We start from the raw sequence: 56597 nt of genomic DNA, 5'->3' as shown, positions 1-56597 counted from the left end.
CCCTGGCCTTCGCCGCGTCCGGGGGCGTGGCACCGCCGAGCACCCACTCGAAGGGGCGCTCGGCCTCGGCTGTGCGGTGCTTGCGCACGTAGGCGACCAGCTCGCGTACGTCGGACACGTCCGGCACGTGACCGTGCCGTGCCGTCTCGAAGAGCGGCACCGCGCCGTCCCACCGCGCTGCCCGCCGCATGGGCGCACGACGCGGCCAGAACCCGCCGATCCACACCGGCGGTCCGGGCCGTTGCACGGTGGCGGGCAGCAGCGTCACATCGCGTACCTCGTAGTGCCGGCCGTGGTGGTTCACCGGTTCGCCGGCCCAGAGGCGGGGCAGCAGTTCCAGCCCCTCGTCCAGCCGCTCGGCGAGGACACGCGGCTCGGCGGTGTCACCGAAGCTACGGTAGTCGTCCTCGATAGGGCCGCCCAGACCGGCAGCGAAGATCACCCGGCCGCCGCTGAGCTGGTCGAGGGTGGCCACCTGACGGGCCAGTTGCTGCGGACGGTAGCGGGGAACCGGTGTCAGCAGCGTGCCCAGGCGAATCCGGGAGGTGGCCAGCGCCGCCGCGGTCAGCAGCATCCAGGGGTCTCCGAAAGGACGCCCTTGGTGCTGTCGGTGCAGTACGTGGTCCCAGACGAACAGACCGTCCCAGCCGGCCTGTTCGGCGGCAGCCGCGACAGTCGCGACCTTACGGGGGTCGGCGAAGTCACCGAAGTTCGGGATGTTGACGGAGAAGCGCATCCCACCAGGTTGCGCGGCAGGCCCGTCATGCGGCAACCGGTCATAGGACGAGCCGGACAAGCCGATGGTCGCTGCGAGCCAGAAGTCTTCCCCTACGCCGACTCCGGAACCGGAACCGGCCGAGTCGGTGGTCGCATTCAACGGCTCGATCGTGAACATGGCACCCACGGTGACTACGACACCCGCTACGCCTTCCTCCTGGGTTCAGGCGACGGTGCCGTCGGCGACGGTGGTGCGCTGACGGCGCGAAAGCCCTCAGTTCCCCTCGCGGTGCATCTCCCACACCAACTCGTGCAACGACTGCCAGTATTGATGGATCGCCTCGGCATAGACCGACTGGGCATCACCGGAAGCGGTGGCGTTGAGCAAGCACACGTAGATGGATCGCGAATGATCAAAAACGCGCTGAACGGCCTCGGCCACGGAGTTGCCGGCGTCTACGACCATCACATCGCAGGCCCTGGTGAAGGGGCCGTAGGCCTCGCGCAACTGTTTCGCATGCTCCTCGACAGCCGCCGCCTTCTCCGCACCCGCCGGCATGGCCAGGACGAGCGGCAGCTCCCTGTACAACGCGCCCATGTCGTGGGCCCGGTTGACCACTTCGATGGAGGAATCCCTGCGTGACTGCGCAAGCCAAGATGTCCTCTGCGCCCTCGCCGCAGCGTCAGCCTGCTCCCGCGCCGCCCTCAGACTCCCACGGCTCGTCACCCAGCTGGCCATGATTGCCGTGGCCGCCGTCAGACATGCCACCCACAAAGACCCGTCCCCCACATCAGCGATTCTTGCGAACTCACTGTCCTGGGCGAAAGACCGCCTACCGTCGGAGCGGAGGGCAGGCAGCTGCCGTCCCTCGCTCACGGCTCGATCCGCAACGCCGACTTGTATTGGGTGTTTTTGTGTTAGGTGTTTCACCGGCCCTCGACCACGTCGCGTCACCTGCGAAGGAGACACAGTGCCCGCTGAGGACATCAACGCCCGCGCCTGGACCCTCTACGGGCAGCGCCAGCTCGCCCGCTCGTACCTGCCGCCCATCCCCGATCGACTGTCCTGGGCACCGTGGGAAGGGGTGGGGCCCGGTGCCGAGATCCTCGGTGACATCGCCGGTCGTCGGGTCCTGGACATCGGCTCCGGCGCAGGCCACCATGCCGTGCACCTCGCCCAGGCCCACGGTGCGCGCGTCACCGGGATCGAGCTGTCGCCCACCCAGTACGAGCGCGCCGCCTCCGCTCATGCGGACGTCGATGGCGTGGAGTTCGTCCGGGCAGACCTGGTCGACCACCTCGCCGCGTCCGAGCCCTTCGATGCCGCGTACGCCATCGGCACCCTGGCGTTCCTCGACCCGCACCGCTCCCTGCCCGCGCTCCGCGACGGCCTGCGCCCCGGGGCTCCGCTGATCCTCTCGCTCCTGCACACCGACCTGCACGACCGCGGCCCGTCCACGGAGGTCGTGCCACGCGAGCAGTTCATCCGGCTCAGGGACGATCTGCCATTGCCCACCCAGATGTGGGTCCTGGCGCCGCACTTGTGGGAGAACCTGCTCACCGAGTACGGCTTTCGCGTCGAGGGCATCGACCTGCTGCGTCATCCTGACCGTAGCGAGCGGGTCGTGCAGCAGCTCATCCGGGCCCGCCGCCTCGCCGTCCGGCCCGCACGTCTCTCCAGCCGCCCTCGCACTGGGCTGCCTCCGACACCGCACGCGGCCGTCGGTGTCGGGACGATTCTTCTTGGCGAGCAGGGTCTGCTGCTCGGTCGCCACAGGCGCGGCACCATCGAACTGCCCGGCGGTACGGTCGAGGCCGGGGAGTCCTTCGAAGCGGCCGCTGTCCGCGAACTCCGCGAGGAGACCGGCCTGATCGCGTACCCCGACGACGTCGAGCTTCTGGGCACGCTCGTCGATCACGCCGGAGGCATCGTGCGCGTCACCGTGGGCGCCGTGGTCGGCGCGTGGGAGGGCCGACCCGCCACGCAACCGGACGAGAGCGTAGGCGACTGGGCCTGGTATCCCCTGGACCAGCTGCCCGACGGCCTCTTCGTGTGCAGCGCGCAGATCCTCACGGCCTGGCGCCCCGGCCTGCCCATCGACCACTCCCCTGCGCACTTCACGCCCTTCGCCACGTAGCGCGCTTCAACGACGTTTCAGAGGGCTCTCGTTGAAGAGATGGGACGCTTGCTCAGCGACTTCCATTCCACCGCGGTCAGAACCCCGCAGCCGGTAGTCCTTCCTCGGACTTGGTGATCGGCATCAGCCAGCAGCATGAGCTGAGACGGGGGTAATCTTCCGGCACAGCCGCGCCTGACGGGGAGAGCAACATGGCCATTGAGATTCTGGCTGCGGCTGCAGCTCAAGCTGCAGCCGCAGCTTCCGGAGACGCCTGGTCGAGAGTGCGACAGCTCCTCCAGGACAGGAAGACGGCCGAGGCAGGAAGCGGATCTCTACACGATGCGGACGCGGACGCGGACAAGGCAGGCGAGCGCCCCGGGCCGACAGTCGTCCACCCCGCTCCGGCTGACGTGCCAACGTCCGTGCCCAGCCCGTTGGCTGATGTCTTGGAGGAGTACTACAAGAAGGTCGGCAAACGAGCTGACGTCAGCTTTTTCGTAGCAGTCACTGCCGCTGTCTTCGGATACTTGATCATCGGTGCGGGGATCACAGTCGGTGTCTTGCACTCCGACGACACAGCGCTGGCTGTGGCGGCCACCGCCGCTGGCGCCATCTCACAGGCGCTGTCCTTCCTGTTCTTCCGGAATCGAGCAGAGGAGCGGAAGATGATGATCGAGGCGCTGGCCGGCCTGCGCGAAGACGCAGAGAAAAGCGTCCGAGCAGCACGCTCCCAGGAACTCATCGAGCAGGTGAAGCAGCCGCTGTTGAGAGACAATCTGACGGCCGCCGTCGCTCTGGAACTGAGCGGTGCGTCCACAACGCTGACGAGTATTCACGACGCTATGGCCCTGTTCCGCGACACGGGTAGCCAATCTTCCGCCACCCACGAGCAGCAGCGGGACGTACCTGCACCTGCACCTGCACCTGCACCTGCGGCATCGCCGGCACCGGTTGCTTGAGGCACGCCGCATCAGGCGTTCCAAAGGTCGGTGCCAGACTTGCCGACCAGCCGCTGAGGCACACACGGCGACGCCGCCTTCCTTCGAGTGACAGCGGGAGGGGGTGTCGCATGCCTAGCTCTGGCCAGAGGTCCGCGCCAAGGACCGGTCTGGTAGGGGCAACGTCTCCACATGCGGGCGTCCACGTCACCACTGAACTGTCGACACCGGGACAGCACCGTGCCACCGGCGGCGGGGTCCGTGCTTCATGCGGCGCAGGGCATGGCGGCACGCCGTTCCCGCAGCAGTCCAGCCGATGTTCTCCGCGCCGCCGGACCGGGCAGTGTCACGGAGTGGCCCGTTCGTCTCCCAAGGCTTCCAATTGGTCGGTAGCCTCGGCACAACTGCCACACGCCGCGCAAATCCGGTACGCAGGAGCGGGGGCCACGAGGAGCCGATGACCGATGTAGAGACCGGTCTGAGATCCCTGGTGCACGAGGCCACGGTGCGGCTGCGGTCTGCCGAGGGCGACGCGTGGGGTTCCGGTTTCTTCGTCGCGCCGGGCTGGGTCCTGACCTGCGCGCACGTACTCTCCCCCCACCTGCGGCGTGATCCCGGCGCGATCTTCCAGGTACAGGGGGACGGCCTTGCCGGCGGCACGCCGTGCGAGGCACGACTGGAAGCCTGGCTGCTGAAGGAGGAGCCGGATCCGCACCGTCTCACGCCGCTGGAGCAGGACCTGGCCCTGGTCCGAGTGGACGATCCGCCGTCGCACACGGCGGTCTGGCTCAGCGACCGCCCCCCGGCCTTCGCCCGGCCCGTCCTCGTCGGCGGTTACGCCCACCGTGCGGACGGCCGCACCGAGCACTGGGAGGGCGCCTTCCAGCTCATCGGCAGCATGGGACGGTACGGACTGCTCGGCGACGGGGCGCTGGCGACGGGGGCCTCTGGAGGACCGGTATTCGACCCCGCCACCGGAGCCGTGGTGGGGGTCGCCAAGGCCCGTCGCGGTGACAGCACCGCCGTCCTGGTCAGTACCGCGGCCCTGCACGACCTGGGCCCCCTCGGCCTGCGCGTCCTCGCCGACCACGACCGGTGGCACGCCAGCCGCGTCCCTGATGCGACCGACGACTGGGCCACCCTGCAACGGCAGTTAGTAACCGGTCTCGCCCTCACTGGTGACCAGTGGAGCCCCGACGACCGTCGCACGGCGCTGGCCCTACTGTCCGCCATCCCGCCTTCCGAGGGGGCGCGGCCGGTCGCCGACATCCTCCTGGCAACCCTTGGAGACGCCCCCACCGGTTTGACATGGCTACCTCCGAGGACCTGGCGTGAAGGCCACGGCATGCTCTACGGCCACGACCCCACGCCCGCAGCCGTGTTCCTCCGCTATCTGCGCCTGGTGGTGCTCTCCACCCAGCACGCGAACCCACACGATGCGGCCGCATTCCGGCTGGAATCCTGGATCAGGGAACGGCTGGCGCAGGTGGCGCCCACACTGCGGCCGCTGGTCACCGACGCGTCACTGCCTTCCTCGCTCGCACATCCGCGTACGACGCCGCAGACGGCGACACCGTTCCCGGCTCGGGGCGACGGTCATCCTGTCGTCACCGTCGAACTGGAGCCCCTGCACTACGCGATGCCGCCGCGGTTCTACTGGCGCATCGCGGTGGACCAGGGGGACGGGGAATTGATCACGCTGGAGGAGGAGTGCGTGGGTGGAGGTGTGCGGGAGGCCGACGTGGTTCGCCGGCTGGCGCAGCCGCTGGCGGACGCCTTCAGCAGAGCTGATCTGCCGGGCCTGCCGGCGCCGCTGGAAGTCGCCCTCCCACCGGACTACTTCGACCTCGAAGTGCATCTGTGGCGGGCACACGACGCCGTACACCCTGCGCGGTCACGGCCCGTCGGCGAACAACGCAGCGTGGTGCTGCGGGACCTGAGCCGGCGGTCGGGCCGGATGGTACGGGTTCGTGAACGGTGGGAGGCACTGCAGAACGCCGGCTCCTTGACAGCGGTGCCGGTAGAGGAAACCGGACGTGGTCCGGACGAGTGGTGGCAGCGGGCCGGACCCGGCGGCGTACCCCTGTTCGACCGGCCGGCGGCCCGTGGCGCGGCGGGTTCGGGTACCAGGCACCGGGAGCTCGCGGCGGTCCTCGAAGCGGGCTTTCCGGTCGCACTGTGGAGCACCAAGAGACGCGCTGAGGAACGAAGCGACGATGAGCTGGTCCGAGGCGCTGTCAGCCTTCTCGATGCGATTCATACGATTCGTGAACTCCCGGACAGTATTAGGAGATTGCGCTACGACAGAGCAGAGACGCGACCGGAAGGGGGCTGGGCGCACCACATGGCGTTGCTCTTCGACGACCCCCATCGTCCGCTGCCGAGTGAGGACTTCGAACTTGACGCCCCCTAGCAGGTGCGAGGCAGGCACGCACCGCCCCGTCCCGCCGCAGCCGAGCGAGGAGCACACACCATGGACGAATGGCTGATCTATCAGGGCACCGGGGAGCCCGATCCCGACCGTATCGCGCTCCTGCCTCCAGCGCCCGAGTGGCGGCGCTTCGATGGTGAGGGCTCGTACGACGTGCCCCCGATAGACTCCACCACCCTGCGGCGGCTCGGCGGCCTGGACGCCGGTACGCCGCCCGTCCATCGCGACCACACCCTGCACATGGTCAACGCCGCGCTCTACCTGCGCCGTCCGCTGCTTGTCACCGGACAACCGGGCACGGGCAAGTCGACCCTCGCCCACGCCGTGGCGTACGAACTGGGGCTCGGCCGCGTGCTGCAGTGGTCCATCGTCAGCCGCACGACCCTCAAGGACGGCCTCTACCAGTACGACGCACTCGGCCGGCTCCAGGACTCCCAGCTCGCCTCAGGCGACGGAAAGCCGACCGACGACATCGGCCGGTACATCCGGCTCGGACCGCTCGGCACGGCCCTGATCGCCGCAGACCGGCCACGCCCACTGCTCATCGACGAGCTCGACAAGAGCGACATCGATCTCCCCAACGATCTGCTGCACGTCCTGGAGGATGGAGAGTTCACCATCCCGGAGCTGGAGCGCATCGCCGACCGGCAGCCCGAGGTCACAGTCCTCACCGATGACGGGGGACGGGTTGTGGTGAAGGAAGGGCGGGTACGCTGCCGAGCCTTTCCGTTCATTGTCATCACGAGCAACGGCGAGCGGGACTTCCCGCCCGCCTTGCAGCGCCGGTGTCTGGCGCTGCAGTTGTCCCCGCCGAACTCCGAGCAGATCGCCGCCCTGGTCCAGGCGCATTTCGGCCGTGGGGAGGATGCACGGCATGGGGAGATGATCCGCCGGTTCCTCAACGGCGACGACACGGGAGGGGCCAGGCCGGCGGATCAGCTGCTCAACGCCATCTTTCTGGTCAATGGGCCTGCGGGTGCCGACGCGCTTCGGCGCAGTGACCTCCTGGAGATGCTCATGAGGCCGATCGATCCGCGGCACGGGTGACCGGAGGAGCCATGGCAGACGAGGGATCCCGGAAGTCCACCGGGACCCGTGCCGGACGCACGGAGCGGCGCGGGCGTCCCGAGCCGTCCGGGACCGGCGCTGCGGAGGGACGTCTCGCGACGCTGATCGCCGCCCTGCGTGCGCAGGACGGCGACGTGCGGGCGGAGGACGTGGCGGATGCCCTCTGGCTGGCCAGAGTTGTCCCCACTCTGCCCGAGGTCGGCGTGGCCCAGCCCCCAGCCGGGCCCGCCGCGTCCCCCGAGCCTGCCGCTGCGGACCGAGCCGACGAAACCCCGCCCCGCGCGACCGGCCGGCCGGCCGGTTCGCCGTCCGCTGCGCACCTCGGAACGGGACGTGCGTCCCTTGCGATGCCCGGCGAACACCGCGCTGCCGACCCGTCCGACCACGCGGCGGACGACCGGACGGCCATCCGCGTACCTGCGGCGGGCACGCTGCCGGACGCGCAGTCGCTGATCCGCGCACTGGGCCCGCTGCGCCGCGGGCACCTGCCGGACACCAGTGCTGTGCGCGTCCTCGACGAGAGCGCCACCGTCGACCGCACCGCCGAATCCCGCCTCCTGCTTCCCGTGTTGCGTCCAGCGCGACGGCACATGTACCGGATGGTGCTGCTCATGGACGTCTCGTCCTCGAACGCCGTCTGGCAGAACACGTTCGAGGATTTGCGGCAGATCTCCCAGAGGGCCGGCGCATTCAGCGACGTCGCCTACCACTACGTCCACGAGGACCACCATGGGCGGCCGGCGCTCACCCACGCGTTCGAATCGGGCGCGGGCTCGGGACGAGTCGTCCCTCCCACCCGGCTCATGGACGCCGGCCGGCGCTGTCTCGTCCTGGTCCTCAGCGACTGCGTAGGGCCCCTGTGGCGCAGCGGCCAGATGCATCGGCTCGTGCACCTTCTGGCGAGCGGCGGTCCGGTGGCCGTCATGCAGCCACTGCCCCAGCGGATGTGGACACGCACCCACCTGCCGGCCGAACCAGGGCTGTTGACTCGCCTCCCGGGACCCGTCGGCAGGATCGGCTTCCGCCCATTCACAGTGCCACATCACGACCGGCAGCCGCCTGCCGGGCCGCTCCCGGTGCCGGTCCTACCACCGCACGCCGAACCCCTGGAGGTGTGGGCGCGGCTGGTCGCCGACACCGCAGGTTTCTCGGCGCCGGGAGCGGCCGCCCTGGTACGGGCCGATCACCCGGCAGTGGCCGCGCCACCGGCCTCCGAGAGCCCGCTCGCGGCTGTCGAGCGGTTACGACGATTTCGCAACTCGGCCTCGCCGTCGGCCCAGCGCCTGACCGCCTTCCTCTCCGCAGCGCCGTTGGTGCTGCCCGTGATGCAGCTCGTGCAACGTGCCATGCTTCCCTTCACGGGCCCCGAGGCCATGGCCGAGGTCCTGCTCAGCGGACTGCTCCGGCGCGTGGACGAACCGCTGTCCCCCGGTGGTCTCCGCTTCGATTACCACTCAGGCGTGCGCGAGGAACTCCTGCGAATGCTGGACCGGGACGTGGCCGCGCTGGTGCTCAAGCACGTCTCCCACTACGTAGAACGGCACTACGGGCGCGGAGCGCGCAATTTCCCCGCCCTCGCCTCGGCCGCCCTCGCCGACAGCATTGCGCCCGAGCATGTCTACGCCCTCGGCACCCGAGGAGTCACGACAGCGGACGGGGACGACCGAACGGTCGCGGGGCTCGAGGACTTCGCCCATGTCTCCGCGCAGGTGGTGCGGCACTACACCGGAGTCTCCGTGCCGGCCATGGCAAGTACGGCCCGCGAGGTCCGCATCCCGGCGTCCGTGCTCGCCGACCGGGCCCGCGACCACCTCGACGACTTCCGCCGCCTCGGTGCCATGCGCCACCTGGACGCCGCCCTGCGCGAGCTACGCGACGCCGTCCGGGCCGAGCCCGAACCGACGACGCGAGCCGGCTACCACGCCGAACTCGCCGAGATCCTCCTGACCCGGTGGTCGATCCAGCCGATCGCGGAGCACCTGCGCGAGGCGTTGTACGCCGCCCAGGAGGCCGTGCCCCTCGTTCCTTCCGCATACCAGGCCCTTGCGCGTGTCCTGGAGCTGATGGCCGACGAGGCGGTGGCCGGTCGACTCTCCCGGGAACTGCTGCCGCCCTGGGTACTGGCCCTTCTGGAGGCCCAACGCGCCGGCACAAGCGAGCCCTCGGACGAGGGCTCCCGGATCGCGGCCGCCCTGCTCGCCGCGGCCGTCGGGCACCTTCCCGGTCCCGGCCCGGGCGCCGGCGCCGACGATGAGTCGCCCCGGCGGTATGCCCTGACCTGCATCAGGCTGCTGCGCCGTCTCGCCGTCGCGGGGGCGCCCTATGCCAGGGAGCGCCCTGCCGTGTGGTGCACGATGCAGCTGGGGAAGGCTCTGCGCACCGCTGACCTCCTGGTGCAGGCCGGTGGCCAGGACGGTGGCCGGCTCGCGCGAGGCCTGGTGCTCTTCGACCTCGCCCGACACCACGGCCCTTCCGGACTCCTGGCCGCCGGCCCGGACAAGGACACCCGCCCGGACCTCGACGCGTCTCGCGCCTACGCCGCCCGTGCAGTCGAAGACTTGGACGCCGCCGCGCGGGAGCCTTCCTGGCAGTCGCTCGCCGTGGAGGACCGCTGCCGCGCCCTCCTGAACCACGCCCAGGCCGTCCTCCTCGCCCGTCCGGGCCGGGACGACGAGGCCCTGACCGAGACCCTGGGGCTGCTCGAGCAGGCCTGCCTGCTCGCCGAGGGGCCCTCGGGTACGCTCCTGCCCGCCCGGGCCCGGCTGATCGTGGAGTCCCGACTGCTCCGTGCCCGCATCCTCACCGACTGGTGCGAAGGCAGCGAGGAGGGCCGCGGGGATCGCGAGGACGAGGCGATCGAGGCCTGGACGGCCGTGCTGCCGTTGCTGGCCGGCAACGATGCGCGGCTGTCCTCCTCCTGGTTCGTGCTGGGAAGGCTGCTCAGCGTGCGCGGCATCCGCCGCGGGACGGTGGGCGACTGCACCGCCGCCGTTCACCTGCTGCGCCGCGCGGTGGAGGCGTGCCCCCATGACGACGCCGAGGCGACGAGACGACGCCTGCAACTGGCGCGCAGCGTCCTGGCGTGCGCCGACCAGCCCGACCCGGGCACTCTGAGCGAGGCCGACGCCGTCGTGCGCAGCGCGCCGACGGGCACGTTGCCACCGTCCTTGGCGGCAGAAGCCTGGATGCTGCGCGGGGACATCGCCGCCCTCGCGAGCAGGCACGGGGATGCGGCCCACTGCTACGGGATTGCCGCCGAACAGGCCTGGCTCGCGGAACCGTCGCGTCAGTGGTTCAACGCAGCCCTGGCCAAGGCGGCGGCCCTCGACACCGACGGTGACACCTCCTTGGCCCTGCCCGCCTACGAGGGCCTTGAGACGACGCTGAAGGAGGCACCGGCCGGCATCTGCCTACCGCACGAAGCGGACCGAATCGCTCGCGCGGTGGCCAGGCTTCGCGCGGCCGGTGCGGCAGGTGCGGCAGGCGGCGACCACGATGCCTGAGGAGGGACCGGAACCGGTGAACGGGCCGCAGGACGAAGGCGAAGCGGCGGCGCACGGAGGCGGTGCGGAGGACGGGAACGAAGAGTTCGAGCCTGCAGCCGACGCGTTGCATGAGGACACGGAACCGGGGGAACTGCTGCCGTCGGGCCCCGGACGGGACGCGAACAGGCCCGCCAACGTCCACCCGACGGCATGGGAATTGGCCCGCGTCCTGCGCCCCCTCTTCGACGCCCTGGGCACGTCCATGACCGCGTACGGCGTGAGACGGCACCTCCACAAGTCCACCGTGTCCCGCTACCTGAACGGCGTGCAGGTGCCACCGGTCGACTTCGTGGAAAACCTGTTCGTCGACTACGTACGCGTCACACAGGCCTCCCCGGCACGTCAGCTGCGCGAGCACGTCATGCGGCTGCAGAGCGAGGCGATGCGCGCCACCAACCCCCAGGGATGGCAGATCCAGGACCTCCGGGCGAAGTGGAGCGCGGCCGAGGGCCGCAGGGAACGGGCCGAGCAAGAGGCACAAAGGATCCAGCAGGACCTCGACGACACCTGCGACCGCCTCGCACGGTCACAGGTCGACCAGGACACGCTGCGCGAGGAGACCACCCGACTGGCCCTCGCCCGGGACCAACTGCTGCGCAAAATGGACTTCCTGGAGAGCGAACGGCGAGCGGCCGAGCAGCGCGCCGCAGACTACGAGGCCCAGTGCCACACACTGGCGCAGCGACTGGAGGCCGCCGAGACGGCGGAGGAACGCGCGATCGCGGACCGGGACGCCGCGGTCGAGAACACCCGCCTGCAAGCGGAACGGCAGGCGCGCCGCGAGCTCACCGGCGCCGCACCGCCAGGCCCCGGAGCCGGCGAAAACCGACGCCGTCATGTGCTGTTCGCCGGCCCGGACGCCCCGTGGGCCGCCTGGCTGTGGTGCAGGCTTGCCGAGCCCCGAACCACCGTATCCGCCGAACCGCTCTCCGCGCTCCCTGGGGAGAGCGTCGTGGAACTTCTCCAAGCGCACCTGCACACAGCCGACCTTCTTCTGGTGCTCAGTAGCCGCCTGCACGAGATGGCCCGCTACACACCCGCGGAACGGTCCGAGGCGTTCCGCCTGATCGGCGAGCGGCACCCGGGCCGACTGACCGTCGTCGTTCCGGACCGCACGACCTGTGATGCCCACGACGGCGTGAGCATCGCCGAGCTGGGCGGCGCGAGCGCGAGCGAGGCCGACCGGATCCTGCGCCGTGCGATGGGCTGGGCCGAGTCACCCGCGCCCCCCGCACTCGTCGAGGCGCTACCGACCGGGCACCCTGGCACCTGGGGGCGGGTCCCGCGCCGCGACGACCGGTTCACCGGTCGCGACACACTGCTGTGGACCATCCACCAAGAGCTCACGGCAGACGCATTCCCACCAAGTACGCCCCCGCCCGCGGCGGACACGATCCGCGCCCCCGCGTCCCAGGGCGAGGCCGGCGTTCCGTCCAAAGGCCCGGCGGACCCCGCCGGCGACGACGTGGACGGCGCCGAGCACCCGCCGGCCTCAGCCGTCCGGGCCCTCGTCGGCATGCCCGGCGTCGGCAAGACGGCGGTGGCCGTCGAGTACGCCCATCGATTCAGCGGGCTCTACGACGTTGTCTGGTGGGTGGACGCGAGTTCCCAGGACACCGTGCGCTCGGCGCTCGCCCAGCTCGCCGAGGAACTCGCCGCCCCCCGCGGGGAGCCCGGGGCCGAGCTGGACGCCCTGTACACCGCACTGCGCTCCCCCAGCCGGCACGATGGCGGCCGACGCATCCTCCTGGTCTTCGACGGCGCCGAGGATCCCTCGGCGCTGGCACCGATGTTGCCCGGCCACGCCGTCCGCATCCTGATCACCACACAGAACCGCGCCTGGGAGCGCTACGCCGCCGATCTGATCGACGTGCCCTGTTTCACCAGGTCGGAGAGCCTGGCCTGCGTGACCCGCTTCGACCCCAAGCGCGGCCTGCACGGCGACCGGGCCCTCGCTCAAGCGGTAGGCGACCATCCGGGAGCCCTGGTACGGGCCATGACGGAGCACTGCCCGGGAGACGAGGTGCGCCTGCCCACCCTGGCAGAGGCGATGGGCCGACTGCACACCCATGCACCACAGGCGCGGCTGCTCCTGCGGATGAGCGACTGCTTCGCCCAGGGCGCAGTCCCCTTGCGGTGGCTGCGGCCCCTGCCCACCCCGGACGGCACCGCATGGGAGGCCACCGCACACGCATTGGCGGAAGCCTCGCTGGCACACATCGACGACACTGCCACCGTCCACGTGCATCCCCTCGTACGCAGGACCGCAGTGCGCGGCGCCTACCACGACCACCTGCACCAGGCCTCGGTCCTCGCCGTGGACGCGCTGACCCGGGCCGACCCGCAGCTACCGGAAACCCCCGCTCAGTGGCCGCGATACACCGCACTCCTGCCGCACCTCGAAACCTCCGGAGCCTTGGACAGCAACGCCCCGGCCGCCCGCCGTCTCGTCAGCAACTGCCTCACCTACTGTCGCTGGTCCGGCGATCGCCAGGGTATCCACCTGGCGACACGCGCCGCCGCGGGGCGCGCCGCGCTCGATGGGCCCAAAAAGCCGGACCACGAACTGCTCGCCATGCGGGTGCGTCTGCTGCACGAGGCCGGCCGGATCCGACAGGCTGGGGAACTACTCGCGCAGACGGACATGCGGAAGAAGGATCCGCACGCGAGCCGTCACCTCGTCGCCGCCAAGACCACCGCCCTCCTCGGCGCCGGCCGCTACGAGGAGGCAGACAGACACGCACGTGCCGCCTACGAGGACCAGCTCACCGCATCGGGCGCCGACGCCCCGGGCACCATCCAGGCCCGCGCTCTGCTGACGGAGTGCGCCCGCGCTCTCGGCCACTGGGAGCGGTCCCTGGAACTGAGCACGGAAGTACTGACGCAGTACCGCAAGGTCATGCCCTGGGCACTACAGGCCCACTACGCCCGCAGCCGCCACGCCCTGGACCTGCGGTTGCTGGGCCGCTACACGGAAGCGGAGGACGAGCAGACCGCCGCCCTGCACGGCCTCATCCCGCTGCTCGGGCCCCTGCACCCCCAAACCATCGCTGCCAAATACGAGTTGGCCATGTGCCGATGGCACGTCGGACATCCGAAGGACGCCGCCTCTCAGCTCGACCGCTTACGCCGAATCGTGCTGCGTCTACCAGACGCGGGCCCGCTGTCCCTGCAGGTGCTGGCCGCCTACTCGTGGGTCGCCCGCCACACCACGGAGGGCGACCCGGCCGACATCAGCGGCAGCCAGGCCCTGGACGGCTACCGGGCGATGCTCCCCGACGGACATCCGCACCTGCTCGGCCTCGCGGCCAACGCGGCGCTGGCGGCAGCGGGCTCCCATCTGGGACAGGCCCGCTCCGCTCTCGAACACAGCTGGCGCGAACTGCGCACGAAGCTCGGCCCGGCACATCCATGGGTCCTGGGCCTCGCCCTCGCACTCTCCGGGAGCCGGTGCGCCGAAGGCGATGGGGACGACGCAGCCGAGTTGAGCGGCACATCCCGGGAGAAGGCTGCCACCGCGCTCGGCGCCCGCCATCCGGTCACCCTGCTGCTGACGGCAGCACATGCCGCCGATCTGCGGGCCCTCGGTCGGATCGAGCGCGCGGACGAGCTCGACGGCCTCGCCCGCCGCGAGCTCGGCCGGCATCACGCGGGCCACCCCCAGACCCAAGCGGTGACCGAAGGCAGGCGCCCGGTCTGGGAGTTCGAGCCCCTGCCCCTGCACGGACTGCCGTGACCTGCCCAGCTCCGTCGCGGGCGACAGCCGCCTAGCAGGACGGCCACACGACGTCCAGCAATTTCGCCACCAGGGCTCGCACCGCCCCCGACAGGGCGGCCGCGGCCAGCACCACCCGCGGGCTCCTTCGGTCTTGTTCACGGTTACGGTTCATACCGACCTCCCCAGCATGTTCCCGGTCATCCGCCGAGATGGGATCACCCTCCCGACGACCAGGCCGTTGCCGAAGACTCAACACGTTGCGTCTCCCGCTCAACACGCCCCCACCCCCGTCGATTTGCGCGTTGCCGGCCAGCGACAGGCGCCCTCTGGAGCTGAGGTCGATGGCGCGCACCGGGGGGCGACTGCTTCGTGGCGTCTCAGACCATCCGGTACACCTGCCGCCGCGGGCGACGGCTTGGCGCTTGGCCCGCCGGATCCGCAACCGACTCCACCTGCGCGGCATCCTCGGCCGCGAGGGGCCACAAACGACGCTGTTGGGGTCGTCCACCGGCGGACTGCGGGCGGTGATCGTTTGCCGACCGGCTCCCGTTGCGCTGCCGAAGACGGCCGTCAGCACAGCCGCCTCGGGAACGCGGGACCGGTAGGTGCACAGGACCAGCTCAACCACTACCCCTCCCCAACGGATGCCTTGCCGGGCTTTTTGGGGTTGACCTCAAGTCGGGTTGAGCTTCTAGGTTGAGTGCGGGTTCGAACGCACAGATGTCGACTTGCCTGGGAGGAACGGCCGTGAGGACGCTGGTACTGGGAAGGACGCCCGCCAGGGTGACGGAGGTGCTGGCCACGCTGCGCGCGGACGGCTTTGACGCGGAGGGAGTGAGCACCGACGAGGAGGCCCGAAGACTGTTAGAGACCGGAGAGTTCGGGGCGCTGATCATTGGCGGTGGTGTGGAGCCAGACTCTCGCGCAGCGATCAAGGAAGTCGCGGCGGAACACCGGGTGCGGCGGGTGATCGACGGTGCCCTGACGGCGCCGTTCGACGCCTACGTGCGGCGCGAGTTCGAGCCGCTGATCCGAGAGGCCGCCTCAAAAGGGTGACGGACACGGCCGCCTGGGCGCCAATCGACCGCAGTTAGGCGTCAATCCTCAGTATCCGCGTCCCTTCTATAGCAGCCCCGAGACGCAGAGGAGGAAAACTGGGGTAGGTCGTTTCGGAAGAAGCGAATGGTCAAGTTCGATGGCTGTGGATTTTGCAGTTCATTGACAGCTGGCTCAGAAATGATCAGGCAGAACTTTTTGATTGAGGGATTCCGGTCCCCTGCACGGCGAAGCTCAAGAGAGCCGTCGTACTGACCTGCCTTGTACATCCAGTTTTGGGCCCGGAACTCGAATGACGGCTGTTGAGGCTTGTCCTGGCTGACGATGAACGGCGCCGGATCGCCACTCCAATTATTGTTGACAGTATCCGTGGTTGGGTCGTACCTCCATTCAACGCTCTGCCTCCAGTAGAATACTGGCCTCGCCGAAGACGAGAGGGAGCCAGTAGGGGTGAGGTCTAGACGGGCGTCCCGGATCACGTCGACTTTTTCGGTCTTGAACCTGGTGGACACTGTCGGCTGCACGTACAAGCGAACACCATGTCCCACCTTTTCAAGGCGAATCAGGTGAGGGAGCGTCACGTCGACGTCAGGTGACCGCCGCAGTTCGAAGAAGTTGTACAGCGAAACAGCGAGGGCGACGACAGCAGCAACGGTAGCGGACCACTTGTGGACGGCATCGAATCGTCGCCCTCTCCGAGACCGCAACGGCCTCCTCGCAGCATCTTCCATCCCCCTACTCTGCCCGGAGAACACAGCGCTCCGTCTGCTGCGCTACTCCGTATGGCTACGCGAAATGCGCCCTACGGGGGTTCATGCACCCTGTGGCGGCTACCGGACGATCACCCTGGAGCACCGACTCGATGTCCCGACCAACCGGAGGCGTACGCCCACGGTGTGGGCAGGCGCGTTCAGCTCAAGGACTTCATCCGTGGCCCATCCTCCACAACGGCCTGGTGGCCGGAGCCATCGGTCCCATGGAGACCTTGGCCGACACCACCGGCACCGCCCGTCTGCTGCCTCAGTACTTCGGCATGCTGCCCCAATACCGCGGCCGCGGAGACGGCCGGTGGCGTGCGGCGATGCACTGGGGCCACCGGCTTGAGTCTCCAGTAGGTGGAGACGGCAGAGTGAGGGCATGGACGTTACGACCCTCTGCTCGATCGGGGAGCTGTCCCGGCGGACCGGCTTGTCCGTGAGGACCATCCGGTTCTACTCCGACGCGGGGGTGGTGGCGCCGACCACCCGAAGCCCCGCCGGCTACCGGCTCTACGACGTCGACGCACTGCTTCGCCTGGAACTCCTCCGCACACTGCGCGAACTGGGCATGGACCTGGCCACGATTCAACAGGTCCTGGACCGCGAGCTCTCGCTGGCGGACGTCGCAGCGGCACACGCCGACGCCCTGGATGTCCAGCTCCGAGTGCTCCAGCTGCGTCGGAGTGTTCTGCGAGTCGTGGCCCGCCGGGGCTCCGATCCGGAGGAGATCAAGCTCATGTACAGGCTCACGCAGTTGTCCGCCGACGAACGCCGTCGTTTGATCGACGAGTTCCTGGACGGAACCTTCGGCACAGCGGATGCCGATCAGGCCGCGGTGGCCATGGTCCGCGCCGCCACTCCCGACCTGCCCGACGACCCGTCCGGCGAGCAGGTCGCCGCGTGGGTGGAGCTCGCCGAGCTGGTCGGCGACGACGACTTCCGGGCCCGGATGCGCCGTACGGCCGTACGCCAGGCCACCGGGCGCCCGCTCGACATCGAGAGCGAGGCCGGCGAGGACCTGACGGACTTCACCCGCCAGATGGTGGCCGAGGCCATGGAGGCGGGCATCGACCCGCTCAGCGACAGGGCCGTAGCCATCATCGACGATCTTGTGCACCGCTTCGCCGAGGTGTTCACGCGCACCCCCGACACGGCATTCCGGGACTGGATGGCCCAGCAGTTCGAGGAGGGTCACGACCCCGAGGCGGACCGGTACTGGCGGCTGGTGTGGATCGTCAACGGCTGGGAGGTGGTCCCCGGCCTGACCCCGGTGTACCCCTGGCTCGTCCAAGCCCTGCGCAACGACGACGCCGCCTAGGTGCCGTCTCCTTGGCCGGTGCTGGCCGCGTCAACCAGCCACCGGTCTTCGGTGCTCGGGACCCCGCTCACGATCCGGTCTCGCCGTACGCGGAAGTGTCGCGCGGCTCAGTACGAGTGGTGGGCCTGCCAGTACGACCAGGCCGCGCAGGGGCTGCCGTACCGCTGGTTCATGTAGTTCAGGCCCCATTTGATCTGCGTGGCCGGGTTGGTCCTCCAGTCGGCGCCCGCGCTCGCCATCTTGGAGCCGGGGTATGCCTGGACGAGACCGTAGGCACCGGAAGGGTTGAGGGCGCGATAGTTCCAGGTGGACTCGTGGGCCACGATGTTGCTGAAGCACTGGAACTGGCCCGCGCCCACGATCTGACGCGCCATCGCCTGAATCTGCGCGACGGTGTAGGAACTCGGAACGGGCACGGGCACGGGCACGGGGACGGAGGGGCGTGCAGTGGAGCGGACGGCGGCCTCATGGGCGACCCTGCGCTCCCTGGCTTCCGCTTCGGCCTTCTGCGCCGCGTGTCGCTTGGCCACCGCGTCCACTGCGGCTTGCCTCCGGGCGGACTCCTCGGCGACCTTCTTCGCGGTCGTGTCGGCGGCGATGGCCTGGGCGTCGGCCTGCTGCGTCAAGGGCGCGCTCTGTATCCGGGCTTGCTGACCCGCCGGGACGTCCGCGAGAAGCGTCGCATCGTTGGCCGTTGCCCCGGCACCGATTCCGGGCTCGCCGGTACTGCTGGAGGCAACACCGCTGACGGCGCCCACCGCGGTGACGGCCGTGGCCGAAGCCACCGCGAGTCCCCGGACCGAAATCCTGGTCGCGCCGCTACCCGGACTGCGGTGTCTCCGGGCGACACGGGCCGTCGCCGCGGTGCCGGGACGGCCGGCGGCCAGACCGGCCGAACGGTTCGAGTGCATAGGTCCCCCCAAGTGAAGTGCGGTCATCGCCTCCTATACGCACGGGCCCAGAACCGGGTTGCATCGATCGTGACCCTTCCTCGGAACCACGACCAGTGCAACACCATGCCCGCATTCCCAGGTCGTTCAGCTGATTCTCATCATGAGGCCGCACACTCCGGGTGTGGTGTCGGCCGCCTGTCGGCCCAGAATCGACGATTCGTCAGAGTCGCTGTCCGACACGCCACTTGCACGGCTGTTGAAGGAATGTCCGGGGGATAACAGTCATGAGGAATGCGTTCAGGCGCCTGAGCCTGCGGTTGAGGCTTGGTCTGTCCGCCGCCTTGGCGGTGACCATCGCCGTCAGTGCCGTCGCTATCGCGTCGTGGCTGTGACCAAGCAGCAGCTGACCGATCAGCTGGACTCCAACCTGCAGAACGTGCAGGCGTCGCCGGGATACGTACAGGAACTGCTGAGCCTCTGTGGCGCTGAGCTGCCGGGTCAGGATCAGCGCACCGAGACACCCACGCCCTATGTGGTGCAAGTCATCACGTCCGACGGCACGGTCTGCGTCGCGCCAGGCCACAAGAAGCTGAAGGTCGGCGCGTCCGACCTTGCCGTGGCTCGGGGCATCCTCAGGTCGGCGGTCCACGACACCGTGTCAGCCGACGGCCAGAAGATGCGCGTCTCCACCACCCGCCCGAACACGCCGCCACGGTTCTCCGGAGGCTACGCCGTATCGATCGCCCAGTCGTTCGGTGTCGTCGACAAGCCATTGAACAGTCTTGCCCTCTGGTTGCTGGGGTTCTCGGGAATCGGCATCATCGGGGCGGCGACAGTGGGTATCGCCATCAGCCGTGGCGGTCTGAGACCGGTGGAAGATCTGACCCGGGCGGCAGAACACATCGCTCGGACACAGGACTTGGCCATCCGCATCCCGGCTGACGGTGGCGACGAGATCGCCCGGCTCTCCAAGAGCTTCAACGAGATGACAGAAGCGCTGGCGGTCTCGCGAGACAGTCAACAGCAGCTGATCGCCGACGCCGGCCACGAGTTGCGTACACCGCTGACATCGCTCCGCGCGAACGTCCAGCTGCTGGCCAGGAGCTACCGGTCCGGCCGAAAGCTCCCCGAGAAGGTGATGGACGATCTGCTTCCACCGGTTCTGGCGTTCCCCGACGTCTCGCAGCATGCCGGGAAGCGGCTTGGGCCTGGCCATTGTGGCGAAAGCGGTCGAGGGAGCGGGTGGCACCGTGACACTGCGGGCCGCTGCCGCTCGGGGAACCGAAGCAGTCGTACGAATCCCAGGTACCCGGACACCGCCCCCGGAGGGACCCGGCATCCCCTGAAGCCAAGGCGGTCGCGTCCGCAGCAACGCGGCTCCAGGGTCCCAGGTGTCAGGTATCAGGTATCAGGTGTCAGGCGGCGGAACCCTCGGAGCCCGTCCGCTCGTAGCGGCTGGGGAACGGGAAGTAGGACTCCAGGAAGGCCTGGAGTCGGCTGGCGAGGTGATCCCGCTGCTCGGCGGGGGTGTTGACGTCGTTGAGGCAGAAGAAGTCGAAGCGGCGGGTCGCCAGCAGATCTGCCATGCGGTCGGCGGCGTCGGGCCGGGCGACGTCGATGTAGCGCAGCTTGAACGATCCCGGCACGGCTCGGCCGGTGAGATACGCGTGGTGGTGGTGCAGTGACGCGCCCATGGCGATGTCGGTGGTGTCCCGGAGGCGGGATCGACTGGTGCGGTCCACGTCCTCGGCGAACCGCTCCTCGATGTCGCGCATCACGGACCGGATCTGCGGGTGCGGGGTGTGCATGAACTTGTTCACGGTGAACCGCGCGTGCTCGCTCAGCAGGAGGCGGCGGACGTTCTTGCCCGCGGCGTTGGGCGCGGGCTCGTCCGGGTGGGGGGCGCCCAAGCCCAACTGGAACGGCGAGAAGGGGAGCTTGGCGATGCCGTTGCCGTGGAAGAAGTGCCCGGCGGTGACGGGGCGACCGACGAAGACGTCGTCGTTCAAGTAGAGGTAGCGCTCGGACAGGCCGTCGATGTGGTGGAGTTGGGTCTCGATGGCGTGGGAGTTGAACACCGGTAGTGCGGTCGGGTCGCTGAAGACGTCCTTGTGGTCGATGACCTGGATCCCGGCGGCGCCGGTGTCGAGCCAGTCAGGGGTCTGGCCGTCGGTCACGAGGTAGACGGTGCGGACGAACGGGGCGTACATCTGCAGGGAGCGCAGGGAGTACTTCAGTTCGTCGTGGCTGGTGTAGCGCGAGGCGCCGGTCTCACGGGCGTGGATGCGGGGGGCGGCGCCGTCGCCGAGGTGGGCCTGGCGCCTGGCGGCGTGGACGGGGTCGTTCCCGTCGACCCAGGTGTAGACGACGTCGATGGGGAAGTCGACGGCGTCGATGGTGGGCTGGAGGAAGTCGGCCCACGTGGGGTAGGTCCGGTCGGCTACGTCACGGGTTGCCGGAACGAGAGCGTCGGCGGGCAGGACATCCGAGACGGCGTTGGAACGCGGTGCGACCAGGGCTCCGGCGAGCACGGGACGCGGGGTCTGGGTGCGCAGGGCCTCGATCCGTTCGGCTGCCCGCTCGTCGCCGCTGTCCTCGGCTGCGAGGAGTTCGTCGCCCTCGCGCCAGAACTCCACGTCACAGCCCTGGGAGAGATCGGCGAGCACCTGGTCCGCGGGTCCCAGCAGGATTTCGCCGAAGCGGATGGCGTCGCCTCGCTTGAGTGCCGTGGGCAGGGCGCCGTCCGCGTACAGGGCCGTGTCGGCCGGCCAGGGGTCCTTGCCGGGCTTCATGGCGTACAGGGCCGTCGACGCGTACAGCTTTCGCAACGCGTCCAGCAGTGCCTTGCGGTCCCCGAGGCGCACCCCGACGACGTGCCGCAGTGGTGAGCGGCCGGGCACCAGGAAGTACTGGACGCCCGCATGGTCCAGGGCGTCGGCGACGAGGGCCAGATTTCGGGCCGATGCCCCGGCCGCTGTGAGCGACTTCACCCGGCGACCGAAGTACGTACGGCCTCCCGCGGAGAATTCCGCCAGCTCGGCGTCGCCCGCGAGCAGCTTCCCGCGGCGGTCCGCGATCTTGTCAGCGCGTTCACGTTCGGCCGCACGTCGCTTCTGGTCAGCCGCCTCGGCTTCTGCTCGGCGACGCACCTCTTCGCGCTCGCGCTCCCGACGCTCGCGAACGGAGGCGGGGAGGAGCCGCTCACCTGCGGTCTTCAGTCGCGACGGCATGACGTGATCGGTTCCTTCTTCGCAGCGGACGACTGCCTCGGCCGGTTCACGGCCCTGGCGGACATGACGGATAACGAAATCCGCTGATCATACTAAGCCGGTTTCGATCGCGATCTCTTTCAGCAGCCATAATGCCGCCACACGTAGCCATGTAGAACATAATTGGATATTTCGGACAGTTGGCAGGGGCTCAGTACCGGCTTCTGAACAGGGCCCGGTCGCCAGCGAATTCACCGGTCATGGCCGCCGCCGCGAGCCGGTCCGCGAAGCGCTCGTACGCCGCGTACTCCACGTCGGACAGGTCGACACGGCGGGCGCCCTGACCGAACCGCTCGGGCGCCAGAGCACCGGCCAGGATGTCGACGTCTTCGTCGGGGGCGAGCGCCAGGACGGCCACGGTCCGCTCCACCGTGCCGAGGTACGCACCCGGACTCGGCACGCTTTCGATGTCCGCCGCACCATCGGCGCCGTGGGTCACCCGCAGGGAGGGGTTCGCCTTCGCGCCGACCCGGACGGCGCGCCGGACGCGCGCGAGGGCCCGAAGGTCCGACTCGTCGAGGGTGACCGGATGGAGCGGGATTAGACGCCTGCCGTCCGGGGCGTGGAGCATGCTGCCACGGGTGGGGTCATCATGTGTGGCGTTCAGGGCCCCACTACCGACCAGGGCCGACGGGAACGCGCGATGGATGTTGCTCCAGGCGTCGAGGGCGGTCGGTGCGTCGAGATCGCTGATGTTCTCCAGGCCGGCGGGCCACGCGGGCGCGACCTGGTCGCCGATGCCGGACCGCCGGGCGGACCAGGCCGCGTGGTAAGGCGCGAGCAGCAGGTCGTGGGTCATGCGGAAGTCGTGGAGCCAGTCCGGGTCGCGGGGGACGAGGCGGAGCGTGGTGGTTCTCGTTCCGGTGCCGCTCTGGGCGGGGGTCATGAACGACCTCTCAAGGGGTTCCGAGAAGTCACCGACTCGACCGAGACGGTGACATCGACATCGACATCGACATCGACATCGACAACATATCGTCAGAACGACGATATGCCTAGGGCGCGAGGAATCACGTACGCGGACGAGCCGCCGTCGAGAGCCCTACCATGGAGCCGGTGACGAAGACACAGCCCACGACGGGCAGTTCGGACTGGGCGCGCCTCACATCGGGGACCGACCACGATTGGCGCGTCCCCCTTCTGTGGCTGTCCGGGCTCGGCTACAACCGCGCCGCACCCACCGAGCTGCTCGTCAGGCTGCTGGACATCGGCGAGACCAGCATGCTGTACCGTCACGACCTGCCCGACGGGGTCATGGATGCCGCGATCACCCACCCCAGGGAGGACGTCCGTGCCGACGTCGTGACCATCTGCGGTCGTCGGCTCTCCCCCGACCAGGCGGAACGACTCTCCGGCACCTCGCCCGAACCTGCCTTGCGCGAACGGTTGACGGGGCTCGCCGCGGAGAGCGCCGTGGCCCGACGGATGCGCCGAGGCGTCGAGCCAGCGCCGGAACCCTACGCCGCGCCGCCCACCACACCGGCCGAAATCGCCGCGATGGCCGCCGAGGTTCCCGACATCGCCCCGGACAGGCTGACGACGGCACTGTGGTGGATCGGCGCGCTCCACGAAAACCCCGACGCCATGCGACTGCTCGCCGCCTCTCCCAAGTTGCTGGTCCGCCGCAGCGTCGCCAGAGCACCACGTCTGCCCGCGGACGTGGTCGACCTGCTCGCCCGGGACGAGGACGACGTGGTGCAGCTCTTCCTCGCCGAGTCCTGCGACGACGCGCCACCCGAGATGCTCCTCGCGGTGGCCGGCTGGTGGAACGGAAGCTTCTCGTTCCCGGGCCGGCCCCTCAACCATCCCAACTTCCCCCGCGCGGGCCTGCTGCGCTTCGCCACTGACCCCAACCCGCGACTGCGGGCACTCGCGCACCACGATCCCGCCTCCACCGCCGCAGATGTCGAACGGGCCGCCGGCGACCCCCATGAGACCGTCCGCAGAGCGGCGGCTGAGGACCACCGGCTCGCAGCCGAAACGGCGATCGTCCTCTCCGGGGATCTGGAGGACGGGGTACGACTGCGCGCCTGGACGAACCCTGCCCTGCCTCCGCACGCGCTGGTACCGCTCCTGCTCGCACTGCGCAGCGCAGAGATGGCCGTCAAGAACCCTGGCATACCGGTCCCGGTCATGCACAGACTGGTGGACTACGCCACTCCCCTGCTGCATGCCGCTGAGCGCCGGGCCGAAGAACGGAAGGCAGCAGGTCCATCGTGACGACGGGTCAGCCCGTCGATCGTGCCGGACCGACCCGAGCCCATCCGGCGCCCGGCGTCAGGCGGACAGCCGACCCGCCACTACGCCGGCCGCCTTCTTCTTGGGAGCTGTGGAATTCCATGTCACGGACGTCCGCTCCGCCGTCGACGATCTCGACCGTGTAGTCGTACCCGCTGCACGTCGGCCTGGCCGGGAGGTCCAGCTTTCTGGGCTTCGTGAAACTGTCCTGCTTGAGCTCCGGCACGTCCTTGGGCTGCAAGAAGGTGCAAGGATCGACGTCGGTGAGCGGACTGCCGGTCTTTTCTCACGGTGCCTGAGGTCCTGGGCGGAGTCAGGCCGGCGGTGATGGCCGCGGGCTCGCGGCGGGCTCCTTCACTGCGGTTTCCACACGCGGAATCTCTGACGCGGTGGACTTCGCCTGGGTGGGGGCGGCCGCGAGGAGACTGACGTCGTCCCTCTCCCAGTCGATGGCGAACCGGTCGGCAGCCGTGTAGAGGGCGGTCACGGCGGCGAGCGGGGTGGGGTCCGTCAGGTCGGCCAGTACGGCGCAGGCTCGGTGGTCGCCGAATTCCCTGCCGCTGCTGTCGCGGCCTTCGGTGAGGCCATCGGTGGACAGCACCAGCAGGTCCCCGGTACCGAGGCGGGTGGTGCGCGTCCGCCAGGTGCCGGCTGGGGCTTCCAGGAGCGGGTGGACGATGGGGCCGGTGGCCTCCAGGCGCTCGACCGTGCCGTCGGCCCGGCGCAGGAACGGCTCCTCATGACCGGCGTTGACCCAGGTGAGGGTGGCGCGTGCCGGGTCCAGAACGGCGATCGCCAGGGTGGTGAAGCGCTCTTCCTCACCGACCAGGGCGAAATGCACCGCACGCACCGCCGTATCCAGCTCGGCGCCCAGCCGCAGACCCACCATGACCACGCTCTTCAGACGCACGGCCAGCAGTCCGGCGGCAACACCGTGCCCGCACACGTCGCCGAGGAAGACGGCGGTGGACCCGTCGGGCAGCGGCACGGTGCCAAGGTAGTCACCGGCGATCAGGCCCTCGGCAGCGCGCACGTCGCCGGCCGCCACGATGCCTGGGCCAGGGTCCTCCCGGGCGGCCAGGATCTCGTGCAGGCCCCTGACCGCGGGACCGACCTGGACGAGGGCTTCCTGGTCACGGCGGGACTGGCGTTCGGAGAGGTCCAGGCGACGGCGTACTCCTTCCGCCTCCTGGGTCAGGCGGCCGATCCAGCCACGGCCGATCACCCCAGGATGCCGGGCGGCCGTGTCTCCGCTGGCCGCGCGCCGCAGGTCCTTGGCGAGCGCTCCCGCGGGGGCGAGGTAGTGGCGTTGCAGTACCGCTGCCGCCACCACCGCCGCCACCAGCAACAGGGCGGACAGGCCGAGGATGTAGAGCATCACCCCGTTCATGTGCTTCGACGTGTCCTCCACGTCGAGAAGCCTGCGTCGCTCCAGCAGCGTCGCGAGCAGCCCTGCCCGGGCGTCGACCGCCGCGTAGGTGCCCGCGGCGGGACGCGCGCCGGCGGCGGACGCCGGCCGGGCGTACACCCGCACACCGTCCACCACCGTGCCGGGACGGGCGGCATCCAACCACCGGGTGACACTGCGGTCGAAGTCCACGGCCCCGGCGCGTACCTCGGTGTCCGCACCGGCGGCCAGCCGCCCCAACGCCTCCAGATGCTCTCCCAGCGCCACCCGGGCGTCCCCGCGCAGTTCCTCGCCCGCTGCTCCTACCAGTGCCGCGGCTCGCAGGTCGCCCAAGGACCCCCGGACGGAACCGAGTTCAGCGATGGCCGGGAGCCAACGGGTCTCGATGCGTCCTGCGGCCTGCTCGTGGTGCGCGTTCAGTACCAGTCCCACCACCGCGACGCCGACCGCCAGCACCGCCGCCACGCCGATCACGGCGATGAGCAGCAACCTGGACCCGTTCAGACCACGCAGCGACAGCACACGACCGACGCTACCGATGATCGAATCCCGCACCCGTGGCACCACGCCGGATCCCCTGGTCGAGGTACCGGGAGGCCATGGCGTCCCTGACCCGCCCGGTGCGCAGCCGCAGCGGTGTGGGCCGCCAAGACGAAGCCCTCGCCGGGGTGAGGGACCGTCGCTATGGCAGCCAGACCCCGTCGCGCATCACGACTCTCCCGCGCAGTTCCGGCTCGCCGCGCCAGGCGCGCACGGTCCTCGGGACCACGCGTACGTACAGGAAGGGACCTTCCTCGCCGCGGGGATCCCATCCGAACTTGTCGGCGAACGCCTCCGCCGCGTCGTCCGGCACCTCCTGGTCCGGGAAGCATTCGGCCTCACCCTGGAGGAGCACCACGTCGAAGGTGTCCGGTAGCGACAGACGGACGCGCGGCTCTTCACGGGCGTTCCGCGCGGTCGCGGAGGTGGCGCCGGTGCACATCCACACTGCTCGGCCGTCCCACGAGAACCACAGCGGCACCTGGTGGGGCCCGTGCTCAGGGTGAGCCGTCGACAGCCATACATCCCGCTCGGTGGCGAGGCGTTCCTGAACGTCGCGTACTCGCTCCGCCGTCCGGCGACGAACGATTCCCGTGGTCTCCATGAGGTGCGACCCTAGCCAAGCGGGCGCTCAGCGCGCCTGGGGCGCAGGACCTACTCCCAGCGACCGATCACCCATGCGGCCTTCGTCTCGGGGCGCCCTACTTCGGTGCCCGGGTGGCGGGCGTGAACCGCCAGGAGGCGACCGCTCCTCATCCGCCATGTCACAGATCGCCGGGCTGTCTTGTCTCAGGTGGTGAAGGCAGAGGCTTCCAACGGGAGGGTGATGGTCATGCGGGTGTTCGTGGCAGGCGGCAGTGGCGTACTGGGACGGCGTCTGGTGCCGCGACTACGAGCGGCCGGACACCAGGTGACGGCCACGACCACGAGCTCGGCGAAGGTGGCACAGCTCGCGCAACTGGGCGCGGACGGCGTGGTGATGGACGGGTTGGACGCGGCATCGGTCGGTGAGGCCGTGGCGAAGGCCCGGCCGGACGTGATCGTGCACCAGATGACCGCGATCTCCATGACGCATGCCGGCAAGCCCGACATCAAGCATCCGGACCGGTGGTTCGCCACCACCAACCGGCTGCGTACCGAGGGGACGGATCACCTGCTGGCGGCGGCCGAGGCGGCGGGTGTGTCCCACGTCGTTGCACAGGGCTACGCCTCCTGGAACGGCATCCGTGAGGGCGGCTGGGTGAAGACCGAACAGGACCCGCTGGACCTGCTCGAAGGGACGGCGGCGCACGTGGGGTTGAAGGCGCTGTGTCACGTCGAGGACGTCGTGCTCAAGGCCGGCGGCGCGGTCCTGCGGTACGGCGCCTTCTACGGGCCCGGCGCCATCGACGACCAGGTCGAACTGGTCCGCAAACGGCAGTATCCGCTGGTGGGGAGCGGCGCCGGCTACAGCTCGTGGGTGCATCTCGACGACGCGGCGAGCGCCACGGTCCTGGCCTTGGAGCAGAGGGCGAGGGGTGTGTTCAACGTCGTCGACGACGATCCGGCTCCGGCCCGCGAGTGGCTGCCTCACCTGGCGGCCTGCGCGGGGGCGAGGCGGCCGATGCGGGTCCCGGTCTGGCTCGCCCGGTTGCTGGCCGGCGATCAGGCGGTGGTCATGATGACCGAAGGACGCGGGTTCTCCAACGCCAAGGCGAAGCGCGAACTGGGCTGGCAACCGCGCTACCCCTCGTGGCGTCAGGGCTTCGAGGAGGAACTGGCGTGACCCGGGTCGAGGAGTTCCAGGAGCTGCGGCCGTTGTTGTTCTCGATCGGTTACCGGCTCCTGGGCAGCGTGAGCGAGGCGGAGGACGCCGTACAGGAGACCTGGTTGCGCTACGAGGCTTTGTCGGCCGCCCCCGTTTCGGCCAAGGCGTACCTGTCCACGGTGGTCACCCGCATCTCGATCAACACGCTGCGTTCCGCTCGCGTTCGGCGCGAGGAGTACGTCGGGCCGTGGTTCCCCGAACCGTTGCTGACCGATCCATACGAGGATCCCGAGCGCTCGGCCCAGCTGGCCGACTCGGTGTCGATGGCGGCCCTGCTCCTGCTGGAACGGCTCACCCCGCTGGAGCGCGCGGCGTTCGTGCTGCGGGAGGTGTTCGAGTTCGGCTTCCCGGAGATCGCCTCGGCGGTGGGCCGATCGGAGTCCGCGTGCCGTCAGCTCGTGGTGCGGGCGCGCCGTCACATGACCGCCGGGCGGCCGCGGTTCGAGGCCGACCGCCGCGAGCGCGAGGAGCTCGCGACACGGTTCTTCGGGGCCCTCGCGGAAGGGGATGTGGAGGCGCTGCGGGAATGGCTCGCCGCGGATGTGCAGATGGTGGCGGACAGCGGCGGCAAGGCCCCGCAATGGGCCCAGGGCTTCTTCGGCGTCGACCCCGTGTCCCGGGTACTCGCCCTGCTTCTCCCGCTGTTGGTGCGGATCGGCGGTGCGGTGGAGCCGCACCAGGTGAACGGACAGCCCGGCGCGATCTTCCGGGACCGGGACGGCAAGGTCATCAACACCTGGACGCTCGACGTCGTCGACGGTCGTATCCAGACGATCCGCACGGTGAGCAACCCCGACAAGCTCGGGCACGTGGGCCCGGTGGCGGATGCCTGGGCCGTCCTCCGCGAAGCGCAGCAGCCGGCCGAGAGCGCCGACTGAGCCGGACGGTCGGCGGGGCACCGGCATGCATACCGGTGCGCCGCCCCATGAGCCACGGCCAGGAGCGGACGAACACAGGAGAGGGAAAGGCATGACAAGGATCGGCATCGTCATCGGCAGCACACGTCCGGGCCGCAAGGGCGATCGAGTGGCCGAATGGGTGCGGCGGCTTGCGACGCAACACGCAGGCGGAGTGGCGGACTTCGAGCTTGTGGACCTGTCCGACCACGGGCTGCCGCTGCTCGACGAGGCCGTTCCCGCGGCCAGTGCGCCGGGCGGACAGCCGCACACCCGGCGATGGGCCGAGCGGATCGGCCGGTACGACGCGTACATCTTCGTCACACCCGAGTACAACACCGCTCCGCCCGCGTCCCTCACCAACGCCATCGACTACCTCCACCGGGAGTGGGGCGGGAAGCCCGTCGCCTACGTCGGGTACGGCATCTACGGTGCGGTCATGGCGGTGCAGAAGCTGCGTGCGCAGGCGGGCGTGCTGCGCATGGCGGACATCGGGCCCCAAGTGGCGCTGTCCTTGTACGAGGACTTCGTGGACTTCGCCGAGTTCCGGCCGCGGGAGCTGCACACGGCGGAGGTGCACCGCCTGGTCGACGAGCTGCTGGCGTGGTCACGGGCGCTCGGCGCGCTGCGCACAGCCGCGCCGCCAGTCCGCCAGAACGCCTAGTCACCGGGAAGGCAGCGGCCACCACAGGCCGCACGGTCGTCGGTCTACGGAGCGAACGCTGCCACCCGGCCGACTCCTCACCGGCCCGCCACTCGCCGCCGGGCCTCCTGCGAGGCGCTCGGCCGTCACCGCCCCGGCCGCGGGCCGCGAGCGGTGGCGAAGCGACGCTGATAGGCGGCGGGACTGACGGACAACTCCCGTACGAAGACGCGCCGCAGGCTCTCGTAGCTCGGGAAGCCGGCCAGGGCGGCTGCCTGCGTCGCGGTGTGCCCTTGATCGAGGAAGGCCTTGGCGAGGTCGAGCCGGATCGAGGCGACGTAGCGGGTCGGAGAGGTGGACAGCTCCTCACGGAACAGTCGTGTGAGATGCCGGGGGCTGACATGGAGGTGCTTGGCGAGTTCGCCGAGTGAATGGTCTCCGGAAGGATCCGCGAGGACCAGGTCCGCGACCTTGCGCAGGGCGGGTGACCGTGGCGGTGGCCCCTGCAACGGAGCGGAGAACTGCGACTGGCCTCCGGGGCGTTGCAGGTAGACCACCAGGGCGCGGGCGACGTCCCGGCTCAGCTCGGGCCCGTGGTCCTCCTCCACGAGGGCCAGCGCCAGGTCGATGCCCGCGGCGACGCCCGCCGACGTGTAGGTGGTGCCGTCGCGCACGTAGATGGCGTCGGGCTCGACGTGGGTCTTCGGACAGCGGGCGGCGAGCTCGCCTGCGACCTTCCAGTGGGTGGTGGCGCGCTTTCCGTCGAGCAGGCCGACGGCCCCCAGGACGAAGGCTCCGGTGCAGACGGAGGCGACACGGTGGGAGCGGATCGCCAGATCCCTCGCCGCCCCGATCAGATCGCGCGGGACGGGGGTCCTCGGGTAGACGTCCCCGCCCGGCACCACGAACGTAGCCGGGGCGGGCTCGACGGCCGGGCCGCCGTCGACGCCGATCCGGATGCCGACCGACGACCTGACGTCGGCACCGGTCGGCGACAGGAGGGCGACCCGATAGTCGGCACCGAGTCGATTGGCCTCGGCGAACACATCGGCGGGACCTGCGACGTCCAGGAGTTTCACCCCGTCGTAGACGAGGATCGCGACCCGGTGGTGTGTGTCGGAGGTCAAGGTTCTCTCCCAGGACGTCTCGGTGTGAGTGGCCACGGCGGCACCGCTCGTCTTCGAGAGTGCACGAGGCGCGCCGTGCGATGCGGGTCAGGACTCACCGGCCCATCCTGAGGTGGCCGTAATCGAGTGGTTCACGGCCGGACGGATGCGGTGCCGAAGCCCGCCCGGTCGGCAGTGTGGACAACGGACGCACAGTCCAGTGGCCCGTAGATCGCAGGGAGAGCACGGACAGATGATCGACTTCATCGCGGGGGTGGAGATCCCCGAGACCTCGGCAGTCGTGGAGGCCACGAGCCTTCTCCGGGAAACGACCGCTCCTCTGCTCTTCCACCATTCCCGGCGTGTCTTCCTCTTCGCCTCCCTGCACGCTCACAGGCTGGGCCTCCGGCCCGACCCCGAGCTGCTGTACATTTCGGCGATGTTCCACGACGCGGGTCTGCTGACCCCGTTCTCCGACGCGGAGCAGCGGTTCGAGCTCGACGGCGCCGACCACGCGCGCACGTTCCTGCGGGACCGGGGTTTCCCCGAGAGCGCCGCCGACGTGGTCTGGACGGCGATCGCGCTGCACACGACGCCGGGGATTCCCGGCCGGATGGGCCCGGAGATCGCCGCGACGAACTTCGGTGTGCTGACCGACGCGGTCGGCTGGGGCCTGGACCACCTGGAGGGCGACCAGGTGGACGAGATCGTCGCCGCCCATCCACGCGGAGACTTCAAGGGCGAGTTCCTGCAGACTTTCGTCGAGGGACTCAGGAACCGCCCGGACACCACGTACGGCACGGTCAGCGCGGACGTCCTGGAACACTTCGTTCCCGGTTTCCACCGCACGTCCATGGTGGAGCGCGTCATCCATGCGCCCTGGCCCCGGTGACGGTCGTCAGCACCACCCGCCGACGGCGTCCCGGTGCGCTCACCAGGCCCACCGCCCGGTTCGGCCGTACGGGCGAGGTGTCGGCGGCCGGAGCACGTCAGTCACCCGCGAAGGGCATCAACGCCCGGACAGAGGATTCCCTGCCGTGGACGATCGCGGCATCTCACCGCTTCCACGAGAGGAGCTGTCGTGCGAGCCATCACCGTCCGAGACCGCGAAGCCGGGGTCAATGGGCCGGCCCTGGAGGACCTGCCGCACCCGCACGCCGCCGAGAACGACGTCATCGTGCGGGTGCACGCGGCGGGTTTCACCCGGGGTGAGCTCGACTGGCCCGGAACCTGGACCGATAGGGCCGGCCGTGACCGCACGCCCTCGGTGCCGGGGCACGAGGTCTCGGGAGTGGTGACGGAACTCGGCTACGGGACCACCGGGCTCACCGTCGGCCAGCGCGTCTTCGGGCTGACCGACTGGACCCGTGACGGCTCGCTCGCCGAGTACGTAGCCGTCGAAGCCCGCAACCTCGCTCCGCTGCCCGCCGACATCGACCACACGGTGGCAGCGGCGCTGCCGATCTCGGGACTGACCGCCTGGCAGGGTCTGTTCGACCACGCGCGCCTCACCACCGGCCAGACCGTGCTGGTCCACGGTGCCGCCGGAGGCGTCGGCTCGATCGCCGTCCAGCTGGCCCGCCAGGCGGGAGCCCGTGTCATCGGCACGGGCCGGTCCACCGACCGGGACACCGTCCTCGGTCTGGGCGCCGATACGTTCCTCGCCCTGGACACCGACCCATGGGCGGCAGCCGATCAGGTCGACGTGGTGTTCGACGTGATCGGCGGCACGGTCCTCGAACGCTCGGCCCCGCTCGTGCGCGCCGGCGGCACGCTCGTCACCATCGCCCACCCGCCGACCGTGCGCCCAGAGGACGGGCGGTCCGTCTTCTTCGTCGTGGAACCCGACCGCGCGCGTCTCGCCGACCTCGCGCAGCGACTTCGGGACGGACGACTCGAGGTGCGCGTCGGCTCCGTCCGCCCACTGGCCGAGGCAGCCGCCGCCTTTGCGCCGGACCGGCGCGTCGACGGCCGCACGATCATCCGCGTCGCCGAGTAGTGAGTCGGGGGCGGGGTGCGCCCTCGCCCTCGCCGTGACCAGCGATCACCGAAGCGACCACAGCCCCCCACTGCGCCCTCACTGTCCGCGATCGCGGGGTGATCCGCCGATGTGGGCGAAGCGACTCCCGGTGTTATTCAATGAGGTGTGCGGTCAGGGATCTCGGGGCCCCGTCGCACGGGTCCGAGTACGGCCCCGGTGCTGCACCGGGGATTGCCGAGAGAGCCTCATGGACTCCACACCCTCCCCCTCGTCGTCTTCGCCGTTCGAGCTGGTCAGCAGCGCCCTCGGGCGCTACATCCCGCGCGGTGGAGCGACGGCGGCGGGTGGTCCCGTCGAGGCGCAGGGCGACCGCGCCGCCGGCCGGCGCATGCCCGACAACGGGGCGGCCGGCCGACAGGACCAGATCCTCGGCGCGATCAACGTCGACGGGGATCTGAGGATCACCCGCTGCAATCTCGACGCCCCGGTGTTCGCGGGTCTGAACGCCGTGACCGGGAGCCCCATCGTCGACCTGCTGCCCCCCAGGGACGTACCGACGGTGACCCGGCGGTTGCGGCAGGTGCTGGAGACCGGTGAGGCGCATGTGGCCCGGATCCAGCGGCTACGGCGCGATGACGGGTCGGAACTGGTGGTCTCGCTGAGCATCCTGCCCGCCGCGGCGCCTCAGGAAGGCCTGACCGTCTCCGTGATCGCCATGGCCAGGAGGCTGCACCTGTACGCCGCCGAGACCGCGATCGGCACCTCTCTGGACATCGGCGAGACCGCTCAGTCGCTGGCGGAGTCCCTGCTGGCCTGGGGGGACGTGGCCGCCATCGACCTCGACTTCGCCGTGTGGACGGGCGAGGGGGTCAGCGAGCGGGCGCACGGGCGCATCCGGCTGCGGCGGGCGGCCCTGGTGCCGGACCGGGCGTGGCCCGAGGGCTATGTGACTCCGGGTGACGATCTCCCCAGTGACGCCAGTCGCCTGCTGTCCCAGGCGGTGCAGCGTGACGACGCCCCGCAGGCCATCGTCATACCCGACCGGGAGTCGGTCGAGCGGGTGCTCGGCAGTCCGCTCGTGATGCGTGCCCTGGTGCCGGGTGACCGGTCGGCGGGGGTGGCGTGCATACCTCTGGTCCTGGACAGCGTGCCGCCCGTCGTGCTGGGCGTGGCGGAGGTCTGGCGGCGGGCGGACCGCCCCTTCCGGGACAGCGAGCTGTTCGAGTTGCAGGAACTGGTGGCCAGGACCGCCCATCACGTCGACCTGGCCCGTCAGCACCAGCGCGAGCACACGCAGGTGCTGGCGTTGCAGCGCCGTCTGCTGCCCAGGACCGGCGGCGACTCCGTCGAGATCGCGAGCATCTACCAGCCCGCCACCCCGGACAGTGCGGGCGTCGGCGGTGACTGGGTGAACAGCTTTCCGCTGCCCGACGGGCGTACCGCGCTGGTGGTCGGCGACGTCGTCGGGCACGGTCTGGGGGCCGCGGCGACCATGGGACAGCTGAGCATGGAGGCCCGCGCGCTGCTGTCCGCGGGTCTGGCGCCCGACGAGGTGCTGGAGCACCTGGACGAGACCGTGTCCCTGCTGGACGACGCGGAGTCCGGGCTGGCGGCCGGCTACAGCGCCCTCGGGTCGACCTGCTGCATCGCCCTCTACGACCCGGTCAGCCACCGCGTGGCGTTGTCCAGCGCCGGCCACCTTCCCCCCATCCTGGTGTCGCCGGACGGTCGCGCGGGCCCGCTCGCGGTCCGTCCCCATCCCGGGCTCGGCGCGGAGTTCGCCCTACGGGAGCCGTTTGACGTGCACACGTTCGACGCGCCTCCGGGTTCCCTGCTCGCCCTCTACACCGACGGCCTGGTGGAGGATCCGGCCCTGTCGATCGACGAGGGCATCGGCAGGCTGGCGGACGCGGTGTCCGCGGTGCACCCGTGGGACGCCCTGCAACAGGCCGCACGGCGTGTCGTCGCGGTGCTCGCGCCCGTGCGCCAGCGCGACGACGTGACCCTGCTGCTGGCGCGCATGATCGGCTACCGCAAGGAGGACACCGCCACCTGGCGACTGCCCGCCCGTTACGACGCGCCCGCTCGTGCCCGAGCGCAGGTCGTGGCGCTGCTGCGGCAGTGGCACACCAGGGAGGACACCCTGAACAACGTGTCGCTGCTGGTCGGCGAGCTGGTCACGAACGCGGTGCGCTTCGCGACGGGTCCCGTCACGGTACGGCTGATCAGGTCCGGTCACGGCCTGCTGTGCGAGGTGGGCGACACGGGCAACGGCAGGCCGCGTCTGAGCCGGCGCGACCTCCTCGACGAGGGCGGTCGTGGCCTGCACATCGTGCACAGGCTCAGCAAGCGGTGGGGGGTGCGGTGGACGGACTCCGGCAAGGTGGTCTGGGCGGAAGTCGCGAGGTGACGCGCTTCCGGACCGACGCGTGGCCGGCCTACGGGCAGCGCGAGGTACGGGCGGCGCACGGGGAGAGCTGGTGGCGGCGTGGGCGTGGCCCGGTCCGAGGGCCGGCGCTCACAGCGGTACGGGTGCCGTGACCGGTGATCCGGGCGGCCCGTGCGCCGGTACGGGCCGCGCGGGTGCCTGCTACAGCCACTCCCCCTCCAGGGCGGTGGCGGTGAGGCCCGGGGCCGCCGCGTAGAGGACGGCACGGCTGCCCGGCTTCTGTCCGGCGTCGTACGCCCGCCGCATGATGTCGAACACGGCGGCGCCGCCGCGATTACCGCTGGTGTAGCTGTCGCGGCTGTAGTCCAGCAGCCCCGAAGGCCAGGTCTCGGGCATCGTCTGCTCCATGTACTCCAGCACCCGGGTCCCGCCGGGGTGCGCGAGCAGCACGTCGGGGTGCCAGGAGTCGGGGCTGTCCTCGTAGCGGACGCGCAGCCACTCCCACATCGCGGTGACCGTCTCCTGTACGGCGCGCGGGCCCCGCCGGTCCATCACGAAGTGGGTGCCGTCGGACCGCGTCTCCAGCCGGTGCAGGTCCTGGGTGCCGGGCAGGGTGTGGTTCCAGGCGGCGTCCAGCCGCAGCACCGATTCGCGCCTCGGGCGGCCCGTGACCACGGCGGCGACCGCGGTGTCCGCGAACAGCAGCCGGACGATCAGGGACTCGAGGGTGTCGTCCGCGGGCTGGTAGGTCGTGCTCAGCGCCTCCGCGATCACGACCAGGACCACTCGGTCGGGGTCCGCGGCCACGAGATCGGCGGCCAGCGCCAGGGACCGGGTTCCCGCGATGCAGGCCCACTGCGTGGCCGGCAGCAGCATCGCGTCGTCGCGGAGCTGGAGCTTGTTGGCCAGGGCGATGTCCAGACCCGGCAGCGCCGGGGTGGTCGAGTTGCTGGTGATCAGGCAGTCGACGTCGGCGGCGTCGATCCCGGCGATCTGGAGGGCCCCGCGCGCCGCACGCTCACCGTAGTTCTGCACGGCCTCCCAGGCCGGCGCGGTCCGCTCCTGGACCGTCTGGGGCGCGGGTATCGCTTCGAGGGCGGCCATCACGCGGTCCACGTCCTGCTGGGTGAACCCCTCGCGCGCCAGCGCCTCTTGGGCCGGTCCGGCACCGGCGGCCCCCAGGCTGCCGCCACTGCCGGGCGCGACGGCTGTCTCCAGCGGCAGCATCCATCCGCGGCTTTCGATGCCCGTGCTGGCCGCGATGCCGTCGATCCGCGGCGCCCAGGCGGCATCCGGGTGCCGATCGCGCACCTCCGCCACGATTTCGCTGGTCTTCACGGCGTGCTCGCCGTGGATCACGGCAGGAGCGCATACGTAAGCAGCCATGGTGGGGCCCTTTCTGGGGGAAGCAGGGAGGAACGTCACGATTGCTGTGTGATGGGCCACTTTGAGAGTTCACGCCCAAGGGGATGGCGGTTGGCTCCACTTCGGGAGTCAGTGGCCGGTTCGAGCATGGACGCTAAAGGGACATTTACGCTGTGATGCACACAACTTGGGCGCCCTTTAGGCGCGTGACACGGCACACATCGCTGAATGAATGGGGTGCGCCTCGGGGCGCACCACGCCCCGCCTGCCTGACTTGCCGTCAGCCGGACTCGGCTACCTCGACGGGGCCCCACCAAGGGCGAAAGGGCGCGGAAGGCCGGCGCGACGAGAGCGGCCCTTCAGGGGGTGAGGCCGCAGGCCGGCACGCCCTCGGCCACTCCGGCGGGCTCGCTCAGGCCGGGCACCCCGACAGCACAGGCGCCGCACCGTCCTGCGACCTGAGCAGGCCGACAGCCCTACTGGGCAAATTAGGACAAATGCCTATGAAACTTTTCCGGCGCGAGAGCGCCTCCCGCTCGGCCGCCTCACCGCAGGGGCTTCTCGAGGAGCGTGTAGGACTTGGCCGTGCCACCCGGCTGGGGCTTGCCCTCCTTGCGCCCTACGACCTGATAGCCGGCGTCGACGTAGTACGCGGTCAGACGAGCATTGCCGGCCAGACAGTCGAGGCGGGCCAGGCTGCGTCCCGCTTCCGCCACACGTCGCTCAGCGGCTCGCAGCAGGCGCAGTCCTGTACCTGCCGGAGCGGCGGTACGGTCCACCATCAGGCGATGCACATACCCGGCCGTTGGAGGCTGTGGACCCCAGGCGTCCGGGTCCTCCCACCACAGTTCCCAGGCCCCGACCGGACGACCGTGCACTTCCGCGACCCACACCTCCCCCTCTTCCATGATCCGGCGGAAGTGGTCCTCGTCCAGTTCGCCGGGCTGCCACTGCCCGGTGGTGCCCCGGGAGTTCATCCAGCGGGCCGCGTCGTCACGTAGGCGGACCAGGGTGGAGAGATCTGCGCCGACAGCGGGGCGGAAACGTAGATCGTTCACCCGTCGATCCTCACACGAGCCTCCCGTGCTCCTCCCTCCGGGCCCCGTGGGTGACTCCCCGGGACGGCGAAGGCGATGCCGCAAAGGGCCCACGAACCAACCGACACATAGGTGCGGCCGATGCACCGTGTCGGAGCCGGAGCCGGGGCCGGCATCCGGCCGCCCGGCTCCGCCCTCCCGTCGCTCTTCTCATACGGCGTGCCGGACTCGAAAGCGATCGGGCGCGGCCGGATCGCGGTCGACGACCTGAATGGGCGCGCCGAGCCACTGCCACACGTTGACGCCGTTCTTTCGGGAGAACCGAATCCGCCCGCGGGTGCCGTCAACCGCGACGCGTGGCCATGATGTGGCAACGCGCGCCCGGTCGGCGCCGTGCGAGCGCAGTGCTTCGGCGAGGACGGTGATGGTGTCGTATCCCTCGAAGGCAACGAAGGAAGGCGCTTCGGCGAGCCGGGCACGCAAGGCTGCCTCGACTCGCGCACCGAGTGGGCCCAGACGTTCGGGCAGGTAGCGCAGGAACGGGATTCCGGCGCCGTCGACACCCAGCAAGTCCGCCCATGCGGCGAACTCCGGTTGGCCGGCCGGTGCTCCGATCAGGATCTCGTCGAGGCGCCGGTCGCGGCGGGCGGATCTGACGATGGACATCGCCGGTTCCGGGTGGCCGACCAGAAGGAGGAGGGCGGTCGCACGGTGGTCGACGAGTGCGTCGCACACCGCCGCAGGGGCCAGCGCGCGCGTGTCGAGTTCGGTGACGGTGCCGCCGCGTGGAGTGAGGTGGTCCTGCAGGACGCCGACTCCCGATGCCCAGTAGACACTCGGCTGGGTTGCCACGGCGATCCGGCTGTGGCCCGTGCTGAGGAGGAAATCCGCATAGACCCGCCAGCCGTCGGACTGTGGCGGAGCAAGACGCGCGACCCATTGCGTCGGCTGTTCGGTGAGCGCGTCCAGGACCGCTGAGGAACACAGGAACGGCAGACCAAGGGCATCCGCCCGGTCGGCGACGGCACGAGCGACGACGCTGTGGTACTCCCCCGCCAAGGCGACCACACCCAGCCGGGCCAGTTCCTCCGCGGCCGCCGCGGCTTTCCCAGGGTCCGCCGCGGTGTCTCGTACCACCAACTCAAGTCGTCTTCCACCGATCCCTCCGGCGTCGTTGACGTCGCGCACGGCGAGTTCCAGCCCGGCGAGCAGGTGTCGGCCTGCCTCGATCCAGCCGGGCCGGGTCAGCGGAACGAGGGCGCCGATCCGAACGGACCTTTCAGTCTGCTCTGCCTGCACTGCTTCGAGTGGCGATGACGACGTACTCATGCGGTGGTCTCTCCCGTGAGGCGATTCGGTCGCGGACGGCCCGGTCCGCTGGGAACTCCCGACAAAAATAATGGACTTGACCTGGCCGGTGGTCGGTGCCGTGCACCAGGCCGCAGGGGTAGCGGGGTGCGGTCAGCCACGTACTCGCAGGCGACAAACCTGGCGACGCCGGCGGTCATCCCCGGGATACTGGTCGCCCATGGATGAGGTCGAAGTCGTCGTCGCCCATTCCGAGCGCGCGACCCTGCGGGTCGGCGACGTGTTCCTGAAGGTGGACGCCGATCAGACACGCATCGACGTCGAGGTCGAGGTGATGGCCCTCGTGCCGGTCCCGACCCCGAAGGTCCTGTGGCGCAAGCCGCCCGTGCTCGCGATGGCCGCACTTCCGGGAACGACGCTCGGGCGCCTCGGCGGTCCGTCGACCGGGTCGCCGGCGGCGTGGGCCGCGACGGGCGCCGCCCTCCGAAAGCTGCACGAAGCGCCCCTGCCACCCCGGCCCGGCCGCGCCGGCCGGAGCATCGCCGCGCTTGCCGCGGAACTCGACGACGAGTGCGAGTTGCTCGTGGCGAACGGCGTCCTGCCCGCCGACCTGGTCACCCGCAACCGCCAGGTCGCCGAGGCCGCGCTCCGGCCGTGGGCTCCGGCGTTCACGCACGGCGACCTGCAGATCGCGCACGTCTTCGTCGACGGCGACGAGGTCACCGGCATCATCGACTGGTCCGAGGCGGGCCAGGGTGACGCCCTGTACGACCTCGCCACCTTCACGCTCGGACACGAGGAGCACCTGGCCGACGTCGTCGCAGGCTATGGCTCCGGCATCGACCTCGACGTGATCCACGCGTGGTGGTCATTGCGAAGCCTGCTGGCGGTCCGCTGGCTGATCGAGCACGGCTTCGACCCGTTCACGCCGGGCTGTGAGGTCGACGTGCTGAGATCCCGGATGTGAGGCTGCGCGGACCGACTGGTTCGGCGCCTGGGGCCGGATTCTCGCCTGTCGGCTGGTGTTGCCGCAGCGGCCGAACGAGCCCGCCCTCATGCGGAAGGAAGGCTGCCGAGGATCTGTTGCTGCACGGGCCGGACCACGACGGCATCGCGGCAGAACTGGCTACGGAGGCCGACGCCTTGGAGTCCGACTGATCATGCCTCAGAAGTCCGGCTGCCCATGGCTCACGAAGAAGTGCCCGGAGGCGTGGCTCATGGGGTATCCCAACTGGACGTCTGTGAGCATGCGCAGGATGAACTCACCGGCTCCGCAGTCGAAATACCGCTCGTCGCCGCATTCCGACCGCGTGACAACGGTCCACTCGTCAGGGTCGGTCGCGCCCGTCGACCACATGAGTCCCGGTTCGAATTCCGACCAGCCCCAGGGCAGGAGTCCGCCGGACGCCAGGTCGGGGCCGTACCTCTTCCACGGGTTGCGGTCGACGCCAGGACCGCCGGGCACGGCGAGTTCGAAGTACTCGTCGAAGCTGCCCGCGCCGAACAGGTCGACGATCTCCTTGTAGTCGGTGGGCAGCCGTGTACCGAGGTCGGCCTCTATGCTGGGCCAGTCGACGCGCGGTCCGGGTGTCGGTTCCCAGCCCGTGACGATGCACAGCTTCTCGGCCCAGGATGCGCCCTCCGGAAAGCCTGCGGACGCGGGGTCCTCGCGGTGAGCGATCACGGCGACCGTACGAGGGCCGTGCGGCGAGGCGACCAGGCCGCACCCGATCCAGCGGTGCCGGTAGCCCCAACCCCGCATCTCCAACAGTTCCCCCGCGCCGAAGGGCTCGACCAGCGGCAGGCCGGTGCGTTCGGTCAGCGTCGGATCGACGAAACCGCCCGCTGCCAGGTTCCGATGTTGTCCCGCCCACGAACCGAATGCCGCGACAAGTGCGTGCAGGTCCGTACCCTGGGGGTTCTCCATGATGACGGGTCGGTCCCGATCCGGGGGATGCCCCTCGATTCGGCGCCGGACCGCGTCGACGAATGCACTGGTCTCCATGGCCGTAAGCCAAGCCCATGCCACTGACATCCCGGCGGCCTGGTCGGTCAAAGTCGGCCGTACGCCGGCATTCGAGAGCGAGCCGAGCCAAGACTCGGACCGACTGACCCCACCGGCGACGCGCCCGCCGGCCAGGGCCGGCGAAGATCTCTGTTCGGTGACGCGGTAGCTGCGGATGTCGTACGGAGCGGGTGCATAGGATCGCCGGCATGGCACTGCGACCTGTTCAGGTGAACATCAAGGCTCTTGACAGCTCGGCGGTCGGCCGGTTCTGGGCGGAAGCGCTCGGCTGGAGCGCGTACAGCCCCGGCGTGACGACCTACGTCGGGCCCGCCGGCGGCCCGGTCTGGCCGGACCCGGTCGCGGTCTGCATCGACGTCGTTCCCGTGCCGGAACCCAAGACGGCGACGAAGAACCGTGTGCACCTCGATCTCGCCACCACCTCCGCGGCCCACTACGCGGAGTTGGTCGCACGCGTCCGGGCGCTCGGTGCGACACCTGCCCTCGTGGGTCAGGGCGACGTTCCGTGGACGGTCCTCGCCGACCCCGAGGGCAACGAGTTCTGCGTGCTCGAACCTCGGGACATCTACCAGGGCACCGGGCCGATCGCCGCGGTGGTGGTCGACTGCGAGGATCCGCGCGCCATGGCCAGGTTCTGGGGCGAGGCGTTGGACTGGACCCTGCACGAGGTGACCGACGATCTCGCGCGGCTGCGCTCCGCCGAGGGGAACGGCCCGTATCTCGAGTTCCTCCGCACACCCGACGTGAAGACCGTGCCGGACCGTGTCCATCTGCACCTGCTGCCGTACCCCGGTGACGACAAGGCGGCGGAGGTGGCCCGGCTGCGGACTCTCGGCGCCACCGATCTCGACCTCGGCCAGGGCGACGTCCCGTGGACGTGCCTGACCGACCCGGAGGGCCACGAGTTCTGCGTCTGCGTCCTGCCCTGACCCGGTGGCTCACAGGGGTCCCGACCGGCCTCGTGCTCGGGTCTCACAGGCCTCACTCCGGGCTCGCAACGCCAGCGGATCTTCGCGTCGGTCCGCGGGCAGGGCGGTGGCGGTTGCGACCGCCCCCGGTTCGGTTCGGTTCGCCGACGCCGGGACGGGCCCGGTCCGCCGGTACACATGCGCGGCTGCCAGAGCGAGCAGCAGGAGGCTGCCCGCGAGGACGTAGACGGTGCGGGGCTGTACGACGGCGCCGACCAAGCCCGCGCTGACCAGGCCGGCGATGGTGGCACTGTTCAGCAGTGCGGCGTGGGCAGCCGTCGCGCTTCCCTGGCCGGCTGAGTCGATGGTGCGCCCCAGCGCGGTCTGGCGTACGACGCCGAATGCTCCGTTGGCGGCGCCGGCCAGAGCGGTCAGGACGAAGAGACCTGGCAGGCTGTACAAGGCCGCGACGGCCAGAAGTGCTGCGCCCACAGCACATGCGGTGAGCGCGGCCGGGCGGGCCGTAGAGCGTTCGGAGAGCCCGCGTCCGGCGGTTCCGGCCCCGATGATCTGCCCGGCCGCCCACGCTGTCGTCAGCAGGCCGAAGACCGTTGCGGTGGCGCCGTAGGAGTCGCGTACGAGATAGATCTCCACGACGTTGGTGACCTGCAGAGCGAATGTGAGCACGAGTCCGACGAACACCACTCGTGCAAGGTGGAGGTGCTGCACGAGAATCCGAAGTCCCGCGAGGAATCCGGACCTTTGTGCGGGCTGTGCGGAGTCGACGGATGTGGCGGACTCAGGTCGGGCGGGCAGGCAGATGGCCACGAGGGGCACGGCAACGTAGGTGGCCGTGTCCACCAGGAGTACGCCGCGCAGTCCGACGGCGTCCATGAGGAGGGCGCCGACGGCGGGCCCGATGAGGAAGCCCAGGTTGGACGCCATGGAGACGAGTGCCCCCGCACGACTCATCAGAGGACCGGGTGCGGCCTGGAACAGAGCTTTCACGCATACCGGTGCCGCGATCGCCATGAGCCCCGACAGCACGGCCAGCAGGCCGACGAGCAGTGCGACGGCATCCGTCAGCGACATCACCGCGCACACGCCGACAAGGCCCACACCCAAGGGAGGCAGCACACGTCTGGCCGGATGGCGGTCGGATATCCGGCCGGCGAGTCCGGCCAGCAGGATCGCCGGCACGGACATCGCTCCGAACAGTGCGGCGATCCCCGGGCCGCCAGTGGCCCGGTCATGGAAGTCGAGCATCAATGCGGTGACGGCCAGCCCGTCCCCCAGGCAGGAAACCAGGAACGCGGCAGCGATGGCCGTCACTTGACCTGGGAGACGGGTGCGTGCGGCAGCCGAAGTCATGATCCGAAGCTATAACTTCGAAGGCCGCGAAGCGAGCGATTTTCGAAGTTGGCGCTTCGAAGTTTCAGCTTCGGAGTTCGGCGTCAACCTTTGGGAGGGGCCTCCGGCACCGCTCGCAGTGAGATCGCCACCGGACGGCGGCCGGCCTCGCCCCCGTCGCGCGCACGGTCGCTGTACGCCTGGAAAAGCGCCTTGACCTGGAGGAGGAGTTCATCCAACTCCTCAGGCCGCACCTCGACCCTGGCGTTGAGGACGGACAGCGCGTCACGCCACTCTTCCGGCTGCTCGCCTTCGACACCGAGCCACTCCTCCAACTGCCGGTCGCTGCGGGACAAGTACTGCCGCAGCAGTTCCCGGCTCGCCGCACCGCCGTCCTGCCGGCTGTCGGCTACCACGAGTTGGGACGAGCGTGCACGCCACAGGTGCTTGCGCTTGTCAGGATGCTCAGCCTCCTCGATCAGCCCTGACTCGGCGAGTGCCCGTAGGTGCCAACTCGTCGCGGACGGCGAGAGGCCTGTCGCGGCGGCACATTCGGTCGCCGTCCCCGGCCCCACCTCCGCCAGACGCGCCATGATCGCCAACCGGGCAGGGTGGGCGAGCGCCCGCATGACCTTGGGGTCATCGACGCGGAGAGGCGGCAGGGGAGGGTTCGTCGCTGGGGGCATGCGGACCAGCGTATCCGAAGCGATTCCTTCCGATCTGCCCGTCAACCGGGCAGGCGGCACTTGGTGACTCCTTGTGGCCTGGTCTCGTCCATGGCCGTTCCAGCCGGGGTGTCCGTCACCCCCTCGCCGGCTTCTCCAGCCAAGCGTGTCCGGGATGCACGCGCTTCAGCCAGGTGTTGAGTCGGTCTTGCCGTGCCTGGCTGAGCAGGGGGAGGACTCCATGGAAGTCCGCATGGTCCTTGGGACGAGCCGCCTTCGCTTTGAACAGCAGGACGAGCTCGGGCACCAGATAGGGGATGCCGTCCGCGGTTCGCTCGATGATCGTGTCGTACGGCAGTCTCAGGTTCTCGTCCCGCCGGCAGATCCATGTCCCGCCCTCGTGCGGCTCCCGCAAGACGTCGAAGAAGAACCGACCGCTCTCGGGATCCCGCAACCAGGTCTGGTGGGTGACGGCGAGCGCCTCTGCTCCTGCGCCCGTCCAGATCCGCCCCGAGCCCACCGCGTCGAAGACGTACGTCGGGAACCGGTCCCGAATCTCCGTGAAGTCCGCCGCGGGCACGGCGATCTCCAGATCATCGTGCGGCCGCGACTGCTCGCCGCGGAACAGATCCAGCGCCCAGCCCGCCGCGACGCACCACGGGGCATTGATCCCGGCCAGCCGCTCAGCGACCTGTTCCGGCCGCCAGGCGTGCGCCCACCGAGCGTCCAGTTCGTCCGGGTCGACAACAGCGCCGCCCGGCGGCACGGAGTCGGTCATCGGATCGACGTACCGCTTGAGATGTCGTGGGGCCGGCGACGCCGATGGGCCCACGCACGGCGGAACTGTCGGGTCAGGACGGCGACGGAAGCCATCGGTGCCGGTCCTGCCTCCCGGTACAGGAGGTCGCCGCCCTTGCGCCTCACCGCGGCCAACCGAAGCTCCTGGACACCGACGAGGGCGTCGAGGAACGGCCGGTACTCGACCGCGACGAGTGACGGAAGATCTCGGCAAGCGGCAAGAGCCGTTTCGGCTCGGTCGGTCTGCGAGCGGACCAGACGTTCCAGAGCGGGTACGCACGCCCGCGATGTGCTCCGCAGGTCCTCGAACGTCACGCCATGCCGGAGGAGTTCGTCCTGTGGAATTCCGATCCGGCCGTGGGCCACGTCCTCGGCCAGGTCGGCGAGGAAGTCGCAGCGCTGCCACCCCTCGATCAGCGCTCGGCATCCGGCAGCGAACGGGTCGTCCGCTCCGGCGTCCGGGCGGGGCGCGAGCAGCGAGGCTGTCAGCATCAGGGCCGGGAGGGCGTAGCGGTCCACGTAGTCCTGGAAGTCGGCCTCGGTGTCGAAGCCCGTCCAGGCGGCCTCGACCGGTGCGCCCGCCAGAAAGGCGCGCACACGTGCGGGCATGTGGGGGTGCCGACGGACGGAGTCCCACAGAGCCAACAGGGTGTGGTCCGCGGGCGGATCGTCGGCCTCCAGGGCAGGTGCGGTCCGCTCGGCCCAGGAGCGCAGAGCCGCCTGGCGGACGCTCATCTCGCCGGTGTCGATCAGCTCATCGGTCCTGTGCATGTACGCCACGGCGGCGATGACGGGCGGCTGAAGCCGAGCGGGGAGCAGCAACCGGACCGCCACGTACTCGTGCAGGGCAAACTCACGCACGCCCCGACGTTGGGCCTCGTAGGCCCGCCGCACGTGCGGATCAGTGATCCCCGCCTTGGCCAGAGCAGTGGACCAACGCATCGCAACCCTTCAGAAGACCGTCGAGCGGCCGCTGCCGGCGCTCCCACCACCGCGGCCGCGGGTGAACGGCCCGATGTACCCGCAGCCCGGCACACGTTCGCGAACAGTACGTGGGGTCCGTGTTCAAGGTCCATCTGTCCAAGTCAAAGCCGCAGGACTGCCGGAGCGGCCGAGCACCGTACTCACCTGCCTGCCCGCAAGGAGACCACCGGATTCCCGCAGCCGAACATCTCACCCCACATCGCCCTTGACGCGCGGCAATCGGGAACGTCGGCCGCCTGGGCTGCGTACGGTGCCGGCGCCGTCACGACCGCGGCCGGCTGAGGAGGACGGTCGCGGCAGCACACACCCCGGTGCGGTTGACCGTGGGCCGGCACGCCGAGTCGGTGTGGAACGCGCAGGCCAGGGTCCAGGACGACATCGCCTCGCCGCCGCTGACCGCGGCCGGAGCCGCCGAGGCCGAGCGGTGGGCGGCCGGGCTCACGGACGACGCCGGCATCCGCACCATCTGGAGCAGCGACGCCGTGCGTGCCCGAGCGACCGCGGCCGCCGCCGGCCGCCGGCCGCCGACTGGGTCTGCCCGTGACCAGCACCCGGCTGCTCGCGGAAGCGGCCGCGGGGGTCCTGGAGGGACTCACCCGTACCGAGGCCGCCCGCACCCTCCCCGAACACCACCGGGTGTGGGAGGCACGCGGCGACCTGGACGCCACCCCGGGAGCCGAATCGGGCGGCCTCGCCTTCACCGGCAGGGAGAGGCAGCCCGGCCGCGCCGAACTGTTCGACGCCTACGCCGATTCGATCGCCTCCGTCCACCAGGTCTACCGGCAGGGCCTGACCGGGTTGTCCTCGCGCTTCCCGACCTCGATCTTCCTCGATCTGTCCACCGTCTACGCGGAAGAGGACGCTCCCGTGCTTCCTGGACGGAGTCCATCTCACCGCCCACGGAGCGGACGTACTCGCCGACGCCCTCGCGAAGGCGCTGGGGCGGCCGTCGGCAGACGTCCCCCACGGGGATGGGACCGCGCTGCCGCAGCAGCGGACAAGAGCCAGGACGGCCTCATCGCCCGGTACGACCGGCGCCTTCCCCAGCCCCCCGCGCTGCCGGCGCCATGGGGCGCTGATCCCCGGCGCGGCGCGACGAGCGTGCTCCCGCCGCGACCGCCGTCAGGATTGACGCGCGTCACCGCCGGGAAGCCACCAGGGGCCGATCGACCGTCCCCGTTCCGTGTGCCGAGCGTGCGTTCTCCCCTCCGCCCCTGGATCGGTGGACGGGTGACCGGCGAGGGGAATCGACCGTGGGGGCGGTCGCGTGCAGTACACCGTGACGAAGTGGGGGAAGCAGCGCATGACCACCGCGGCATTCACCAACAAGGCGATCCTGCGGTACTCGATCGCCTTCATCGGGTACGCGGACCTCGAAGGAGAGGTCCAGAGCGTCTCGCACCAGGCCCTGCGCGGGGACAACTACTACCAGGACCTGCCCGAGCCGGAGGACTGGACCGGAGCCCTCCAGGGCGTCCAGCACAGCAAGGACGCGGAACGGCAGGTGGTGAACCTCCTCGCCGACGAGATCTACCGCCACCTGGGATGCCGGAGCACCGCTCAGTACACGGCGCGAATCGGCGCGGTCCGCAAAGGCACGGTGGACCTGTACTCCGACATGGGCCCGTGTCACTCCTGCCGGTCGGTGATCAAGGACTTCCGCAGGGATTTCCCGGCCCTGACCCTCCAGGTCCGCTACCGCAACGCGCTGCGCGGCGGCGGGTCCGCGGCCCTGATCCCGGCGGGCGACGGCCTGTACGGGCAGTACGGCATCGGCGACGCCACGCAGCGCACGGACCAGCTGTGGGCCAAGACCTACCCGGGCACCCCGGTCGCCGCAGCCACCGGCACCTTCGACGTCAAGGTCACCGGGTCCGGCGGCCAGCGATTCACCGGCACCGTGCGGGGCATCGACCAGCAGCCCCACTCCTCGTACCTGTACCCGGCACCGAGTTCCACCGCGGCGCCGCTCGACGAGGTGACCGCTGTCATGGACGGGATCGCACGGGACATCAGCACCCAGATGGTGCCCGAGCGGCTGATGCGCCCGCAGGCGTTCCGGCAGTGGATCCGTGGCATCGGCCAGGGGACCGTACGGCTCGACTGCGAGCGGGGGCCCGGCAAGGACGGCCGGACGGCGATCGCGGCGTTCATCGAGGACTTCCCGAAGGTCCGCATCGAGGTGGCCTACCCGGGCGCGACCGCGCAAGCGGACGGCTGCGGCTACTCGGACGCCACGGAGCAGGACGGGGGCACCTGGCTGAAGATCTTCCCGGCCGCCCGCTGACCGACGGAGTCCTTCGCGCGCCCGTTCGCCCCTGCCGTTCCCGCCTCGGCCGAGCCGGCGACGACAGCTTCCGGCGCTTCGGGCGCGTCGCCCTTCCACACGCCTGCGAGCCACTGGGCTGACGCGTGTCACCTGGGCGCGCCACAAACCTTCTGCCGCAGCCCCCAGTCGCGTCCCGCAGGGCGTCCACCGCGATGGCGAGGGGTGTCGCCTTCGTGGGCACGGCTCTGAAGGCCGCCGGGGCGCCGCGATCTGGAACCGCGGCCCCTACGGCTTGGTCATCTTCGCGGTCCCTACAGCTTGGTCATCTTGCTGTAGGGGCTCAGGATCCGCATCTGCTCGGAACCGAAATCCACGAGTGCCGCGACTCCGTCCTCGATGCCGATCACCCGACCGAGGCCGTACGCGTCGTGCGTGACCTGGTCGCCCACGGCGAAGTGCTTCGGAGGCGGCGTGATGGGAGCCTTGAAGGGGCTCGTGGGCAAATGGCGCTTAGGTGCAGCAGGCTTTGTCATTGCCCCTAGTATGCGCCTACGAAGCGCACTGGTGGCTACCTCGCTGACCGTTGGACCCCCTTTCCAGCACGAGCTGAGCCTGTCGGTCGGCCGGCCGACGGGCGGTTCGACTTCGTAGAAGGCCGAACCGCCCGTACCCTTCTGGTGTCTACGGGCGTCACATAGCGGGCGCCGAAAAGTTGGAGGCAATACCTCGTGCTGATTGCTCAGCGTCCGTCCCTGACCGAAGAGGTCGTCGACGAGTTCCGCTCCCGGTTCGTGATCGAGCCGCTGGAGCCGGGCTTCGGCTACACCCTCGGCAACTCTCTCCGTCGCACCCTCCTCTCGTCGATCCCCGGCGCTGCTGTCACCAGCATCCGCGTCGACGGTGTCCTGCATGAGTTCACCACCGTGCCGGGCGTCAAGGAGGATGTCACCGACCTGATCCTCAACATCAAGCAGCTGGTCGTCTCCTCGGAGCACGACGAGCCGGTCGTGATGTACCTGCGCAAGCAGGGCCCGGGTCTGGTCACCGCCGCCGACATCGCGCCCCCGGCCGGTGTCGAGGTCCACAATCCCGATCTCGCCCTCGCCACGCTCAACGGCAAGGGCAAGCTGGAGATGGAGCTGACCGTCGAGCGCGGTCGCGGCTACGTCTCCGCCGTGCAGAACAAGCAGGCGGGCCAGGAGATCGGCCGCGTCCCGGTCGACTCCATCTACTCGCCGGTCCTGAAGGTCACGTACAAGGTCGAGGCCACGCGTGTCGAGCAGCGGACCGACTTCGACAAGCTGATCGTCGACGTCGAGACGAAGCAGGCCATGCGTCCGCGTGACGCCATGGCGTCGGCCGGCAAGACCCTGGTCGAGCTGTTCGGTCTCGCCCGCGAGCTGAACATCGACGCCGAGGGCATCGACATGGGCCCGTCCCCCACGGACGCCGCCCTGGCCGCCGACCTGGCGCTGCCGATCGAGGAGCTCGAGCTCACGGTCCGTTCCTACAACTGCCTCAAGCGTGAGGGCGTCCACTCGGTGGGCGAGCTGCTCGCGCGCTCGGAGGCGGACCTCCTGGACATCCGCAACTTCGGTGCGAAGTCCATCGACGAGGTCAAGGCGAAGCTGGCCGGCATGGGCCTGGCCCTGAAGGACAGCCCGCCCGGATTCGACCCGACCGCCGCCGCCTTCGACGCGGACGACAACGGGGGCACGGGTTTCATGGAGACCGAGCAGTACTGACCGTCTCGCCGGGCCGCGCATGACGGGGAGGGCAGCCGCGCTGCCCTCCCCCGATGACCCCGGGCCCGCGACAGCCCCCTCAGAGATCACTCCGAGGGGGCCGTCCTCTTCGCGCCCCGACCTGATCAAGCTCCTCCTCGACGTCCGTGCCGCCGCCGTGTCAACTCGGGCGTCCACATATTGGTTTGCCGCCGGCCGGTCGCGCCCGATAGGAAGCTCGTATGTTGAGAGGCAGCAAGGTGGGGCTCAGGGCTCGCCACGAGGACGACATCCCGGTCCTGCGATCCGAGCTCTACGACGACGTGGTCAACTCCTCCCGGGCCGAGAGCGGACCGTGGCGGCCGGTCACACCCGGCTACCAGGATCCGCGGCTCGTGGTGGACGACGAGGAGCAGCAGCGCGCCCAGTTCTCCGTCGTGGAGCTCGAGGGCGGCACCCTGGTCGGCACCACGGTGCTCTGGGGCATCGACACCCACAACCGATCCGCGCACATCGGGCTGGGGCTGCTGCCGTCCTCCCGTGGCAAGGGCTACGGCACCGACGTGGTCGCGGTGCTGTGCCACTACGCCTTCGTGGTGCGCGGCCTGCAGCGGCTGCAGATAGAGACGCTGTCGGACAACACCGCGATGCTGCGCTCCGCCGAGCGCAACGGCTTCGTCCGCGAGGGTGTGCTGCGTTCCTCGGCCTGGGTGTTGGGCGAGTTCGTCGACGAAGTGGTGCTCGGACTCCTCGCCCAGGACTGGAAGCGGGATTCGCAGGCTCAGGCTGCCGTCCGCACCCAGGGCTGAACGGTCAGCGGCCCTCCAGGTAGGTGGTGCGCCCGTCGTCGTCGAGTTCGAAGGGGCCCTCGGGGATGATGCAGAACTCGTTGCCCTGGGGGTCCGCCATGACCAGGAATCCGCCGTCCGCGTACTGCTCCAGTCGGCGCCCACCGAGCGCCTCGACCCGCTGCTGCTCGCTCGCCGGGTCGGGTGAGGTGACGTCGAAGTGCATGCGGTTCTTGCCCGACTTGGGCTCGGCGGTCTGTTGGAAGCCCAGGCCGAGACCGTTCTCCCGCCGCAGCCACACGTACGGCCCGGTCCGGCCCACGACCGGCCTGCCGAGCAGCTCGGCCCAGAACGCGGCCATCCGCTCAGGGTCGGTGGCGTCGACGATGAGGGCGTTGATGTGCATCGGGGAATCTGCCATGCCGGCATCCTCTCAGGACGTTTGAGGATGCCTGCCGTACACACGGTCACCGAAGCCACCCGCGTCCCGCTCGTCCGCGCCGGCGCCCCCTTCGAACGCAAGCCATTGGCAGAACCCGACTGGCCACTCGCCGCCTGAGGAGCACCCCGGACCATGACCGCCTTCGACACCTATGGCACGAGTGCCCACACCGCCCGGCAGCTTGCCGACCTGGTGACCGATCGCCTCGGCGCAGCCTTCGTCGAACGGGACAGCGACTACCTCGGCGTCTACCTCCTCGCCACGCTCAGCGACGCGACTCGCATCCAGGTCCAGCCGAACGCCATACCCGGCGACGACGGCGACAACGACCTCTACGACGAGCGGCACCCCGACCTGCCCGTGCTCCTTCTGATCACCGCTCCGAGTCCAGACCCTGCCCTCCACGGCCAACTCGCAGGCATCGAAGGACTCGCCAGGATCACCCCGACGCGTAGCTGAAGCCATCTTGGCGAGCAGTCGTCAAACCTGTGCACGTGGACGAGTTCTGGACCCGCCGACGGCGAGGAGACGCGGGTCACATTCGTGCGTGTCACAGGGCGGCGGGTCACCTCGTCTCAAGGGGTGTAGGCACTGACGACCGCAGAGGGAGCACACCATGGACGCGCGACTGAACTACTTCGCCGCCCCGACCACCGGCAAGGTCCTGAAGCACTTCATGTCGGCGGGCAAGGCGCTCAAGGAGTCGCCGCTGCCTGCCGCGACGCAGGAGCTGGTGGCGCTCCGCGTCAGCCAGATCAACGGCTGCGCCGCCTGCATCGACATGCACACCAAGGAGGCCGCCGCCGCCGGCGAGACCTCGGTACGGCTGCACCTGGTCGCGGCGTGGCGGGAGGCCACGGTCTTCACCGACGCCGAACGTGCCGCGCTGGAGCTGGCGGAGGAGGGGACCCGGGTCGCGGATGCGGCCACGGGCGTCAGCGACGAGGTGTGGGCGTACGCCGCCAAGCACTACGACGAGGAACAGCTCACGGCCCTGGTGGTCCTGGTCTCCTTCATGAATGCGGTGAACCGGCTGAACATCATCACCCAGCAGCCGGCCGGCCACTACGAGCCCGGGCAGTTCCACTGACGGGAAGATGTCCGCGCCGGCGAGTGCGCGCGGGTGAGAAGGTGCACGGGGAGGGTTTCGTCGTGAACAAGGTCGATGAGTTCGAGAGGCTGCGGCCGCTGCTGTTCTCGATCGCCTACCGCATTCTGGGCAGCGTGGGTGAGGCCGAGGACGCGGTGCAGGAGACGTGGCTGCGCTTCGACGGTTCGGCGACCCAGGTCGCGTCGGCCAAGGCGTTTCTGTCGTCCACGGTGACGCGGATCTCGATCGACGTGCTGCGCTCCGCGCGGGTGAGGCGGGAGGCGTACGTCGGCCCTTGGTTCCCCGAGCCGCTGCTCAGCGATCCGTACCAGGATCCGGCGCGCTCGGCCGAGCTGGCCGACTCGGTGTCGATGGCGGCGGTGCTGCTACTGGAGCGGCTCAGCCCGCTGGAGCGGGCGGTGTTCGTCCTGCGAGAGGTGTTCGACTTCGGGTTCGACGAGGTCGCCGCGGCGGTGGGGCGGTCGGAGGCGGCGTGCCGGCAGCTGTTGGTACGGGCACGACGGCACATGCGGGCCGGGCGGCCACGGTTCGCAGCGGATGGTCAGGAGCGGCAGGAGCTGGCGACGCGGTTCTTCGACGCGCTGAAAGGCGGTGACGTGGGCGGACTGCGGGATCTGCTGGCCGCGGATGTCCAGTTGGTCGGGGACGGTGGCGGCAAGGCACCGCAGCTCGCCAGGGCCGTCAGCGGTACCGAGAACGTGGCGCGGCTGCTCCTCTCCGTCTTCCCCCTGTTGGCCCGGATCGGCGTGACGTTCGAGCCGCAGGAGATCAACGGGCAGCCCGGCGCGATCTTCCGCGACCGGGACGGCAAGGTGCTCCACATCCTGGCCCTCGACGTGTTCGACGGGCAGATCCAGACCATTCGCTCCGTGATCAATCCCGACAAGCTCGGCCACCTCGGGCCGGTCGCCGACGCCTGGGCCATTGACCGCGAGGTGAAGCAGGTCCGGATCGGTGACGGCCGATAGTCCCCGGCACGAACGTACCGTCCGGTCTCGGAGGCGTTCCACTGGGGCCGGGGAGGCCGGTCCGGCACGGCTGTCAGAGGCGTCTGTCAGGCTCTTCCCATGGAGATGACGCTGCAACTGACGATCGACTGTGCCGACCCTCAGCGGCTGGTGGCGTTCTGGAGCGAGGCTCTGGGGTACATCCCCGAGCCTCCCCCGCGCGGTCATGCCACGTGGCGGGAGTACTGGGCGGCCATGGGGGTGCCCGAGGAGGAGTTGCCCCAAGGTGCGGGCGACGTCCCGGAGTCGATCGTCGACCCCGCCGGTCGGGGGCCGCGCGTGTGGTTCCAGCAGGTCCCGGAGCCCAAGGCCGGCAAGAACCGCATACACCTCGACCTGAAGGTCGGCGGCGGGCGGGACGTCCCGTTGGCGGTCCGCACGCAGCGGGTCACCGCCACGGTGGAAAGGCTGGTGAAGGCCGGCGCCGGCATGCTCCGGATCACGGACGATCCGGACACGGGGCAGTACGCCGTCCTGCTCCAGGACCCGGAAGGCAACGAATTCGACGTCGTCTAGGCGGGGTCGGGTCACGCTGGCGGGCGGGCACCTCTGTTTCCACTCGGCGGACAGGTCGGCCGGGAGCGGTGGCTAGGATGAGTCATGAACCCGAACTTCTTGCACCAGCAACCTAGTTGGACCCAGCGGCGGCGGACGGCAGTCCTGGCCTGCCTGCTGAGCGCCGCGGCACTCGGATGGACCGCGGTCGCAGTGAGCGTGCACACGACCGGCTCGGCCGCACTGGACCCCGACCATGTGACCGATGCCGACGTGGCCCGGCTGGGCGCCGCTGTGATGGCCGGCATCGCGGCGCTGGCCGCGGGGCTGTGGTGGCGCCACTGGGCGACCGTGAGCCGGTCGATGGTCGGCGGTGGTTGGGCGCGCGGGGCGTTCGCTGTCTCCGCGCTCCATTCGCTCTTCGTCGTACCGGTGATCCTGCTCGCCTCTTGGGAGTGGAAGGCCCTGGCGATCGCCTTCACATGCGCGGTGCTCGCCGCGGGTGTGCGGGAGGCCGCCGACGTGACCGGACGAGCCACTGAGGCTTTCGCCTAGGGGGACGCGGGACGCGGCTCCCCGCCGGTACGACGGTGTCAGCGGGTTGGCCGGCCTGCTGACCGGGGCTCCGCAGCGGTGTCCGTGGCGCCTCGGAAGACTTCAGCAGGCCCCGTCCTCATGAGGGTGCGTGCGGCGGCCGCGTCGCTGGAGGAGTCTCAGGGCCGTTCGGAGTCTGTGCCTGATCGGTCGGGGCGGGCTGTGCGCTGGCCACGGGGGGCCGTGAGACCCGGACGTCGGCGGACTGTACCTGGCCCCCGGGCGAAGCCCAGCCGAGGGGTGGGGCCACCCGGGCCACCCGGGGAGCCGCCCCGGCCGCGCCCTGTCCGTCCGACGGCGCCCGGTAACCGACGGGACCGCTCTGTTGTCCGTGCTGGGCGCCGAGCGGCGAGTAGTAGGTCGGCCACGGGTGCGGCGACGTCACGTGGACGGCGGGTGCCTGAGGGACGACGGTACTCACCGTGGCGATGCCGCGGCGCCGCGCGAACCACAGGACGGCCGCGGCATAGATCAGGATCGTCGGTATGTCGACGGCCGCTTCCACCCAGCCCATGTCAGCGGCCGTTTCGTCCGAGTCGAGTGCACCCTTGATACCCGCCGCGATACCCATCCCCACCAAGTTGTTGAGGGTGTGCAACGCGATGGAGGCTTCGAGCCCGCCGGTGCGTACCGCCAGCAGCCCCATCACCCCGCCGAAGACGACCAGATCGGCGAAGCCCCATGCCGTGCCCCACCCGTGAGCCGCGGCGAACAGCACGGCCTGGGGCAGCACGGCGATCCACGGTGACCGCAGCCAGGACCCGACCGCCTGCACCAACCAGCCCCGGAACACGTACTCCTCGGCAGCCGCCTGCAACGGTACGAAGCAGCAGAGCATCACGAGGGCGAGGAGGAACGAGCGCCAACCGACCCACTCGGCCTCCCCACCGCTGTCCCCCGTCCCCGGCAGCAGGAACGTGATCCCCAACGACACCACGACGACCGGCAGCGCCAGCCAGAGGCACAGTCCCAGCCAGCGTCGGCGCAGTCGTCCCGTCACCGACGAGACGGTCCCGGCCGGACGGCCCTGCACCCAGCGCGCCGCCAGAAGGACCGCCGGGATCGCGATGGCGATGGACAGCAACTCGACAGCCATGTCGCCGATCGAGCCCCAGGTGCGCATGTCGTCGGCGTCGGTCGGGCGGTCGAGGATCACCCCGCCGACCTCGGATGCGACGACGAGCACCATCATGAGCAGGGCCGTGCCGACGCCCACCACGACCGTCCCGGCCAGCGGGCGCCACCACCGTCCGCGCCGTCCCTTCAGGAGCGCCAGCCGGTGGAAGGGCAACGGAGCGACCGGGTCCGGATCCTGCGGGACAACCGGAGGACCGTACGGCTCGGGGTAGTTGATCGACATGACGCCAGCATGCCAACTTACGTCCACCCGAGCACCCCGCTCATGGTCCCGTCCGGCCGGCGCACCCCGGTCGACGCATGCAGGGCCGCTCCGGATGTCGCCTCGGCGCCACGGCCGGGTGCGGTGGTGTTGAATACGGCTCCATGAGCGAGCGTGGGCGTGCGGCGAGTCGGACGGCTGTGCTTGTCTGCCAGGGACGGGCGGCCGCGGACGGGAGAACTGCTCACGGCCGGTTCGCGGATCCGGTGGCGGCACGGCTGCTCCGCGACGCGGAACGTGCCGTCGTGGACCAGGTTCGTGCGGGCACTCCCCCACAGGGCTGGCGGGAACGCACGATGTACGAGAGTGTGCGAGCGTGCGCCGAGGTGGTCGTACCACGGACCGTCGCGATCGACGAGGCGCTCCGTGCTCGCGCGACCGGCCAGCTCGTGATCCTCGGAGCCGGTCTCGACTCGCGGGCGTGGCGGCTGGCCGAGCTCGCGCGGACGGACGTGTGGGAGGTCGACCATCCCGCCTCCCAACAGGACAAGCGCGCCCGTCTCGCCGAGGCCGCCGCCGTACCACGGGAGTCGGACGAGGACGATCGGCACGGCGCCGAGTTGCCGGCCCTCGCCCGATCCGTACGGTTCACGCCGGTCGACTTCGCCATCGATGATCTCGGGACGGCGTTGGCGGCCGCCGGGCACGATCCGTCCGCGCCGACGACATGGCTGTGGGAGGGCGTCGTGCCGTACCTCAGGCGCGACGAGGTGCGCGCCACCGTGGCCGCTCTCGCCGCCCGGACTGCCCTGGGGAGCGCACTCGTCCTCAACTACCAGGCGCCGTCGGCGAAGGCGGCCGTAGGACGGCTCCTGACGCGGGTGCTCGGCAGTTCGGTCACGGGGGGCGAACCGTGGCGCTCGCTGTGGAGACCTCAGCAGATGGCCGCACTGCTCGCGGAGTACGGCCTGCGCGTCGTGGCGGACGACCATCTCCTCGACCTCGCACACAACGTCGGCAGCCCGGCACGCGCGCGGGCGTCGTTGCGGTCGGGGCGCGTAGCCGTCGCGGAGAGCCGCTGAGGCGCGAAGCGGCAACGGCAACGGCAACGGCAACGGCAACGGCGATCGGGCTGACAGCCAGCGTGTTGCAGGGCGTAGAGCCGCTCGGGAGCGGTGCTACGCCCTGCCGTGCGGTGCGCGCGTCTGCCGCCTACGGTTCCGTGCCCCACACCAACGTGCCGCCCACGTACACGGTGACCTTCGCAGCGTCCGCGTACGACGTCCCGGTGCCCCGACTGTAGTCGTCCGTCTCGTTGAAGTTGGACCAGTCCGCTTTCGCCAGCCGGAGCTGGATGTCGCCGGTGTTCGCGCCGGCGGCGAGGGAGCCCGAGGCGAAGGTGACGTCGAGGCTGTGGTCGGCGCCGGTGCGGGCGGCCGACAGGGTCGTGACGGACGTCTTCACGGCGGAGCATCCGACCTGGGCGTAGTCGCACCACGTCTGGAAGCCGGCGGACGACGCCTCCCCGGTGAACCAGTAGCGGACGGT

The 56597-nt window shown here is 70.2% G+C and carries 49 protein-coding genes and 3 pseudogenes (2 of these 52 cut by a window edge); 30 read left to right on the top strand and 22 right to left on the bottom strand.

The genetic code is table 11. From position 1 onward, the window contains the following. On the bottom strand, nt 1-736 hold the 5' portion of the coding sequence (locus tag ACF08B_RS29670; RefSeq protein ID WP_392320209.1) for an LLM class flavin-dependent oxidoreductase. Its footprint begins 128 nt before the window's first position; only the first 736 of its 864 coding nucleotides appear in the window; the start codon lies at nt 734-736; its stop codon lies beyond the left edge, outside the window. A 255-nt stretch (nt 737-991) separates the two neighbouring features. Further along, nucleotides 992-1336 (bottom strand): hypothetical protein, encoded by a 345-nt coding sequence (locus ACF08B_RS29665; protein ID WP_392320208.1) that lies wholly within the window; start codon nt 1334-1336, stop codon nt 992-994. A gap of 352 nt (nt 1337-1688) precedes the next feature. Between ACF08B_RS29665 and ACF08B_RS29660 the strand changes: the two genes are divergently transcribed. The 6 genes from ACF08B_RS29660 (at nt 1689) to ACF08B_RS29635 (ending at nt 14555) form a co-directional block, all read left to right on the top strand. Then, the gene (locus tag ACF08B_RS29660) at nt 1689-2855 is read left to right on the top strand and encodes an NUDIX domain-containing protein (RefSeq protein WP_392320207.1); all 1167 of its coding nucleotides are present in this window, start codon (nt 1689-1691) and stop codon (nt 2853-2855) included. 428 nt (nt 2856-3283) lie between these two features. After that, the gene (locus tag ACF08B_RS29655; protein ID WP_392320206.1) at nt 3284-3796 is read left to right on the top strand and encodes a hypothetical protein; all 513 of its coding nucleotides are present in this window, start codon (nt 3284-3286) and stop codon (nt 3794-3796) included. Between the two features lie 295 nt (nt 3797-4091). Further along, entirely contained in the window at nt 4092-6188 is a 2097-nt protein-coding gene (locus ACF08B_RS29650) for a trypsin-like peptidase domain-containing protein (protein WP_392320205.1), read from the top strand. 60 nt (nt 6189-6248) lie between these two features. Next, nucleotides 6249-7253, top strand: coding sequence for an AAA family ATPase (locus ACF08B_RS29645; protein ID WP_392320204.1), 1005 nt, complete (start codon nt 6249-6251; stop codon nt 7251-7253). Nucleotides 7254-7264: 11 nt separating this feature from the next. Next, nucleotides 7265-10777, top strand: coding sequence for an SAV_2336 N-terminal domain-related protein (locus ACF08B_RS29640; RefSeq protein WP_392320203.1), 3513 nt, complete (start codon nt 7265-7267; stop codon nt 10775-10777). Nucleotides 10778-10793: 16 nt separating this feature from the next. Further along, a complete protein-coding gene (locus tag ACF08B_RS29635) occupies nt 10794-14555 on the top strand; it encodes an NB-ARC domain-containing protein (RefSeq protein ID WP_392320202.1) in 3762 nt (1253 codons plus the stop codon). Nucleotides 14556-14586: 31 nt separating this feature from the next. Here the strand turns inward: ACF08B_RS29635 and ACF08B_RS29630 are convergent, their stop codons facing one another. Next, a complete protein-coding gene (locus tag ACF08B_RS29630) occupies nt 14587-14709 on the bottom strand; it encodes a hypothetical protein (RefSeq protein WP_392320201.1) in 123 nt (40 codons plus the stop codon). 575 nt (nt 14710-15284) lie between these two features. On the opposite strand from ACF08B_RS29630, the gene ACF08B_RS29625 reads away from it, so the two are divergent. Continuing rightward, a complete protein-coding gene (locus tag ACF08B_RS29625) occupies nt 15285-15593 on the top strand; it encodes a hypothetical protein (protein ID WP_392320200.1) in 309 nt (102 codons plus the stop codon). A 41-nt stretch (nt 15594-15634) separates the two neighbouring features. On the opposite strand, the gene ACF08B_RS29620 is transcribed toward ACF08B_RS29625, so the two are convergent. Further along, nucleotides 15635-16324: a hypothetical protein gene (locus tag ACF08B_RS29620; RefSeq protein WP_392320199.1), complete on the bottom strand. Its 690-nt coding sequence runs from the start codon at nt 16322-16324 to the stop codon at nt 15635-15637. 406 nt (nt 16325-16730) lie between these two features. On the opposite strand from ACF08B_RS29620, the gene ACF08B_RS29615 reads away from it, so the two are divergent. After that, nucleotides 16731-17669, top strand: coding sequence for a MerR family transcriptional regulator (locus ACF08B_RS29615; protein ID WP_392320198.1), 939 nt, complete (start codon nt 16731-16733; stop codon nt 17667-17669). 107 nt (nt 17670-17776) lie between these two features. On the opposite strand, the gene ACF08B_RS29610 is transcribed toward ACF08B_RS29615, so the two are convergent. Continuing rightward, nucleotides 17777-18607 carry a transglycosylase SLT domain-containing protein gene (locus ACF08B_RS29610; RefSeq protein WP_392320197.1) on the bottom strand — a complete coding sequence of 277 codons (831 nt, stop codon included), beginning with the start codon at nt 18605-18607 and terminating at the stop codon, nt 17777-17779. Nucleotides 18608-18722: 115 nt separating this feature from the next. Between ACF08B_RS29610 and ACF08B_RS29605 the strand changes: the two are divergent. Further along, nucleotides 18723-19649 (top strand): annotated as a pseudogene (locus ACF08B_RS29605) (HAMP domain-containing protein); the annotation flags it as partial. A gap of 100 nt (nt 19650-19749) precedes the next feature. Beyond that, nucleotides 19750-19908, top strand: coding sequence for a hypothetical protein (locus ACF08B_RS29600; RefSeq protein ID WP_392320256.1), 159 nt, complete (start codon nt 19750-19752; stop codon nt 19906-19908). Between the two features lie 69 nt (nt 19909-19977). Here ACF08B_RS29600 and ACF08B_RS29595 read toward each other — a convergent pair whose 3' ends face one another. Then, nucleotides 19978-21792: a stealth family protein gene (locus ACF08B_RS29595; RefSeq protein ID WP_392320196.1), complete on the bottom strand. Its 1815-nt coding sequence runs from the start codon at nt 21790-21792 to the stop codon at nt 19978-19980. A 190-nt stretch (nt 21793-21982) separates the two neighbouring features. Next, on the bottom strand, nt 21983-22717 hold the full coding sequence (locus ACF08B_RS29590; RefSeq protein WP_392320195.1) for a hypothetical protein: 735 nt from the start codon (nt 22715-22717) through the stop codon (nt 21983-21985). 170 nt (nt 22718-22887) lie between these two features. Here ACF08B_RS29590 and ACF08B_RS29585 point away from each other — a divergent pair, with 170 nt between their 5' ends. Further along, nucleotides 22888-24051, top strand: a complete 1164-nt coding sequence (locus tag ACF08B_RS29585; RefSeq protein ID WP_392320194.1) for a hypothetical protein — start codon at nt 22888-22890, stop codon at nt 24049-24051. Between the two features lie 331 nt (nt 24052-24382). Here the strand turns inward: ACF08B_RS29585 and ACF08B_RS29580 are convergent, their stop codons facing one another. Further along, complete coding sequence (locus tag ACF08B_RS29580; protein WP_392320193.1) at nt 24383-25999, bottom strand: PP2C family protein-serine/threonine phosphatase; 1617 nt, start codon at nt 25997-25999, stop codon at nt 24383-24385. A 160-nt stretch (nt 26000-26159) separates the two neighbouring features. After that, on the bottom strand, nt 26160-26621 hold the full coding sequence (locus tag ACF08B_RS29575; RefSeq protein ID WP_392320192.1) for a pyridoxamine 5'-phosphate oxidase family protein: 462 nt from the start codon (nt 26619-26621) through the stop codon (nt 26160-26162). Between the two features lie 222 nt (nt 26622-26843). Between ACF08B_RS29575 and ACF08B_RS29570 the strand changes: the two genes are divergently transcribed. The 3 genes from ACF08B_RS29570 to ACF08B_RS29560 all read left to right on the top strand — a co-directional run bounded on the left by ACF08B_RS29570 (nt 26844) and on the right by ACF08B_RS29560 (nt 29384). Next, the gene (locus ACF08B_RS29570) at nt 26844-27782 is read left to right on the top strand and encodes an NAD-dependent epimerase/dehydratase family protein (protein WP_392320255.1); all 939 of its coding nucleotides are present in this window, start codon (nt 26844-26846) and stop codon (nt 27780-27782) included. Next, a complete protein-coding gene (locus ACF08B_RS29565; protein WP_392320191.1) occupies nt 27779-28702 on the top strand; it encodes an RNA polymerase sigma-70 factor in 924 nt (307 codons plus the stop codon). Before ACF08B_RS29570 ends, ACF08B_RS29565 begins: the two co-directional genes overlap by 4 nt. 91 nt (nt 28703-28793) lie before the next feature. After that, the gene (locus tag ACF08B_RS29560) at nt 28794-29384 is read left to right on the top strand and encodes an NADPH-dependent FMN reductase (RefSeq protein WP_392320190.1); all 591 of its coding nucleotides are present in this window, start codon (nt 28794-28796) and stop codon (nt 29382-29384) included. 125 nt (nt 29385-29509) lie between these two features. On the opposite strand, the gene ACF08B_RS29555 is transcribed toward ACF08B_RS29560, so the two are convergent. Continuing rightward, a complete protein-coding gene (locus ACF08B_RS29555) occupies nt 29510-30490 on the bottom strand; it encodes a GlxA family transcriptional regulator (RefSeq protein ID WP_392320189.1) in 981 nt (326 codons plus the stop codon). A gap of 232 nt (nt 30491-30722) precedes the next feature. On the opposite strand from ACF08B_RS29555, the gene ACF08B_RS29550 reads away from it, so the two are divergent. The 3 genes from ACF08B_RS29550 to ACF08B_RS29540 all read left to right on the top strand — a co-directional run bounded on the left by ACF08B_RS29550 (nt 30723) and on the right by ACF08B_RS29540 (nt 34860). Next, entirely contained in the window at nt 30723-31361 is a 639-nt protein-coding gene (locus ACF08B_RS29550; protein ID WP_392320188.1) for an HD domain-containing protein, read from the top strand. A 189-nt stretch (nt 31362-31550) separates the two neighbouring features. Further along, entirely contained in the window at nt 31551-32468 is a 918-nt protein-coding gene (locus ACF08B_RS29545; RefSeq protein ID WP_392320187.1) for an NADP-dependent oxidoreductase, read from the top strand. 229 nt (nt 32469-32697) lie between these two features. Next, nucleotides 32698-34860 (top strand): SpoIIE family protein phosphatase, encoded by a 2163-nt coding sequence (locus ACF08B_RS29540; protein ID WP_392320186.1) that lies wholly within the window; start codon nt 32698-32700, stop codon nt 34858-34860. 180 nt (nt 34861-35040) lie between these two features. Here the strand turns inward: ACF08B_RS29540 and ACF08B_RS29535 are convergent, their stop codons facing one another. The 3 genes from ACF08B_RS29535 to ACF08B_RS29525 form a co-directional block, all read right to left on the bottom strand. After that, entirely contained in the window at nt 35041-36225 is a 1185-nt protein-coding gene (locus ACF08B_RS29535; RefSeq protein WP_392320185.1) for a type III polyketide synthase, read from the bottom strand. A 524-nt stretch (nt 36226-36749) separates the two neighbouring features. Continuing rightward, complete coding sequence (locus ACF08B_RS29530; RefSeq protein WP_392320184.1) at nt 36750-37262, bottom strand: GNAT family N-acetyltransferase; 513 nt, start codon at nt 37260-37262, stop codon at nt 36750-36752. A 189-nt stretch (nt 37263-37451) separates the two neighbouring features. After that, complete coding sequence (locus ACF08B_RS29525) at nt 37452-38570, bottom strand: ABC transporter substrate-binding protein (RefSeq protein ID WP_392320183.1); 1119 nt, start codon at nt 38568-38570, stop codon at nt 37452-37454. Between the two features lie 199 nt (nt 38571-38769). Between ACF08B_RS29525 and ACF08B_RS29520 the strand changes: the two genes are divergently transcribed. Beyond that, nucleotides 38770-39516: a phosphotransferase family protein gene (locus ACF08B_RS29520; RefSeq protein WP_392320182.1), complete on the top strand. Its 747-nt coding sequence runs from the start codon at nt 38770-38772 to the stop codon at nt 39514-39516. A gap of 198 nt (nt 39517-39714) precedes the next feature. Here ACF08B_RS29520 and ACF08B_RS29515 read toward each other — a convergent pair whose 3' ends face one another. Continuing rightward, on the bottom strand, nt 39715-40605 hold the full coding sequence (locus ACF08B_RS29515; protein ID WP_392320181.1) for a hypothetical protein: 891 nt from the start codon (nt 40603-40605) through the stop codon (nt 39715-39717). A 158-nt stretch (nt 40606-40763) separates the two neighbouring features. Here ACF08B_RS29515 and ACF08B_RS29510 point away from each other — a divergent pair, with 158 nt between their 5' ends. Beyond that, complete coding sequence (locus ACF08B_RS29510) at nt 40764-41504, top strand: VOC family protein (RefSeq protein WP_392320180.1); 741 nt, start codon at nt 40764-40766, stop codon at nt 41502-41504. Between the two features lie 9 nt (nt 41505-41513). Here the strand turns inward: ACF08B_RS29510 and ACF08B_RS29505 are convergent, their stop codons facing one another. The 4 genes from ACF08B_RS29505 to ACF08B_RS29490 form a co-directional block, all read right to left on the bottom strand. Further along, nucleotides 41514-42815, bottom strand: a complete 1302-nt coding sequence (locus tag ACF08B_RS29505; RefSeq protein WP_392320179.1) for an MFS transporter — start codon at nt 42813-42815, stop codon at nt 41514-41516. 122 nt (nt 42816-42937) lie between these two features. Beyond that, the gene (locus ACF08B_RS29500) at nt 42938-43519 is read right to left on the bottom strand and encodes an ArsR/SmtB family transcription factor (RefSeq protein WP_392320178.1); all 582 of its coding nucleotides are present in this window, start codon (nt 43517-43519) and stop codon (nt 42938-42940) included. A 115-nt stretch (nt 43520-43634) separates the two neighbouring features. Next, nucleotides 43635-44276 (bottom strand): nucleotidyltransferase domain-containing protein, encoded by a 642-nt coding sequence (locus ACF08B_RS29495; RefSeq protein ID WP_392320177.1) that lies wholly within the window; start codon nt 44274-44276, stop codon nt 43635-43637. After that, nucleotides 44273-45157: a squalene/phytoene synthase family protein gene (locus tag ACF08B_RS29490; RefSeq protein WP_392320176.1), complete on the bottom strand. Its 885-nt coding sequence runs from the start codon at nt 45155-45157 to the stop codon at nt 44273-44275. Before ACF08B_RS29490 ends, ACF08B_RS29495 begins: the two co-directional genes overlap by 4 nt. 434 nt (nt 45158-45591) lie before the next feature. On the opposite strand from ACF08B_RS29490, the pseudogene ACF08B_RS29485 reads away from it, so the two are divergent. The 3 genes and pseudogenes from ACF08B_RS29485 to ACF08B_RS29475 form a co-directional block, all read left to right on the top strand. Beyond that, a pseudogene (locus ACF08B_RS29485) lies at nt 45592-45738 on the top strand (histidine phosphatase family protein); the annotation flags it as partial. Between the two features lie 28 nt (nt 45739-45766). Continuing rightward, a pseudogene (locus ACF08B_RS29480) lies at nt 45767-45952 on the top strand (histidine phosphatase family protein); the annotation flags it as partial. 631 nt (nt 45953-46583) lie between these two features. Next, nucleotides 46584-47567, top strand: coding sequence for a deaminase domain-containing protein (locus ACF08B_RS29475; RefSeq protein WP_392320175.1), 984 nt, complete (start codon nt 46584-46586; stop codon nt 47565-47567). Nucleotides 47568-47860: 293 nt separating this feature from the next. Here the strand turns inward: ACF08B_RS29475 and ACF08B_RS29470 are convergent, their stop codons facing one another. Then, nucleotides 47861-48082, bottom strand: a complete 222-nt coding sequence (locus tag ACF08B_RS29470; RefSeq protein WP_073898329.1) for a hypothetical protein — start codon at nt 48080-48082, stop codon at nt 47861-47863. Between the two features lie 195 nt (nt 48083-48277). On the opposite strand from ACF08B_RS29470, the gene ACF08B_RS29465 reads away from it, so the two are divergent. Both ACF08B_RS29465 and ACF08B_RS29460 read left to right on the top strand, forming a co-directional pair. Further along, nucleotides 48278-49294 (top strand): DNA-directed RNA polymerase subunit alpha, encoded by a 1017-nt coding sequence (locus ACF08B_RS29465; protein ID WP_073898327.1) that lies wholly within the window; start codon nt 48278-48280, stop codon nt 49292-49294. 221 nt (nt 49295-49515) lie between these two features. Then, nucleotides 49516-50082, top strand: coding sequence for a GNAT family N-acetyltransferase (locus tag ACF08B_RS29460; protein WP_392320174.1), 567 nt, complete (start codon nt 49516-49518; stop codon nt 50080-50082). Nucleotides 50083-50086: 4 nt separating this feature from the next. On the opposite strand, the gene ACF08B_RS29455 is transcribed toward ACF08B_RS29460, so the two are convergent. Then, entirely contained in the window at nt 50087-50482 is a 396-nt protein-coding gene (locus ACF08B_RS29455; RefSeq protein WP_392320173.1) for a VOC family protein, read from the bottom strand. A gap of 153 nt (nt 50483-50635) precedes the next feature. On the opposite strand from ACF08B_RS29455, the gene ACF08B_RS29450 reads away from it, so the two are divergent. The 5 genes from ACF08B_RS29450 (at nt 50636) to ACF08B_RS29430 (ending at nt 53671) form a co-directional block, all read left to right on the top strand. Beyond that, nucleotides 50636-50962, top strand: a complete 327-nt coding sequence (locus ACF08B_RS29450; protein WP_392320172.1) for a hypothetical protein — start codon at nt 50636-50638, stop codon at nt 50960-50962. A 157-nt stretch (nt 50963-51119) separates the two neighbouring features. Further along, complete coding sequence (locus ACF08B_RS29445; RefSeq protein WP_392320171.1) at nt 51120-51593, top strand: carboxymuconolactone decarboxylase family protein; 474 nt, start codon at nt 51120-51122, stop codon at nt 51591-51593. 62 nt (nt 51594-51655) lie between these two features. After that, nucleotides 51656-52582, top strand: coding sequence for an RNA polymerase sigma-70 factor (locus ACF08B_RS29440; RefSeq protein WP_392320170.1), 927 nt, complete (start codon nt 51656-51658; stop codon nt 52580-52582). Between the two features lie 99 nt (nt 52583-52681). Next, nucleotides 52682-53137: a VOC family protein gene (locus tag ACF08B_RS29435; RefSeq protein ID WP_392320169.1), complete on the top strand. Its 456-nt coding sequence runs from the start codon at nt 52682-52684 to the stop codon at nt 53135-53137. An 84-nt stretch (nt 53138-53221) separates the two neighbouring features. After that, nucleotides 53222-53671 (top strand): hypothetical protein, encoded by a 450-nt coding sequence (locus ACF08B_RS29430; RefSeq protein ID WP_392320168.1) that lies wholly within the window; start codon nt 53222-53224, stop codon nt 53669-53671. A 118-nt stretch (nt 53672-53789) separates the two neighbouring features. Here ACF08B_RS29430 and ACF08B_RS29425 read toward each other — a convergent pair whose 3' ends face one another. Then, the gene (locus tag ACF08B_RS29425; protein ID WP_392320167.1) at nt 53790-55070 is read right to left on the bottom strand and encodes a type II CAAX prenyl endopeptidase Rce1 family protein; all 1281 of its coding nucleotides are present in this window, start codon (nt 55068-55070) and stop codon (nt 53790-53792) included. Nucleotides 55071-55213: 143 nt separating this feature from the next. Between ACF08B_RS29425 and ACF08B_RS29420 the strand changes: the two genes are divergently transcribed. Next, nucleotides 55214-56131 (top strand): class I SAM-dependent methyltransferase, encoded by a 918-nt coding sequence (locus ACF08B_RS29420; protein WP_392320166.1) that lies wholly within the window; start codon nt 55214-55216, stop codon nt 56129-56131. A gap of 130 nt (nt 56132-56261) precedes the next feature. On the opposite strand, the gene ACF08B_RS29415 is transcribed toward ACF08B_RS29420, so the two are convergent. Beyond that, nucleotides 56262-56597, bottom strand: the end of a protein-coding gene (locus ACF08B_RS29415; protein WP_392320165.1) for a glycoside hydrolase family 6 protein. Its footprint extends 1752 nt past the window's final position; the window shows 336 of its 2088 coding nt (coding positions 1753-2088); its start codon lies beyond the right edge, outside the window; the stop codon is at nt 56262-56264.

This window comes from Streptomyces sp. NPDC015139, assembly GCF_043079785.1.
Taxonomy (GTDB): Bacteria; Actinomycetota; Actinomycetes; order Streptomycetales; family Streptomycetaceae; genus Streptomyces; species Streptomyces albidocamelliae.
Note: the sequence above shows the minus strand (reverse complement) of the source record. Positions and strands in the feature narration are given on the sequence as shown.

Excerpts from the sequence above, each read along its gene's own strand:
- ACF08B_RS29650 (WP_392320205.1), top strand. The coding sequence starts at position 4,092 with ATGTTCTCCGCGCCGCCGGACCGGGCAGTGTCACGGAGTGGCCCGTTC.
- ACF08B_RS29645 (WP_392320204.1), top strand. The coding sequence starts at position 6,249 with ATGGACGAATGGCTGATCTATCAGGGCACCGGGGAGCCCGATCCCGAC.
- ACF08B_RS29640 (WP_392320203.1), top strand. The coding sequence starts at position 7,265 with ATGGCAGACGAGGGATCCCGGAAGTCCACCGGGACCCGTGCCGGACGC.
- ACF08B_RS29630 (WP_392320201.1), bottom strand. The coding sequence starts at position 14,709 with ATGAACCGTAACCGTGAACAAGACCGAAGGAGCCCGCGGGTGGTGCTG.
- ACF08B_RS29620 (WP_392320199.1), bottom strand. The coding sequence starts at position 16,324 with ATGGAAGATGCTGCGAGGAGGCCGTTGCGGTCTCGGAGAGGGCGACGA.
- ACF08B_RS29615 (WP_392320198.1), top strand. The coding sequence starts at position 16,731 with ATGGACGTTACGACCCTCTGCTCGATCGGGGAGCTGTCCCGGCGGACC.
- ACF08B_RS29610 (WP_392320197.1), bottom strand. The coding sequence starts at position 18,607 with ATGACCGCACTTCACTTGGGGGGACCTATGCACTCGAACCGTTCGGCC.
- ACF08B_RS29600 (WP_392320256.1), top strand. The coding sequence starts at position 19,750 with ATGCCGGGAAGCGGCTTGGGCCTGGCCATTGTGGCGAAAGCGGTCGAG.
- ACF08B_RS29595 (WP_392320196.1), bottom strand. The coding sequence starts at position 21,792 with ATGCCGTCGCGACTGAAGACCGCAGGTGAGCGGCTCCTCCCCGCCTCC.
- ACF08B_RS29590 (WP_392320195.1), bottom strand. The coding sequence starts at position 22,717 with ATGACCCCCGCCCAGAGCGGCACCGGAACGAGAACCACCACGCTCCGC.
- ACF08B_RS29575 (WP_392320192.1), bottom strand. The coding sequence starts at position 26,621 with ATGGAGACCACGGGAATCGTTCGTCGCCGGACGGCGGAGCGAGTACGC.
- ACF08B_RS29570 (WP_392320255.1), top strand. The coding sequence starts at position 26,844 with ATGGTCATGCGGGTGTTCGTGGCAGGCGGCAGTGGCGTACTGGGACGG.
- ACF08B_RS29560 (WP_392320190.1), top strand. The coding sequence starts at position 28,794 with ATGACAAGGATCGGCATCGTCATCGGCAGCACACGTCCGGGCCGCAAG.
- ACF08B_RS29550 (WP_392320188.1), top strand. The coding sequence starts at position 30,723 with ATGATCGACTTCATCGCGGGGGTGGAGATCCCCGAGACCTCGGCAGTC.
- ACF08B_RS29540 (WP_392320186.1), top strand. The coding sequence starts at position 32,698 with ATGGACTCCACACCCTCCCCCTCGTCGTCTTCGCCGTTCGAGCTGGTC.
- ACF08B_RS29535 (WP_392320185.1), bottom strand. The coding sequence starts at position 36,225 with ATGGCTGCTTACGTATGCGCTCCTGCCGTGATCCACGGCGAGCACGCC.
- ACF08B_RS29525 (WP_392320183.1), bottom strand. The coding sequence starts at position 38,570 with ATGAGTACGTCGTCATCGCCACTCGAAGCAGTGCAGGCAGAGCAGACT.
- ACF08B_RS29520 (WP_392320182.1), top strand. The coding sequence starts at position 38,770 with ATGGATGAGGTCGAAGTCGTCGTCGCCCATTCCGAGCGCGCGACCCTG.
- ACF08B_RS29510 (WP_392320180.1), top strand. The coding sequence starts at position 40,764 with ATGGCACTGCGACCTGTTCAGGTGAACATCAAGGCTCTTGACAGCTCG.
- ACF08B_RS29500 (WP_392320178.1), bottom strand. The coding sequence starts at position 43,519 with ATGCCCCCAGCGACGAACCCTCCCCTGCCGCCTCTCCGCGTCGATGAC.
- ACF08B_RS29495 (WP_392320177.1), bottom strand. The coding sequence starts at position 44,276 with ATGACCGACTCCGTGCCGCCGGGCGGCGCTGTTGTCGACCCGGACGAA.
- ACF08B_RS29475 (WP_392320175.1), top strand. The coding sequence starts at position 46,584 with ATGACCACCGCGGCATTCACCAACAAGGCGATCCTGCGGTACTCGATC.
- ACF08B_RS29470 (WP_073898329.1), bottom strand. The coding sequence starts at position 48,082 with ATGACAAAGCCTGCTGCACCTAAGCGCCATTTGCCCACGAGCCCCTTC.
- ACF08B_RS29460 (WP_392320174.1), top strand. The coding sequence starts at position 49,516 with ATGTTGAGAGGCAGCAAGGTGGGGCTCAGGGCTCGCCACGAGGACGAC.
- ACF08B_RS29455 (WP_392320173.1), bottom strand. The coding sequence starts at position 50,482 with ATGGCAGATTCCCCGATGCACATCAACGCCCTCATCGTCGACGCCACC.
- ACF08B_RS29450 (WP_392320172.1), top strand. The coding sequence starts at position 50,636 with ATGACCGCCTTCGACACCTATGGCACGAGTGCCCACACCGCCCGGCAG.
- ACF08B_RS29445 (WP_392320171.1), top strand. The coding sequence starts at position 51,120 with ATGGACGCGCGACTGAACTACTTCGCCGCCCCGACCACCGGCAAGGTC.
- ACF08B_RS29435 (WP_392320169.1), top strand. The coding sequence starts at position 52,682 with ATGGAGATGACGCTGCAACTGACGATCGACTGTGCCGACCCTCAGCGG.
- ACF08B_RS29430 (WP_392320168.1), top strand. The coding sequence starts at position 53,222 with ATGAACCCGAACTTCTTGCACCAGCAACCTAGTTGGACCCAGCGGCGG.
- ACF08B_RS29425 (WP_392320167.1), bottom strand. The coding sequence starts at position 55,070 with ATGTCGATCAACTACCCCGAGCCGTACGGTCCTCCGGTTGTCCCGCAG.
- ACF08B_RS29420 (WP_392320166.1), top strand. The coding sequence starts at position 55,214 with ATGAGCGAGCGTGGGCGTGCGGCGAGTCGGACGGCTGTGCTTGTCTGC.